Raw genomic sequence first — 57,147 nt, forward strand, 5'->3', positions numbered from 1 at the left:
ACCCATAGTCCGTACGGGATTCGAACCCGTGTTACCGCCGTGAAAAGGCGGTGTCTTAACCCCTTGACCAACGGACCTTGAGCTTTTTCAACTCTTTCTATTATACCTACTTTTACAATCTTGTCAAGAACTTAAGATAAATTTTTCTTATTTTTTTATTTTTTGAAAAGCAAAAAGCCCACTGTTGTAGGCTTTTCGTAAGATATATCTTAAAATTAAAGCATCTTGTTGTAGAATTCAACGATAAGTGCTTCGTTGATTTCTGGGTTGATTTCATCACGTTCTGGCAAACGAGTCAATGAACCTTCCAATTTTTCAGCATCGAATGATACGAATGCTGGACGTCCAAGAGTAGCTTCAACTGCTTCAAGGATTGCTGGAACTTTCAATGATTTTTCGCGAACTGAGATTACTTGACCTGGAGTTACGCGGTATGATGGGATATCAACACGTTTTCCATCAACAAGGATGTGACCGTGGTTTACGAATTGACGAGCTTGACGACGAGTAGTCGCAAGACCAAGACGGTAAACTACGTTATCCAAACGACGTTCCAAAAGAAGCATGAAGTTGAAACCTAGGATTCCGCCCTTGATTTTTGTAGCTTGTACGAACAAGTTACGGAATTGTTTTTCACCTACACCGTAAGTGAAACGAAGTTTTTGTTTTTCAGCTAATTGCAAACCGTATTCTGACAATTTAGAACGGTTGTTTGGTCCGTGTTGTCCTGGTACGTAGTTACGACGTGCCAATTCTTTACCTGTACCTGTAAGTGAAAGGCCAAGGCGACGAGCTTGTTTCCAAGATGGTCCTGTATAACGTGACATATGTATGTCCTCCTGATATAAATATAATTTCGGCGGAAATAGTCACTTAGAAAGCCCTGATTCGTGCAGATGCCCTTCGCCTAAACAGCCAAGGTTACTTATCAGAAGACACCTGTTGACGAGCTTCATGCTTTCCTGCTGCTATTTCACACAAAGGCTATTGTATCATGAAAAACTGCATTTGTAAAGAGATTTTTCTATCTATTTTACTTTTCGTTCAGATTGAGACTAAGGATAAACTTGCTTCCTACGCCATATTGGCTTTCTACGCTGATGTCCCCACCTAATTGGCGAGCTAGATCACGCGCAATTGCAAGGCCTAAGCCATGACCTCCAGTATTCATGTTGCGAGATGTTTCTACCCGATAGAGACGCTTAAAGATATTGTCCAACTCCTCTGGAGCAATTCCATATCCTTCATCTCTGACACTAATGGTCAAGTTCTTGTCCTCAATCAGAGCCACAACTTCAATCTTAGTTCCTGGTTCCGAGTATTTAAAAGCATTATTAAGCAAGTTAACCAAAATTCGCGAAATCTTATCATAGTCTACCTGGATACGGGCATACTCTGGACTAACCTGTATGTACACATCCCGTTCTTCTTTTTCAATTAAAAATTGAAATTCGCTCATTGCTTCTATTAATAACTGATCCAGAAATACAGGCTCAATCCCTCTTGGTGATTCTATCTTGGATTGGGTATTTAGCGTAAGAGCGCCGAGTTCTTCCACTAATTTATTTAGACGGTCGGTCTGCCGACTAATAGTCATTAGATAATGCGCCCGTTCCTCTTCTTTAATAACACCATCAAGGATTCCTTCCACCGTTGCTTGGATGGATGTGATTGGCGTTTTGATGTCATGAGCAAGTTGGGCAATCATAATCCCTTTTTCTTTTTCACTTTGGTCAAGGGATTCAAAGGTTGATTGTAAATCATGAGACATATCGTTAAAAGCTTGCCCTAACTCTTGAAACTCAGTTGGCCCTTTTATGTTAGTTTCTCCACTGAAATCTCGACTTGCTACCCTTTTAGCTTGCTTTTTCAAATGATGCAACGAAGAGAATACCGGAGAGAGGAGAAAGAGACTAATTCCAGCTCCGATGAAACTGGCAACGAGTGTCATTCCGACCAAGAAATAAATTTCTTTTTGATCAATCAGCATTCGCTGGACTGCCCAAAAGACCACAAGAATTGTCAGAATGGTAGAGACTAAATAGCCAATTACGATATAACTTTTTAATTTCATTCATTACCTCGCTTTCTCAATCTTGTAGCCAAGCCCCCAAACTGTTTTGATAACTGGAGTATTGGAACTTGCGTGTTTGACCAACTCCTGTCTCAAAGCATGGATGTGGACATTCAGAGTGTTGGTGTCATCGACATACTCTTCTTGCCATACTTTTTCATAGAGTTCGGTTTTTGAAAAGACTCGCTCAGGATTGCTTGCCAAGATCCAGAGGAGTTCAAAAGATTTGACAGTTAAGTCTAAAGACTCTTGCCCGATATGAACTTCGTGATTGGCATGGTTTATCCGTAAATCCCCTAGTTCAATCAGTTCAGTTTCCCCACTGCGGTGAATTCTGCGAAAAATATTATGAACTCGCAACACCAACTCACGAGGACTAAACGGTTTTGTAATAAAATCATCCGCTCCCAAACTTAAGCCGTAAATCTTGTCTTGGTCACTAATCTTGGCAGTGATAAAGAGAAAAGGTTGATCAGGGGATAAATATTGGACTTCGCTGATAAAATCATAGCCATCCATTTTAGGCATCATGATATCTGTGATGATTAGATCTACTGGTTTTTTCTGAAAAATTTCTAAACCTTCTAGCCCGTCATGGGCAACCAATACTTGATATCCTGCCTGGATTAGGTATCGTTTTTGAATATCTATAATTTCAATCTCATCATCCACGAGTAAAATTGTCTTTTCCATTCCTATTCCCCTTATAAAAACAGCGTTATACTTGGATTTAGTATAACACTATTTTTACTAATTTTTAAATGATTTGAATTTTAATTATCTCGTTTAGCTTTTACACCAAGAAGGCTAAGTACACCAGCTAAGACAAGACCAAAGATTCCGATAGTTGCTGTATTAGACTTAACTTCACCGGTATTTGGTAACATACCTTTATCACTTTTCTTCATTTGTTCAACTTTTTGACCTTGACCTGGTTGGTTCACTTTCATATTTTCCATACCATGATTCATTCCCATCATTTCTGATTTCATGTCTTTTTCAGCGTCCATTCCAGCTTGGTTGTCTTGAGTAGTCATATCTTTATCATGCAATTGAACCATTATTTGTCGTGTCACTACAACATTTGTCAAATCTGGTTTGCCGTCTTTAGCGCCGTAAACTTTAACGGTTGCTTGGTATGTTTGTGTGCCGTTAGCACGAAGTTGGTCGAGAAGAGCTTGACCTTCTTTACCACTTGTGTTGCCGTTCAAATCTACTTCATAGAAATATTGACCTTTTGCCAAACCTTCAAGTGGAAGAATTGCTGCATTTCCTGCTGTTCCATTGTCCGACCATGGAGCCTTGTCGGCTGCTTTGAGCAAGAGACGAGTTAACATACCGTCACCACCGAAAGCTTCGTAAGGAATCACTTGGTTAACACCTGCCAAGAAGGGGCCAGGAACATTTGCTTTTTCAAGGTAGCTAGCTGGAACATCTGTGCTGTCTTTAACGTTGTCAGCTACTGCTTTTTTAACTTGGTCAGCAGGAACTATGCCATTCAAGTTCACGTCAATCATGCGTGTCGCTACAACATTTGTCAAATCTGGTTTACCATCTTTAGCACCGTATACTTTAACGGTTGCCTGGTATGTTTGTGTGCCGTTAGCACGAAGTTGGTCGAGAAGGGCTTGACCTTCTTTACCACTTGTGTTACCGTTCAAATCTACTTCATAGAAATATTGACCTTTTGCCAAACCTTCAAGTGGAAGAATTGCTGCATTTCCTGCTGTTCCATTGTCCGACCATGGAGCCTTGTCGGCTGCTTTGAGCAAGAGACGAGTTAACATACCGTCACCACCGAAAGCTTCGTAAGGAATCACTTGGTTAACACCTGCCAAGAAGGGACCAGGAACATTTGCTTTTTCAAGGTAGCTAGCTGGAACATCTGTGCTGTCTTTAACGTTGTCAGCTACTGCTTTTTTAACTTGGTCAGTACTAGTTACCATTTCTTCCTTAGCAACTGGACTTTCTCCCTTAGGTGCTGGAGCCATTTCAGGAGTTTCTGCTCCTGATTTAGGCATTTCAGTCACTTCAGCTTTAGAAGTTTCTTCCATTTTTTTAGCAGTTTCAGGATCTGTAGTTTTTGTTTCTACAGGCATTTCTTCTTTAGTAGGAGCTTCTGTAGTTCCTACTTCTTTCTTAGAGTCCATAAGAAGCTCAGTAGCTTTTTCTGGCATCTCACTAGTTTCCTTGACTTCTTTAGGCATGTCTTTCTCAGTTTGGACAACTGGCATTGCCGTAGGTTTCACTTGATCTGCACGAACTGAAGCTGGTTGACCAGCTAGGACAAAGAAGCCACTAGCCACAACAACTGAAGCTACACCGACACTGAGACGGCGTATAGACCAGCGAGTATATCTTTGATTGGGATTGAATTTCATAGGATTCTCCTTTGATATGTTTTTGATGATTTAAGTATAATCTCCTAAAATTAAAAAGGATTAAGAAAAAGTTAAAATTTTTCTTAAATCCTTCTTATAAATTACTTATATCGAACATATTCCTCTACAAAAAAAGAAAAAAGAGAAGCTAGTTCTCTTTTTAATCACTTAATTCAACCAAGGTATCCAAATATTGGTTATTAATCACCGCCATGATGTAGGTATCAGCTTTCAATAGATCATCCGGTCCAAATTGAACGTCTAGAGGAGCATTTTCATAGTCACGAAAACCAAGAATATTGAGATTGTATTGTCCTCGAAGATCAAGTTGATTTAGACTCTTACCTGCCCACGATTGTGGAATTTTCATCTCGATAATCGAGACATTTTTGTCCAACTGAAAAACATCTACGCTATTATTAAACAGAATAGTCTGCGCCAACGAACGACCCATCTCATATTCTGGTGAAATAACTGAATCTGCACCAATTTTTTCAAGGACTTTTTTTGCTGTATGACTTTTGACCTTGGCAATAACTGTCGGCACTCCCAGACTTTTGCAATGCATGACTGCAAGCACACTCGATTCTAAATTTTCCCCAGTTGCCACGACAACTGTATCGCAGGTATCAATCCCTGCCGAGAGCAAGAGTTCCTCATCTGTGATATCTCCAACAACTCCACGAACCAAGACTGGTTCGAACTGATTGATTCGTTCCTCATGGTCGTCAATGGCGATAATATTGATATCATGCTGAGCGAGAGCGGTAAGTACACTACTCCCAAAAATACCCAAACCTAAAATTCCAATTGTTCGATCTGACATAGCATTTCCTTTCTTATCCTATGGTAATATCAGCTTTCATATAATGAATCATGTCTTTCTTATCTGGTTGATATTCAGCCAAACTGACTAATAGTGTGAGTGGTCCGATCCGTCCTATAAACATCAGTAGCATGATAATGCTAAGAGCTAATTTGCCTAATTCTGGTGTCAGATTGGCAGTTACTCCGACCGTAGCAAGAGCTGAAATTGTCTCGAACATGATGTAGATAAAGCGCGGATTCCCCTCGGCTGTTATTCCTACTAAGATTAAGCCCGATAAAAAAGTTATCAAGAAGATGATAAAAACACTGAAAGATTTTTGGACTGTACGAGGTTCAATCGTTCTTCTAGCTACATTCGCATGAGGCAAGCCTAAAAGCTCACTGCGTGCAAAGACCAATAAGACAAAGAAGGTTGTGATTTTCAGCCCCCCTGCAGTTCCTCCAGGTGCGCCACCAAGAAACATTTGTAAAATATAGATCAGTAGTGTAACAGGTCTAGCTTGAGTATAATCAATAGAAGCAAAACCTGCCGTTCTCATGCTAACGGTTTGGAAAAAACTGACTAGTAATTTATCAGGGATGCTGAGATTGCCAATCGTTCCCGGATTGTTCCACTCTATCAAGAGGGTTGAAACTGTTCCAGTAAATAAAATTCCAGCTGTCAAGAAGAGAACCAATTTGGTATGGAAGCGAAGCCGACGTTTTTTCTTCTTTCCTAACTGGGTAGCTAGATCAAACCAGACCATGAAACCTAGGCCACCTGTGATGATCAAAGCAGCAATCACTAAATTAATCAAAGGATCAGTTTGAAAAGCTACTAAACTTGTACTTCCAAAATTATCAAAACCAGCATTACAGAAAGCTGAAATAGCTACGAAGATAGAGGTAAAAATTCCTCGGCCCCAACCAAATTCAGGAACAAAACGAAAACTTAAAAGGAAAGCTCCTAGCCCTTCAATGAGAAAAGTCGTCAAGAAAATCGAACGTATGAAAACCATTAAAGACTGAGTTTCTCCATAATTAAAGCTCTCCAGAATTGTTTCACGGCTACGAAGACTTAGCTTATGCTTACTTTGAATATAAAAGACCCCTATAAAGGTCATGAGACCCAAACCACCAATCTGGATCAAAAACATACAGATTAACTGACCCCAGATGTTATATGTTGCAGCTACTGGTTGAGTAAAGAGTCCTGTCACACAGACCATGGATACTGCTGTAAATAGATGGTCGAAATAGGTCGCTTGGGAACTTGTTGCTTGCACAAATGGCAGGCTCAAAAGGAGAGAGCCTACGAAAATAACCAATGCAAAACTTAAAAAAATGCGACGAGCAGATGACAAACGCCCCAAGGTCGTATTTATTTTTTTCGAAAATAATTTGAATAACATAGCTACATTGTACCATAAAACCGTTAAAGCAGTCACATATGACTAACAATTTCAAGACAGAGTTCCAAGGCCTTGTCAAAAGCTTCTGCGCCCCAATCACGGCTATCATAATTTTCTAAATCCGCTAGAGAGTCTGCTGTGAATAGAAGTTGTCCCCAAACTGCCCCTCGAAGTTGGGCAACTGCTGCAAGAGCTGCACACTCCATCTCCACAACTGCACAACCTTCTTCCTTACGATAGGCAACTTTTTCAGCTGTTTCTCGGTAAAAACCATCTGTCGACCAAGTCATAACCTCTTGATAAGGAATACCTAATTGTTCCAAGACTTGCTCGATAGCAGAAATCGCTTCTACATGTACATCCATATAACGAGAAGGTGGCGCATAATGGTAACTAGCCCCTTCATCACGCAGGGCTCGGACTGGAACCAGAAAGGCATTTTCCTCTATATCGGCTAGGACACCACAGGTTCCAGTGGAAATGATTTGCTCCACACCATAGCCAATCAACCAATCCATAAATTGGGCGGCTGGGGCAGAACCGACAGGAGCTTGGGCTAGACAAACTTTTTCGCCTTTGTAGTCCATGACATAAACTGGATAGGTTTTGGTGGCAGAAACGAACTCACCAACACAGTCCGCCCCTACTTCCTGAGCATAGCGATCAATCTCTTCTTCCAAAAATGCATAGATGCACTTCTTTGGCAACTGTAAATCCAAGCCTTCGTGATTTGGCATAATGACTGCCTGAGGATTATCATCAAACTCTAAAATAGGAATGGCGTGTTTTTGAATCATAGGGTACCTCCTCTAAATTTGTACTATTATAACAAAAGCAAAACGAAAGTCAAGGCGGGAGCCTAAGGCAAATCAGAAAAACTTGTTTTAAATAGGAAACAATAATTGAATAATTTTTTCGTCATATTAAAATTGCTATAGCTTAGGAATTAGTTTATAATAGATTGAATTTAAAAAAGGAGAAATCTTATGAAATTCTATTCATACGACTATGTTCTAAGCCAAATCAGTCAACAGGATTGGGTCATGATTATTGTGTCGACGCTCTTAGTGATTGTGACTGGATTCTTTGCATTTAAGGCTTTCAAAGATAAAAGAGGGAGTAAGTTCCGTGAATTATCGCTCATTTCTATTTTGACGTTAATTGCTTTTGTATTGATTAGCATTACGAATTTCCAAAACAACCAATCCAATGATAATCAATTTCGTAGTTCCTTGCACTTCATCGAGATTGTATCAAAAGAGTTAGGTGTTGATAAAAAGAATGTTTATGTCAACACATCAGCAGTGACTGATGGAGCGATTATTAAGGTTGGCGACAATTTTTATCGTGCGATTAGCGGGACTGACCAAGATAGCTATTTATTAGAAAAAATGGAACTCTATAAATCAGATGTTGAACTCGTGGAGGTTGAAAAATGATAAGCTTTTTTGCTACAATTGCGATTAAATTAGCCTTGGGGCTTCTGTCTCTTGTTTTTGTTATTAACGTAACAGGTAAAGGAAATCTAGCACCAAGTTCTGCAGTGGACCAAATCCAGAACTTTGTTCTCGGGGGTATTATCGGTGGGGTTATCTACAATAGTTCTATCACCATCATCCAATACATTGTTATCCTCATTATTTGGACTATTCTTATCTTACTCCTTAAATGGTTGAATACCAATGTTTCCTTTATTAAACATCTGATTGACGGAAAACCTATGATTATCATTAAAAATGGAACATTAGATCCAGAAGCCTGTCGCTCAAAAGGTCTAGCTGCTGCTGATGTTGCTCTTAAATTGCGCGCTCAAGGAATCTTCCAATTGAAGGATGTCAAGAGAGCTGTGATTGAGCAAAACGGACAGCTGATTGTCGTAAGAATGGGTGACGAAAATCCTAAGTACCCAGTGATTACAGATGGTGTTGTCCAAGTTGAAATCTTAGAAACCATTGGCAAAACTGAAGAGTGGTTAATGGATGAGTTAAAACAAGAAGGTTTTGAAGAAGTCTCTAATATATTTATCGCTGAATATGATAAAGGCCAGTTGAATGTTGTAACCTATTAAAAAATAAACTGATGCTTTTCGTATCAGTTTTTTGCTTTTTAGCATAAAAGGGTATATACTTAAGTTATTATCTGATTTGTTTTAGATAATACAATAAAATAACGGAGGTAACCCCCATGTCAATCGAAGAAAAATTCAACCAAGCTAAAGGTTCTGTTAAAGAAGGTTTTGGTAAACTAACTGGCGATACAAAAACTCAAGCAGAAGGAGCTGCAGAAAAAGTAGCTTCAAAAGCTAAAGAAGTTGCCGAAGATGCTAAAGAGGCTGTTGAAGGCGCAGTATCTGGTGTAAAAAACATCTTTAAAAAAGACGGAGAATAATTTCTAATACGATAAGCACTCTTATTCCACAAGCTTAGAAAAGCATTGGAATAAGGGTGTTTTTTTGCTCTTTTAAGCATCAGAAAATTACCCCTTTGAGGTGCTGGATATAGACTTGATCGTTATTAATGGAGTAGGCTCGCTAGTATGTATAAGAGATAGAAGAAACTTTATCTCCTCTTCCTTTTTCCCCAACAAAAAAATCTCCCTTCTCTTTCGAGAAAGGAGATTTTTTTATGGTTGTCCACCAGGGGCTGGACCGCCAGGGCCACCATTTCCTTGAGGTCCTCCGCCTCCAGGCATAGAATTGACGATTTCCGTTTGTTTTTCACCGTTAAGGTAGATCTCACCACCTGTGTAGGTCGCTGTTCCATCAAAGTCAAAACCAGATTGACCTGTCATTTTGATGGTTCCTCCATTAACTGTAATGTTACCGTTTGAGTCAATTGGATCCGTATCCCCTTGACCAACTTCAACCGTTAGATTTCCACCATTCATGGTGAAGAATATTTCACTTTGTTGGGCATTTTTGTTGGCTGCATTGACACCATCATCTGTTGAGTATATGGTGATGTCTCCACCGTTGATAGTGATTGACTTACCTTCAAGCCCTTCTGTAGAATTCTTAACAGTGTAGGTACCACTATCAATAACCAAATCACCTGATGCGTGGATACCATCGTCCCCTGCAGTAACAGTGATGGTATTATCAGAGAGATACATGGTTCCTACAGATGTATCCTCATCATTGTCGACCTTGACGCCATCTTCCTTGGCATCAATAGTCATAGTTGTTCCAGTGATGTTAAGTTCATCATTGACATTAAAGGCATCTCCAACTGCTGTGATGTTAAAGGTTCCGCCTGTGATATGAAGTGTATCGTTAGCCTTGATACCATTGTTTTTCTTACCATCTACATTGAGAGTTCCTTTCCCATTGATGGTCAAATCCACTTTAGAGAAGAGGGCTGCATCAGCTTTTGCATCACTATTAGAAGCAGAATCTGATAGGCTATTGGTTGTACCATCTGCTAGAGTTAGGTAAACATGACCGGCTGATGTTGCAGATATAGCTGCATTGGTATTGGTCATAGTCACACCGTTTAGGACGATATGTACATCGTCTGTTTTTTCAGCCGCAATCTTGATTTGAACTCCATCAGATTGACCAGATATTACATAGGTTCCTGACTTAGAGATGGTAACAGTAGATCCTGATACAGCAACTCCGTCACCTGATACCGTCGCTGTTGAGCCTGACAGAGCTACAGTTGCTGCTGTCTTTTCATCATAGGAAGTATCATAGTCCTTGTCTGTAAAGTAGCTCGTTTTCTTAGCATTTGTAGCGGATGTCGTTGTGGTAGTATTGCTAGCTGTTGTATTTGAAGTTGACTGGGAACAAGCTGTCACCAGTGCTAGAGTTGCTATACTCGTTAATAAGAATGTCCATTTTTTTGCTTTCATGCTCGTTTCCTCATCTTTCATTTACATGCTCTTAGTCTACGGGACTTTCCTAAAAGAAGCCTAAACTTTTTCTGAAAGTTTTCTTAAGTTTAGTTTCAATTAAGTTAAATTTAACAATAGTTTTAGATAACCCCTTTAAAATCTTAAGCAAGCAAGTTGACCTTGTTTAAAAATAGTATAACTAAAGAGTTAGAGGAGTAGGATTTATGAAACCAATCGAAACAACTTTCAAACGAATTGAAACCAAATATATTGTCTCCAAAGAAATGTTAGATAAACTCATCCATGATTTAAAGGAATATTTAGTAGAAGACGACTATCCCATTTCAACCATTTCAAATATCTATTTTGATACAGAAGACTTTGACGTTCTCCTAGATGACAATTTTGGAGATAAGCGAAAAGAAAAGGTACGGATGCGGACCTATCTCAGTCAACCCAAAGCAGATAGTCAAGTTTTTTTAGAAATCAAGACCAAGGACCAAGAAGGAGTTAGTCGTAAGTTTAGACTACTCTCAACTCCTATTGCTATCCTTAATTTTATGACCAAAGGGCACTTGGATGCTAGTATCACAGATAAAGTCGTCATTGAAAAAGTGAAAAAACTTCATCAGGACTACAAACAGAGCATCAAGCCTCGTATGTTTATCTACTACGATCGTTATTCATTAAAAGAAAAAAAATACATTGAAGGCTACAACTATAATAAAATTCGTATCACGATTGACCAAAATCTAGTCTATAGAGATGAAAATGTCAATCTTTTCTCTGGAAATCAAGGGGCTCCTCTATTGGATGACCATACTGTGATTATGGAGATTAAAGCCCCAGGGAACAAGCCCCAGTGGCTGCAGGACATCCTAGACAAGTATGGTTTGATAGAGCACAAATTTTCAAAATACAGTTGTGCTTACCACAAATCTCAAGGACTTCCCTATGTACCACGACCCAGTATAGAAAGCGCAGGTACTGTTTATGCTTAATCTATTTAATTCCATCTTCAACAATGCCACCGCCAGTGCAGACCCTTTCCAACTGCTGCTGGCTCTACTTATCAGTCTAACTCTTGGTTTGGCTCTCACTTGGACCTACAAATATCGAACCCTCTATACTAGAGAATTTGCTATCAGCTTGACTCTGCTTCCCAGCCTCATGACCTTGGTTATTTTTCTAGTCAATGGTAGCTTGGGTACTTCGATTGCTGTAGCCGGAACCTTTAGTTTAATCCGTTTCCGTTCTGCAACAAGTGGTTCAAGAGAACTGATTGCTATTTTCCTAGCCATGATTATCGGTTTGGCTTGTGGAACAGGATACCTCTTCTTGGCCATTCTCTTCACACTCTTTATCTTGGGTGTTTGGTTGCTTTTGGAGAATCAACAAGTCAAAACTGACAATCAACGTCGTAGACTTTTGACAATCACGGTATCCAATCAAGAGAAAGTTCAGGACGCTGTCCAAACTGCTCTTGACCAATTCTGCTCAGAAGTTGATATGATTACAATCAATAGCACTAACGCAGGTGATAATTTAACAATCGTCTATGAAGTCGAGCTAAAATCTGATACCGATGACTTCCAAGTCGCTAGCTATCTTACACGCAACATTGCTGAATGCGATGTGGCTCTCACTAAAAAAGCTAAGAAGAGAAAAAACCTCTAATAAGCAAAAGAACAGCATCTTGCTGTTCTTTTAATTTTCTTTAACTGGAATTTCTTTGATAACCCGTGCTGGATTACCTGCCAGAACGACATTGTCACCAAAGGACTTGGTAATGACTGCCCCCGCTCCTGCAACAACATTATCCCCTAGTGTTACGCCTGGAAGGACAGTAACGCCGCCTCCTGCCCAAAAGTTTTTACCAATCGTGATTGGTTTCCCAAATTCTAAACCTGAATTTCGTTCATCTGGATGCAGAGGGTGGAGGGGTGTTAAAAATTGGCAGTTAGGACCAATCATAGCATTATCACCAATAGTAATAGGGCAAACATCCAACATGGTTAAATTCCAATTGGAATAGAAATTTTCTCCCAAATGAATATTGACACCATAATCCACAACCAAGCGAGTATTGATATAGAGATTTTCTCCGGTAGACCCAAACCACCCTTTGATGATTTCCATACCTTTTAGTGGATCGACTTCTTCGTTAAAGGAGGCTTGCTTTTGTCGTGCTGTTTGTGCTAGAGCACGCAATTCTGGGTCGAAGGGGTGATAGGGTTCTCCCGCAATCATTTTTTGGTATTCACTTTTCATATCTTGGTGTCCTTGCTTGTTTTACAAGATTGTAGCATAGTTCGATTCTTAATACAAGCATCAAAAAAACTAGTGCATCGATTGATGCACTAGTTTTTAATTAGAAAGTTGACTTTCTCACTTCTTTACAGAGTTGATTAGTCTTCTTTCTTTTTACGAGCAATAAGTCCAAATCCACTCAAGACACCTACTAAACCAAGAGCAGCAAGGCTAGCGTTATCCTTAGTACCTGTGTTTGGCAATTGAGGAGCATTTTCTTTAGCTGGAGCTGGTTTAACTGGAGCTTCTGGTTGTTCTGGAGTTACAACTTTCTTGTAGATATGTTGGATATTTCCGTTAGCATCCACAACTGTCTTCACAAACTCATATCCTGGAATATCTTTCTTAGGTTGTTCTCCATCCTCTGTTGGATATCCTGGAATTGGGTTTCCATTTTCGTCAACATGAGTAGTTGTAATCTTTTCGTAGACATGTACTGTATCGCCGTTTGGCAATTTCTTAGTTTCAACGAAGCGGTATCCTGGAATTTCAGCTTTTGGTTGTTCACCGTCTGCTGTTGGGTAACCTGGGATAGGTTTGCCATCTTTGTCTACAAATGTAGTAACTGGTGTTACTGTTGGTGTGTATGTTGCAGAAGCTTTTGTTCCGTTCATATCTTCACGAACAACTGTAACAGATGGAGCTGTTCCTGTAAATTCAGGTTCTGGTTTGAAGGTTACTGTTCCGTCTGGTGCTACTGTGTAGGTACCAACACCTGGAATAGTCTTAGTTGTTGAACCATCGTCAAATGTAGCTGGAACATCATCATTCATTGGTACATTTGAGTTACCTGGTGTAAAGGTTGGTTTACCTGTTTGTGTTTGACCTTGTTTGTCAGTTGAAGTAACATCTTCACCTGTTGGTGTTACTGGAGTCACAGTTGGTGTGTACTTAGCTGTTACTGGGGTACCGTTCTTATCTACACGTTTAACAGTCACGCCTGTTCCTGTTCCTGTGAATGATTTTTCTGGTACAAATGTAACTGTTCCGTCTGGTGCTACTGTGTAGGTTCCTTCACCTGGGATAGTCTTAGTTGTTGAACCATCTTCAAATGTTGCTGGAACATCGTCATCCATTGGTACACTTGGATTACCTTCTGTAAACTTAGGTTTACCTGTTTGTGTCTTACCTTGGATATCTGTGGATGTAACATCTTCACCTGTTGGAACTACTGGAGTAATCTTAGGTGTGTAAGTTGTTTCTACAGCAGTACCGTTAGCATCTTTAGCTTGAACCTTAACTGGAACAACATCACCTGAGTATGACTTGTCAGTTGGTGTGAATGTTACAACACCTGTTTCCTTATCAACTGTGAAAGTACCGATTTCTTTACCTTCTGGTGATTTAGCAACTACTGATGTAGCTGGTTTGCCATTTTCGTCAAGAAGAGTAATGGTATCCTTGTCGATTGGTGCAACTGGGTCACCTTCTGTGAAGGTAACAGTACCAGTTTGAACCACACCTTGAGGTGCAACTGATTCAGCTGGAGTTGCAGTTGGTGTTACTGGAGTTACAGTTGGTGTGTACTTAGCTGTTACTGGGGTACCGTTCTTATCTACACGTTTAACAGTCACGCCTGTTCCTGTTCCTGTGAATGATTTTTCTGGTACGAATGTAACTGTTCCGTCTGGTGCTACTGTGTAAGTTCCTTCACCTGGGATAGTCTTAGTTGTTGAACCATCTTCAAATGTTGCTGGAACATCATCATCCATTGGTACATTTGAGTTACCTGGTGTAAAGGTTGGTTTACCTGATTGTGTTTGACCTTGTTTATCAGTTGAAGTAGCATCTTCAGCTGTTGGTGTTACTGGGGTTACTGTTGGTGTGTATGTTGCAGAAGCTTTTGTTCCGTTCATATCTTCACGAACAACTGTAACTGATGGAGCTTTACCAACAAATGATTTTTCTGGTACAAATGTAACAGTGCCGTCAGGTGCCACTGTGTAAGTACCAACACCTTCAACAGTCTTAGTTGTAGATCCATCTTCAAATGTTGCTGGAACATCTTCGTTGATTGGAACAGTTTTTTCTACTCCATCAACTGTAACAGTTCCACCCTTGAATTCAGGCTTACCTTTTTGAGTTGCGCCTTGGATGTCTGTTGTTTCAGCTGGTGTTGCAGTTGGTGTTACTGGAACAATCTCAGGTGTGTAAGTTGTATCAACCTTGATTCCGTTTGAGCTTTCAGCTTGAACCTTAACAGGCGTTACTTTACCTGTGTAAGACTTATCAGTTGGTGTGAAGGTTACAGTACCAGTTGCTGGGTCGATTGTGAATGTACCGATTGGTGTTGTTCCATCTTCAGCATAAGCTGTTGTAGTTGTAACTTCGTTACCATCTTTATCCAAAAGTGTATAGCTGTTATCTTTAATAGTGATTTCTTTATCTTCACCATTTACTTGAACAGTTGTTCCTGCAAAGGTTGGTGTACCGGTTTGAGTCGCACCTTGGATATCTTTTGAAGTTGCAGGGCTTGCAGTTGGAACTGCTGGCACAACCGTTGGTGTGTAGCTTGCTTCAGCAGTGATGGTTGAAGTTTCACCTTTAGCATTTGTGATTGTTGCAGTTGCTTGAACCTTAACACCTTTAGCTGTTCCGACAAAGTCTGGTTCTGGAGTGAAGGTTACTGCTCCTGTAGTAGGATCGATAGTGTATGTTCCTTCTCCTGGAACTGTCACTGTTGTTTCATCAGTAGGTTGACCAGTTGCTGGGTCTACCAATTTCTTACTTGTGATTTTCGCAGTCTTATCGTTGCTCAACTCAAATGTAGGAGTTTGAGTTTGTGGAACGTTTTGGACGTCCTCAGATACTTTATCTGTTGGTGTGATCGTAATTGGAGTTACAGTTGGTGTGTACTTAGCCGTAGCAGTCTTGAGGTATTCATCACGAACTGTTCCATCTTTATCTCTTCCGACAGGTGCAGTCAATGACACAGTAACACCTTTTGCAGTACCAGTAAATCCTGGTTCTGGAACAAAGGTAACTTCTCCTGTAGCATCATTGATTGAGTATGTTCCTTCTCCCGCTACTGTTACAGAAGTTGCGTTGGTGACTTGTCCAGTTGCTGGGTCAACCAATTTAGCAGGATATACCAAACTTGGTGTGATCGCAATCTTTTCACCATTTGCATTTGTAAGAGTTGTATTAAAGGTTGGTGTACCTGTTTGAGTTGCGCCTTGGACATCCGTTGAAGTCTTATCAACCCCTTCAATATCACTTGGAGTAACTGTTGGGATGTAAAGCCCATCCATTGTATTTAATACTGTATCAACGTTTGCTTCCTTATCAGGGAATTTAGTTGACCAACCTGTGTCATAGCCATTGCTATCTGTACGACGGATAGAGATTCCATCAGCGGTGCCTAGGAATTTATCTTCTGGGATGAACTCCACATCAACAGAAGTTCCGTTTGGAGTGATCTTATATTTCCCTTGACCAGCTACAGCATAGTAGCCATCTGCGCCAGGTGTTACGACTTGACCTGTACGGTTATCGATCATTTGTGGAGCTACTGTTTCATCAATTTTTGCTGACTCAGTTAGGCTATAGCCTTGCAAACCTCGAGCAGTAAAGGCAACGGTTGCTGTTTGTTTGGCACCTTGAGGACCAGTTGTTTCTTTGACTTCTCCTTTTGGTGGGTGAGTGATTTGAGTCTTAAAGTCCTCAACCTCCCCTGAAAAGGCCATTCCTGTCGGGCTCTCAATTTGAGCAGCATCCTTAGCAATTCGTAACCGTACTCCTAGTTCGTTGACACTAGGATCGATATAGGTTTTGCTCTTGGTGAATCTTAGGGTAACGGCTCCATCCTTAGTAATGGTTGCTAAATCAGAGCGTTCGTCTTCATCAAAGGTACCGTTTTGGTTAAAGTCAACCCAACCATAAATATTGGCTTGTGGAGCCCCATCTGTGTGAGCTTCAACAGTAATCGTATAATTCCCTGGTTTGGTACGATCCATCTTGATCAACTCATTGGTTTTTCCTTTGAGGTCATTCGGAAGCAATTGGTCGATTCCTTCATCAGCCGTTGTTGCTTTATCGTCACCGGTCCAATCAAGAGCATTGTTTTCATCCATATCAGGACTCAAGTGGCCGAGATAAGGTTGGTTCACTTTCTTACCAGTAATTCCATCTACAGTTGCGATCGAATGAATCGCCTTACCGTATGATTCAGGCGCATCTCCTTCATCAAGTGGGAAGAATCCCATCATAGCAGATTGTTTACCACCTGAAGCAATGTAAAGACCGATTTCAGAAGCTCCCTTTGTCATAACAAGAGGAACATCAACATCATTTGCAGAAATATTTGGACCGAAGACACCTGTACCGAGACCTCCAGTTATTAAATCAGCACTTCCAAAGTACTTCCAGGCAACCGGTTTTTTGTCTGGTCCGACTTGAGTACTATTACGAAGTTGATTAAGGTTAGTACTAGCGAAATTAATACCGTCTATATTGGTGGTAGGGTTTGAACCAAATAAATTGTCTGTATTTTGTGGAATATAGGTTACATTATATCTTCTAGTCGATTTTTTCCATTCCCCAATATGTTTCCATCCTTCTCCATTGGTGGTGAACATAACCAATTCACCAGGGTTAGCTGACTCACCATCTGCCATGACTACAGCAGGTTTGACAGTTTTTCCTCGGAAGGTAGCGGAGACTTCAAATTGAACCCCAATATTCCCACCATTTAATTCTGAACTAATAGTTGTACTCTTTGTTCCAGTATTAATTCCTTCTGTTCTAATCTCAGTCCAACGGTTTTGAGGCTCGGCAATAACCTTGGCTTCATGACCAGCATTCAATTCTGCAAGTGATTTTTGGTCACTAGTCCCACTCACATAACCATTTTTAGCATTAGGATCATAGGTTGCTTTTTCTGCTTCTGTAGCTCCACGTTCTTCCATCCGTTTTTTATAGATTTCAGTCGCTTGGAAGGGTTTCAAAGACTTGACTTTGATAGTTACTACATAGCCAGGCATGATTTCCTTAGTATAGGTAGCACCAACTTGGAGGGCAAGTTTGCCGTCTGACGTTGTCGTTGTCCCTGTCCAGTTAGCTGTTTCTCCAAAGTCTAACCAAGAGATTTGACTAGCAAGGTCTGCGGCTTTTACATTTGTTGTAAAGCCTGGTTTTGCTTCTTTTGGAGTTGAAGTTGCGTCTACAACGTCTGCACCAATTCCAGTAGCTGTTGCAGTATCTGCACGGAAGGCTGTGTTTTTATCAATCTCTTTTCCATTACGAGGGTCGTTTTTCCCTGTATTTGCGATTGCGTTTGTACCTTCAGCTGGTTTTGTGTTTTCTGCAGGTTTCCCTGTAGTAGCTTCTGTCTTTTCAGTAGCTGCTACTTCTGTTTCGGCTACAGCTTTTTCTTTGTTTTTAAGCTTAGAATTGACAATTGTTACAAGTGATTGGTAAGCTGCATCCAATTCAGCTTGACTTGTAGCAGATGTAAGTGCATTTTTAGCATTAGCAAGACCTACCTTAAGAACTTCAACGCTCTCGTCTGTCTTGTTGCTGTATTTGCCGTTTGCCACGTTTGCTTCAATTTCAGCAACGTAAGCTGCCAATTTTTCGCTATTTAGCTCAGGTTTTGCTTCAGTAGAAACTGCAGGCGCTGCTTCTGCTTGGTAAGTTACTTCTTTAGCAGGTGCTGCTTCTGTAGTTTGAGGAGTTTCTGCCTTGTTAACTTCTGTTGTAGCTGCAACTCCATCAGCTTGTTTTTCTTCAGTTACTTCATCAGCTCCGACACCCGTGGCAGTTCCGAGCATTACCAACGTTCCGAGTAAGACCGAACAAACTCCTACATGAAGTTTACGAATCGAGAATCGACTAATTCGATCGTTAAACAGATCATTTTTCATGTTTTACCTCCAATACCCTTTCGGGAGTGTATATATTGTTATAATTTATGCATTGTTTTTTACAAAATCCCAAACATGCAACGTCTTATTTTAGCATTATTAAACTTAAAATCAAAGCATTATGCTCATTGTTTTGAAAGTTGAAATCAATATACATTTATTCCATTTTTTTACTATTATTTCAAGAAAATATGCATTACGCTTTCATTTCCTATACACACCAAAAGAGGGAATTGCCCCTCTTTTGGATAAATAGGTTTATTCACTTGTTTCAACAGTCTCGACTTGGACAGCTACTTGCTCTTCTTGTAAATCTGCAAGGAGGGATTCTTCGTTGACTGCTTGTGGTTCAAGGTTACGGTAGCGAGCCATACCAGTACCAGCTGGGATGATCTTACCGATGATAACATTTTCCTTGAGACCAAGGAGATGGTCTTTCTTACCACGGATAGCCGCATCTGTAAGGACACGAGTTGTTTCCTGGAAGGAAGCAGCTGACAAGAAACTATTTGTTTCAAGTGAGGCTTTGGTAATTCCCATAAGGACTGGTCGACCAGTCGCTGGAACTCCACCTGAGATAAGGACATCCTTGTTGGCATCTGTAAAGTCGTTGATATCCATGAGAGTACCCATGAGAAGGTCTGTATCACCTGGATCCATGACACGAACTTTACGGATCATTTGACGAACCATTACCTCGATGTGTTTGTCACCAATTTCTACCCCTTGGCTACGGTAAACTTTTTGTACTTCACCGAGGAGGTAAGTCTCAACTGACAAGACATCACGTACAGCAAGGAGACGTTTTGGTTGGATAGAACCTTCTGTCAATGCTGCACCACGAGAGACTTGATCGCCAACTTGGACACGCATACGGGCTGTAAATGGTACCACGTATTCGCCTTCTCCAGTTTCACCCTTAACGAAGACTTTCTTGGTACGAGTTGAAGCATCTTCTTCGATAGCTGTAACCTCACCCTTGACTTCAGTGATGACCGCTTCCCCTTTAGGATTGCGGGCTTCAAAGATTTCTTGGACACGAGGAAGACCCTGAGTGATATCGGTATTTGAGGCAACCCCACCCGTGTGGAAGGTACGCATTGTAAGCTGTGTACCAGGTTCCCCGATAGATTGGGCAGCAATTGTACCAACTGCTTCACCGACTTCAACCGCATCACCAGTCGCCAAGTTGATACCATAACAGTGACGGCAGACACCATGACGAGTGTTACATGTAAATACGGAACGGATTGTTACTTCTTCAACACCGGCATTTACAATTTCACGTGCTTTATCTTCTGTAATCAATTCATTTGGACCGATGATAACCGCACCAGTTTCTGGATGTTTAACAGTTTTCTTAGTGTAACGACCATTGAGACGTTCTTCGAGAGACTCAATCATCTCTTTACCTTCTGTGATAGAACGGATCAAGAGACCACGGTCAGTTCCACAGTCGTCCTCACGGATGATAACATCTTGGGCAACGTCAACCAAACGACGAGTCAAGTAACCTGAGTCGGCTGTCTTAAGGGCCGTATCGGTCATACCTTTACGGGCACCGTGAGTTGAGAAGAACATTTCGAGTACTGACAAACCTTCGCGGAAGTTTGAAAGGATTGGCAATTCCATGATACGTCCGTTCGGAGCAGCCATCAGACCACGCATACCGGCAAGCTGTGAGAAGTTTGAGATGTTACCACGGGCTCCAGAGTCCATCATCATAACGATAGGGTTCTTAGGATCTTGGTTGGCAACCAAACGTTTCTCGAGTTTTTCACGGGCAGCACGCCATTCAGCTGTAACAGCATTGTAGCGTTCGTCATCTGTGATCATACCACGACGGAATTGTTTGGTGATTTGTTCTACACGTTTGTGTGATTCTTCGATGATTTCAGCCTTGTCTTCAACAACTGGAATATCGGCGATACCTACTGTCAAACCTGCAAGAGTTGAATGGTGGTAACCGAGGTTCTTCATACGGTCAAGTAGGGCAGATGTTTCTGTCGTACGGAAACGTTTGAAGATTTCAGCAATGATATTTCCAAGGTTTTTCTTCTTGAATGGCGGGTTAAGTTCAAGTCCTTCAATAGCTTCCTTGATATTTCCACCTAGTGGCAAGAAGTACTTAGCCGGAACACCTTCTGTCAAGTTTGTGTTTGTTGGTTCTTGCAAGTATGGCAAACCTTCTGGCATGATATCGTTGAAGAGAATTTTACCTACAGTTGTAAGCAAGATTTTGTGTTTTTGATCTTCTGTCCAAGGTTTGTTGAGACTATCTGTTGCGATACCAACACGTGAGTGGAGGTGAACATAACCATTACGGTAAGCCATAACAGCTTCGTCACGGTCTTTGAAGACCATTCCTTCACCTTCACGGCCAGCTTCTTCCATGGTCAAGTAGTAGTTACCCAATACCATGTCCTGAGATGGAGTAACAACTGGTTTACCATCTTTCGGATTCAAGATATGCTCAGCAGCAAGCATCAAGATACGAGCTTCTGCTTGGGCTTCTTCTGAAAGCGGTACGTGGATGGCCATTTGGTCACCGTCAAAGTCGGCATTGTATGCTTCACAGACAAGTGGGTGCAAGCGAAGAGCCTTACCATCAATCAAGACTGGTTCAAAGGCTTGGATACCCAAACGGTGAAGGGTAGGTGCGCGGTTCAAAAGCACTGGGTGTTCTTTAATCACTTCTTCGAGGATATCCCAGATACGTTCATCTCCCCGTTCTACCAAACGTTTAGCCGCTTTAACGTTTTGCACGATATCGCGAGCTACAATTTCACGCATGACGAATGGTTTAAAGAGCTCGATAGCCATTTCACGTGGCACACCACATTGGTACATCTTCAAAGTTGGACCAACGGCGATAACGGAACGTCCTGAGAAGTCAACACGTTTACCGAGCAAGTTTTGACGGAAGCGCCCTTGTTTACCTTTGAGCATATGGCTCAATGATTTAAGTGGACGGCTACCTGGTCCTGTGATTGGACGACCACGACGACCATTGTCAATCAAAGCGTCAACCGCTTCTTGAAGCATACGCTTCTCATTTTGAACGATGATACCTGGCGCGTTCAACTCAAGCAAACGAGCCAAACGATTGTTACGGTTGATAACACGACGGTAAAGGTCGTTCAAGTCAGATGAGGCAAAACGGCCACCATCCAACTGCAACATTGGACGAAGATCTGGTGGAATAACTGGAAGGATGTTGAGAATCATCCATTCAGGCTTGTTTCCAGACTTGTGGAAAGCATCCAAAACATCCAAACGACGGATAGCTTTCACACGTTTTTGTCCAGTAGCTGTTTTCAACTCTTCTTTGAGTTCAGCAATTTCTTTTTCAAGATCTACTTGTTTCAAAAGGTCTTGGATTGCTTCGGCACCCATTTTGGCAACGAATGAACCATGACCATATTCACGCAAGCGTTCACGGTATTCACGCTCTGTCATGATAGATTTGTGTTCAAGTGGTGTATCTTTTGGATCAATCACCACGTAAGCAGCAAAGTAGATAACTTCCTCGAGGGCACGAGGGCTCATATCAAGGGTCAAGCCCATACGGCTTGGAATCCCCTTGAAATACCAGATATGAGATACAGGAGCTTTCAACTCGATGTGTCCCATACGTTCACGACGGACTTTTGTACGCGTTACTTCAACACCACAACGGTCACAAACAATCCCTCTGTAACGAATGCGTTTGTATTTACCACAAGCACATTCCCAGTCTTTTGTAGGACCAAAGATGACTTCATCAAAGAGTCCTTCACGTTCTGGTTTCAACGTACGGTAATTGATTGTTTCAGGTTTTTTGACTTCTCCATAAGACCATGAACGGACTTTACTTGGAGAAGCTAGTGTGATTTGCATACTTTTAAAACGATTTACATCAACCACTATTTCTTCCCTTTCTATTATAAGTGAACTGCTTATTCTTGTTCAGCAGCTTCTTCTGTTGCTCCCGCTTTTGCATTTTCTTCTGCTTCAAAGGCTGCTTTAGCCTCTTGAGCTGCTCTTTCGCGGGCTTTTTCAAGGTCATCTACGTGGATGACATCTTCGTCCATTCCTTCATCAAGGTCACGAAGTTCCACTTCTTGATCATCTTCGTCAAGGACACGCATGTCAAGACCAAGAGATTGCAATTCTTTTACAAGAACTCGGAATGATTCTGGAACACCTGGTTTTGGAATTGGTTTTCCTTTAGTAATAGCTTCATATGCTTTCAAACGTCCGTTGATATCGTCAGACTTGTAAGTCAAGATTTCTTGAAGGACATTTGACGCACCGTAGGCTTCAAGAGCCCAAACTTCCATCTCACCGAAACGTTGTCCACCGAACTGAGCTTTACCACCGAGCGGTTGTTGGGTAACGGTTGAGTATGGTCCGACTGAACGTGCGTGCAATTTATCATCAACCATGTGGTGGAGTTTGATCATGTACATGACTCCGACAGAAACACGGTTATCAAATGGTTCACCAGTACGGCCGTCGTATAGAATCGTCTTAGCATCGCTATCCATACCTGCTTCTTTGACAGTGTCCCAAAGATCTTCTGAACTTGCTCCGTCAAAGACTGGTGTTGCGATGTGGATACCAAGAGTACGTGCTGCCATACCAAGGTGAAGTTCCATAACCTGACCGATATTCATACGTGATGGTACCCCAAGTGGATTCAACATGATATCGACTGGAGTTCCATCCGGAAGGTAAGGCATGTCTTCTACAGGAACGATACGAGAGACAACCCCTTTATTTCCGTGACGTCCGGCCATCTTATCTCCGACCTTAATCTTACGTTTTTGTGCGATGTATACGCGAACCAGCATATTAACGCCAGATTGCAATTCATCACCATTTGCACGTGTAAAGATTTTAACGTCACGAACAACACCGTCGGCACCGTGTGGTACACGAAGAGAAGTATCACGAACTTCACGAGATTTGTCTCCGAAGATAGCGTGCAAGAGACGTTCTTCAGCAGAAAGGTCTTTTTCACCCTTAGGTGTTACTTTACCTACAAGGATGTCCCCTTCTTTAACCTCGGCACCGATACGGATAATCCCCATTTCGTCAAGGTCTTTAAGGGCATCTTCACCAACGTTTGGAATTTCACGAGTGATTTCTTCAGGGCCAAGCTTTGTATCGCGAGTTTCTGATTCGTATTCTTCAAGGTGGACAGATGTGTAGACATCATCTTTGACCAAGCGTTCGCTCATGATAACGGCATCCTCGAAGTTGTAACCTTCCCATGTCATGTAGGCAACGATTGGGTTTTGTCCAAGCGCCATTTCACCTTTTTCCATAGAAGGTCCATCAGCGATAAAGTCACCTTTTTCAACGACATCACCAACTTTTACAAGGGTGCGTTGGTTGTAGGCAGTACCTGAGTTTGAACGACGGAATTTTTGGATATGGTAAACATCAAGCGAACCGTCTTCACGACGAACTTCTACCTTATCTGCATCTGCATAGGTAACTTTACCATCGTATTGAGCGATAACAGCCGCTCCAGAGTCGTGAGCTGCTTGATATTCCATACCAGTACCAACAAATGGTGCTTTTGGATCAATCAAAGGCACAGCCTGACGTTGCATGTTGGCACCCATGAGGGCACGGTTGGAGTCATCGTTTTCCAAGAAAGGAATACATGCTGTCGCAACTGCAACTACCTGTTTAGGAGAAACGTCCATGTAATCAACACTTGACGCTGGATATTCTTGGTTAACCCCTTGGTGACGTCCCATGACAACTTTTTCTGCAAAAGTGCCATCAGCGTTCAATTTAGAGTTAGCCTGAGCAACTGTGTACTCATCTTCTTCATCGGCAGTCAACCAAACGATTTCGTTGGTTACTTTACCAGTCACACGATCAACCTTGCGGTATGGTGTTTGAATGAAACCATACTTGTTCAAGTGTCCATATGAAGACAAGTTGTTGATCAAACCGATGTTTGGTCCTTCAGGCGTTTCAATCGGACACATACGACCATAGTGAGTGTAGTGCACGTCACGCACTTCATATCCAGCACGGTCACGTGTCAAACCACCAGGTCCTAAAGCAGACAAACGACGTTTGTGTGACAACTCAGAAAGTGGGTTGTGTTGATCCATGAACTGTGACAATTGAGATGAACCAAAGAATTCTTTGATTGCAGCAGTTACTGGACGGATATTAATGATTTGTTGAGGTGTTAACACTTCGTTATCTTGAACAGACATACGTTCACGAACGTTACGTTCCATACGTGAAAGTCCAAGACGTACTTGGTTGGCAAGCAATTCACCAACGGCACGGATACGACGGTTTCCGAGGTGGTCAATATCATCGACACGACCGATACCTTCAGCCAAGTTGAGGAAGTAGCTCATTTCAGCAAGGATGTCTGCTGGAGTGATTGTGCGAACTTTATCATCTGGATTCGCATTACCGATGATAGTCACAACACGATCTGGATCAGTTGGTGCTACAACCTTGAATTTTTGGAGTACGACTGGTTCTGTCAATACTGCTGAGTCATTTGGAGTGTAGACAATCTTGTTCAAATCACCATCCAAGTGACCTTCAATGCTTTCAATAACATCGCGGGTCATGACAGTACCTTTTTCAACCAAGATTTCGCCTGTTTCTGGATCTACCAGTGGCTCAGCAATTGTTTGGTTGAGTAAACGATTTTTAACATTTAGTTTCTTGTTAATCTTGTAGCGTCCTACAGCAGCCAAGTCATAACGACGTGGGTCGAAGAAACGAGCTACAAGCAAGGTACGTGAACTCTCAGCAGTTTTGGGTTCACCTGGACGAAGGCGTTCATAAATTTCTTTCAAAGCTTCGTCTGTACGAGAGTCCATTGGGTTTTTATGGATATCTTTTTCAACAGTGTTGCGAACCAATTCGCTGTCACCAAAGATATCAAAAATTTCATCATCACCTGAGAAACCAAGTGCACGAACCAAGGTCGTAAATGGAATTTTACGCGTACGGTCGATACGAGTATAGGCGATGTCTTTAGAGTCACTTTCAAGTTCCAACCAAGCTCCACGGTTAGGGATAACAGTTGAACCGTAGCCCACTTTGCCGTTCTTGTCTACCTTGTCATTAAAGTAAACACCTGGAGAACGCACCAACTGCGATACGATAATACGTTCACCACCGTTGATGATGAAGGTACCCATCTCAGTCATGATTGGGAAATCCCCAAAGAAAACTTCTTGAGTTTTGATTTCACCAGTCTCTTTGTTAATCAAGCGGAAAGTTACAAAGATTGGTGCTGAATAACTAGCATCATGGATACGAGCTTCTTCAAGCGTATATTTAGGTTCTTTGATTTCGTAGCCAACAAATTCCAACTCCATTGTGTCTGTGAAGTTTGAAATTGGCAATACATCTTCAAACACTTCCTTCAGACCATGGTCTAGGAAATCTTTGAATGAATCAGTTTGAATTTCAATCAAATTTGGTAAGTCAAGAACTTCTTTGATTCTTGAAAAACTACGACGGGTACGATGTTTCCCGTATTGAACGTCATGTCCTGCCAAGATGATTCTCCTTTGTAAATAAAGTTCCAAGCTTAGTTACCTAAGCAAATAAATATCGTTAAATGGTTCTAAAACCCCTATCAACTTATCCCCTTTGACTAATTTTCAGAATCTTTAAATGTCTGTTACAGATGCAAAAAATGCCGAAAAAAAGCACAAAAAGAGCAGTTAAATCCGACTTTTTTCAGGAGATTTAACTGCTGTGAGCCTTGTCTGGACAATATTTCAGACAAAACCTACGACAAATGATTACTCATATTATACCTGATTTTCTCTGATTTTTCAAGACCTTTGAACCATTTTTTCTTACTTTAGTATAGAAGTGGTTTGTTTTCTGAAAAGGGAGTTTTCATGTTCCGAAGTTACTGTGGTTTTTCTAAGATGAAAATTTCATTCGAAGAATAACTGCTTTCCTTGTAGCCTAAGCTTTCATATTGCTTAATCAGCTCAACATAGAGTTCGCTAGTATCCTTACTTTTTCTCGGAATAACTACAAAATCTATAGACGAATCCACTTTCTGACCGTTGTGATAGAAAATATCATATAATTTTTGGTGTTTTCTGAGAACTGATGTGTACGGATGTTCAGCGACTACTGAAGATTCAGCCGGCAGACTCTCTAAGGTGTATCGTATATCATCAAAATTTTGTTTGTTTTGATGATAATAGCCGATATTAAAGCTCCATTTATGCGTCAACTGGTGTAATAGCATTCCAGATACAACAATACCTACCACAACGGTAAGAACAACAAACTTTTCTTGCAAAATTTTGTTGATTTGAAGTTCTTCTAGCGAGAGTAAAGCCATTAGAAAAAGTAAGGCTGCACTACCATAACTATATTGAAAACCGATGTCATATTGATAAGGCCAATTGGGCAATAAATTTATGACAACAAGCGGTAGAGCTAATATATAATTTTCCCAATTTCGTTGAACAAGAGGTAGGAAACAAAGCGGAGCAAGCATTAGGAACAGATAACCTAATCGCTTAGCTGTAAAAATTGTACTGATCACATATTCTGGATGGGTCAAGAGATTTTTCAAGACCATGAATAGTCCGCTCTCACCATTCTGTAGATAAGTGTCAAAACGAGAGACCATACCTCCTTCGCCGTAAACACTCAAGAGATACATCGCAAACATAAAATAAACAATAGGTAAAATAATATCTACTAACAAAATCCGCAGTCTTGTGGTTTTTGATAAGATGAATCGTTTTTGTAAGAGGAAGTAGGCTCCAATGCTAATCACATAGATAAATGCATCTTCTTTTACCAGTAATAGTAGCAAAGTCGAACCGATAATACCCAGTTTTCGCTCAGAAACAATGAAATAAAACAACCAGAAGATCAAAGCGGTTAGGAAACAATTTTCATGGAGATGAGTCCCGCCTGCGGTTGTTATAACAGGGAATAAAACAAACCATGCTACTATCAATATATTTGTTAGTTTAGATAGTTTGAATTTAGGAAGCAATAGTTTCAGAGGAATAATTGCAGAAAAAGCAACTAAAACCTGTAAAATATCTAGCGTTTCTACATATGGGAATAATTTATAAAACGGAAGCATTAGATAAAAGATTGGAGACACGTGTACCGCAAAATGCGAAAGTACTCGGTCTCTCTCCAATGTCGTAATTGGAGTCCAATCTGTATTCATACGCTCAAACATTTGAGAAAAGATACCGATGTCAAAGGTGCTCACCTCAATTGTTTTGACTTTATAATACACAACGACACAAAGATAGAGAACATAAGCAATACTAAGTGACAGAACCGCTAACCATACTAACTTTTTATGTTCTTCTAAAAATTCTTTTACTGGCAATTGTACAAAAAGAAAAATCAGTACAGCAGAGAGAATCACTGCTAAAATGATTGGCCAAATCAGTGTGTAAAATCTAGTAGTCGTTAAATCAACGGCATGAAAACCGAGTGCTGCATCATTAAAATTGGAATCAACTAAGGTTAATAGACGGGGAATCGCGCCTACTATCGTAAACAAATACAAGAAAGACAAGGATTCACCTTTGAGCTTAAAAAAGACAAAGAGAAGCAATGCCAAAAGTAGTATCCCTAACGCTAGGAAAAATGAAATACTTTTATATACAGCAAAAAATAAGACTAGACAAGATATAAGAATATTAATCCTACGAATATTGAGGGATGATTTTATTTCCACTACCCCAATGAATATAGCTGCTATGAGAAAAACCAAGATTTTGTCAAAAACAGGTCCAGAATTTAGACTTAGAAAAATGTCTTGTGGTGCATAGTGCAATAAATGAAGCAAAATGACTATTAAATATGCCCCCAGACCATACGACAAAAATTGCTTTCGTTTTTCAAAAATATTCCCTAATACTTTTTCCACAGTAATAATCCTCCTAATAATAAAATAATTGTATCATAATCCTGCCCTTCCTTCTATCCCTTTTTGAATCTTTTACAACACTATCAATGTCATAACCTCCATTTTTCATTATCGAAAAACCAGAATAAAAAAGAGCGGTTCAACCTACTGATAAGGTAGATTGAACCGCTCTTTTCTAATTCCCTACTCTAACTCGCGTAACAATGCCATCTTTGTCGGTCACACTAAACTCTGCAGACGAAAGCCACTGAGTTATGGCCTTGCTAGTTTGAGATTGAGCAAATACTTTTAATAATTCCTCCTTGTTCTCAACTTCAACCGCATAGTAGGCAAGACCTGTCATTCCATGCTCACGAGGAGCTAAGTTTTTACCACCCCATTCATTGACGGCCAAATGATGATGATAATCCCCTGATGCTATCCAACTGGCATGTGGAATCGTGAATTTATCCTCAAGACCTAGAGACTCTTGATAGAAAGAGCTCGCTTCTCGACTATTCTTAACAGATAGATGAACATGGCCCATGCGAGTGCCACTTGCAATGACAAAAGGATCCAGTTCTTTGCCTAGTTCATAGATGTCTTGGGCAGACAGCTCTTCTGTCACCCCAATAATTCGCCCGTCCTCTCGAATATCCCACTCGGTCACAGGCTTGTCTCTGTAGAGTTCAATGCCATTGCCCTCTAAATCTTCTAGATAGATAGCTTCACTATAGCCATGATCAGCTCCACCTACTAGTGGAATCTTTAGATCTAACAAGTGTTTAAAAACATTGGCTAAGTCCTCTCGACTCGGTAAAAGGAGAGCCATGTGATAAAGTCCGTAAGTCTGTTTGGGATTCCTCGTATCATCTGTCTTGATTAGTTTAACAAGAGCTTTGTCTCCAGCACCCAAAACCGCCTCTCCTTCCGACTGACTCAATATCTCCAAGCCGAGCAACTGATGATAAAAGGCTGTCTGACTTTCTAAATCCTTGACATTTAAAGCCACCTCGGCCAAATGAATCTTACTATTATATTCGTAAACCATAGAAAACCTCTCTTTGTTGTAACTTTTTTTGTTACATTAATTATACACCTTTCTCAACCAATGTCAATCCAGATGCTTAGGAGTGATAAAAACAAGAAAAAAACTCCCCGGTACGGGAAGGTTTTTTAGATTTAATGAGCCAACATTTCTTGGGCAATTTCCTGACCAGATAGGTTATCTGGATAGTAGGTTGGCCAGTTGTCCATCTCTTCAAAGAGGGCTTCTTGGCTAGTACCTCCAAAGAAAATATGGAAATGCTCTGCCTTGACCGGAGCAATATTGTGGTCGCTAAACTGAACATACTTAAACTGTCCAGCGTCCGCATCTGTTGCTTCAAAGAGATAACGGACTCCACGATTTCCTTTCTTATAAGTCAAGATTTTCTTACCGACATACTTGTAAGTATATTTCTTACTTTTGTCTCCTTGGATGAATTCCATCGTGTTATCTGTAATGTTAATCTTGCTTACATCTGTTTGGTAACCTTTTTGATAATAGGCTTTGTACTCATCCTTGGTCATCTTGCCAGTCAATTTAGCCTTGTAGTCAAATACTTGATCAAGAGTCCCATTTTCAAGGAAAGGATAGACTGACTGCCAGTTGCCAGCGTAGTCACTTAAGGTACGGTCCTTAACATCTGCATCCTCAAAGTAGCCATTTTGAACGGTTTTAGTTTCCTCTGCTTTTTCAGGTTCAATCTCTGCTCCTGCCTGATCAGTTGTTTGCTTAAGGGCATTGAGATTTTTCTCCATGACAGAGATATAGTTTTCTCCTGACTTCATGTCCTCTTCGGTCAAGCTTTCAAGAGGATTTAATACATCTAGCTTCACACCTGTTTCTTTTGAAAGGGTATTTGCTAAGGCTTGTGAGGCATTTTCTTCAAAATAAATATAAGAGATTTTGTTTTTCTTGATGTACTCGGTCAATTCTGCCAAACGGCTTGCTGATGGCTCCGCATCTGGCGAAAGTCCAGAGATAGAGACTTGATTGAGTCCGTAATCCAAGGCTAGATAACGGAAGGCCGCGTGTTGAGTCACAAAACTCTTTTGCTTAGCACTAGAAAGCCCTTCAGTATAGGCCTTATCCAAAGCTTGTAGCTTTTCGATATAAGCTGCTGCATTTTGCTCAAAAGTCGCCTTCTTATCTGGATAGTCAGCTGAAAGGCTATCTCGGATATGCTCTACAAGCTTGATGGCACGCGCAGGAGACAACCATACATGAGGATCGTACTCGTGATGATGACCTTCTTCGCCGTGATCATGGTCTTCCTCTTCTTCACTTCCCGGAAGAAGGAGCATATCTCCAGTAGCTTTAATCGTTTTTACTTTTTTCGCATCTAGGGATTCTAAAAGCTTGGGAACCCAAGTCTCCATGTTTTCATTTTCATAAACAAAGGCATCAGCATCTTGGATTTTAGCGACTGCCTTAGGTGATGGTTCATAGTCATGTGGCTCTGTTCCAGCCCCGATTAAGAGTTCGACATTGGCTGTATCCCCTGCTACTTGCTTGGTAAATTCGTAGACAGGGTAGAAAGTTGTGACGATATTTAATTTTCCGTCTGCTTGTTTTTGATTGGAACAAGCGACTAAGAATACTGTCACAAGACTTGCCAAAAGTAGGCTTAGTTTTTTCATGTGCTTCTCCTATTTGATAAAACGTTTGAGGATGCTGACTACTAAAAAGACAACTACAAAGATAATGGTGATACTTGCACTAGGAGGCGTCTCTGCATAATAGGAAATATAGAGTCCCGCAACCATGCCTAGAAAACCAATGACGCTAGCAAGAATCATCACAGAACTAAAGTTTTTACCTAGACGCAAAGCAATACTTGCTGGCAAAACCATAATAGTCGATACCAAAAGTGCTCCCGCTGCTGGTATCATGAGGGCAATAGCCACACCAGTTACCATGTTAAAGAGAATAGACATAGTACGCACTGGAAGACCATCGACAAAAGCTGTATCCTCGTCAAAAGTTAGAATATACATAGGCCTTAAAAAGAGGAAGGTCAGGATTAAAACAACCGCTGCAATGACAAAGAGCCCAATGACCTGCTCTTGACTAATAGTCACGATAGAACCAAACAGATATTGGTCCAAACTCATCGAGCTAGAGCTCTTCCCCTTACTCATGACAATGAGCGATACTGCAAGTCCTGTAGACATGAGGATAGCTGTCCCAATCTCCATAAAGCTTTTATAAACTGTACGCAAGTATTCAAGAAAGACCGCCGCAATCAAGACAATGGCAATGGTTGAGATGGTCGGAGAAATCCCCAAAACCAAACCAAAGGCAACACCCGAAAGCGAGACGTGACTGAGAGTATCACTCATAAGACTTTGACGGCGCAAGATGAGAAAAGTCCCAAGAACTGGTGAAAAGAGACTCATGGCAATAACTGCCAAAAAGGCTCGCTGCATAAAATCATAAGACAGTAGATTAAGCATGCTCCACCTCCTGGTCACTTTCATGGACATTGAAGCAACGCCATGGTGAATCTTGGTCTCGGACAAGGTGAATATTGCGATCTGCGTAGTCTTTGACTTCTTCTGGGTCATGAGTAATCATCAAAACAGCCTTGCCATGATGGTGGGCGCTGTGGTGCATGAGCTCATAAAATTCATTCTTAGTCCCTGCATCCATCCCTGTCGTCGGCTCATCCAAGATAAAGATATCTGGATCGGACGCAAACATACGTGCAATGACTGCTCTTTGCTTTTGCCCACCAGAGAGGGAACCAATGCGTTTATCCCGATGTTCCCACATGCCAACCGAGTTTAAACTAGCCTTGATATGTTCCTCATCGTGAGCATTTAAACGACGGAACCAGCCCTTTCTTGGATAACGACCTGATTTGACAAATTCATAAACGGTACTTGGAAAACCTGCATTAAAACTTGCAATCTGTTGAGGAAGGTAGGCAATTCTTAATTTTGTCCCACGAGTGTTGGTCTTTGAAATGGTAACTTTACCAAATCTTGGTTGTAAAATACCTAGACTGGCCTTGATTAGAGTCGTCTTGGCAGCTCCGTTTTCTCCCGTGAGTGTGACAAACTCCCCACTATCAACACTGTAATTGATGTGCTCAAGCACAGGTTCCTTGTCATAATAGAAGGACAAATCCTCTACTGTGATGTATCTCATTACTTGATTTCTCCTACTAAAGCAGTTAAAAACCGCTGGATAATTTGTTGCTCCTTAGCTGAGAATTGAGTGACAACTTGCTCATACGTCGAGAGGGTATGTTCATGGTGATGATGGTGCTCCTCAGCAATTGGTCTAGCAAGGTCTGTCAATTGATAAAAAATCACTCGAGCATCCTTAGGATCCTTAGACGTTTCCAGCATCCCCTCTTTAATCAAAGATTTAATAGCCTTGGTAACAGCCGCTTGACTGACATTAAGGCGACGTGCCAACTCAGAATTGGTCAATGATTCCTCTGATAAGAGCATGAGGATATGCTCCTGGGTGTTTGTCAAAGCCACTTCACTCGTGCAATGACCAATCAAAATTTCATGCTGATTTTCAGCTTTCAAGATTACTTCATTTAAAAAATGATCAATTTCCGTTGCTAATTGTCTCATGATTTGCCCCTTTCTTCGAATAGTTTTTCCATTATTACAGGACTTTTAGTCTATTTGTTTACTAGTTAAGTATATCACATCCTAGTACAGAGTCAAGAAAAAAGATGAAAACAATTTTTATGTTTTCATTTTCTATGTATTCTTTTACTGGACTTTACTCAATTGAGGAATCCACTACTATACTCGCATTCGGCAAAAAGTCTGTGATTACAAAAAGCCCAAACTAAGGTTCAGGCTCTTTGGTTATTTATTGAAAATCTTTGATATTACCGTCGTAATTAGCCCAATCCTGGCTAAAGAATCGGTCATTTGTTTGGTAATTAGGAGCTGTTGTTGGATTGCTTAAAAAAGGATTTACAACCTTATCAAAGGCCAACCAGCCTAACCAACCAATATGAATCGTATCCTTAACAAAGTATGGATCTCCTCCATTTTTTGAGAAATCAGCAATATTGGTGAAACCTTGGCTTTCCAACTGGTAACGGATCTTTTCAACAGATTGTTGATACATTTCTTCACTCAAGCCTGTATAGTCCATCCATTTTTTATTGACAGGTTGAAAGACAAAGAGTACATTCACCTTAGATTTGGCAAATTGATCGAGCACTAGCTGCAAATCATTGTACTCAGATGACTTGAGAAAGTTGTAATTTTTTTGATACCCTTCCCATTTTTTCAAATCTTTCTTTAACTGAGTATTGTAAAAATGGTTCTCCATTCCCAAATCATTATTGGTTGTATTTTCTTCACCCTCTTTTCGAGCGATATTTTCCAATTCTTCATAAGAAAATTGATCTGGGAGACTGCTCAAATATTTTTCAATATGATCTTTATACTTTAATCGACCTCGAATCGAGAATTGGCCAAAAAGAGCAGCTTGTTTTTCATTGAACTCTGCAGAAGCTGTGATGATTGAATGATCAAAGTCCGACAATTGCTCGTTTTTAGCTAACTTTTCAACAATCCCCTTCATCGGTACGCTTGGGTTCTGCTTCAAGAGTCTATTAGCCGCATACTGAGTGGCCACATCCCCAGATTGGTTTTCCAAGAAGGCCGTCAACTGATCATTGTTAAAATAGGTTTGAAAAATAGTCGGGTCATGATCCTCTTTTGTAAACCACTGTGGAGAGATTACAAATACCGCTTGTTTATTTTCAAGTTCAGACGTAATTTGTTGCATCCCAAAATACTGACTGAGTGAAGCAGCACCTGCCTGCCCCATAAAATAGGGTCGGTAGGAGCGATTGTACTTTTCAGCTAATACTCCTGGATGCATATTGTCGAATCGTATCCATTCACTTGATCCAAAGAAAGGGACAAAACGCATATCAGGGTCTGTAAGAGCTCTCACTTTTTGGCTTCTCTCCTTAAAGCTCTCTGCACTTACAGAAGCCGCAGAGTATTTCTCCTCCGTCAGATTATGGCTTCTTGTACTTGGATAAAAAAAGATTAGTAGAAGAACCAACAATCCCGCTATAAAAACAGGCCCAAAAATCAGCCACAGGCGTTTAAGCATTTTGTAGCTCCACAATACCGGCTACGATTTTATTAGCCGTATTCCAGTCATCACGACCAAATTCTGTAACCGGGACACGAATATCAAAGTGATTCTCGATTTCCACGATTAATTCAACTGTTCCCATACTATCCAAGACACCTGCATCAAAGAGATCCTCATCCATCATGCCAGAAACATCTTCCATAAACAATTCATCAATAATTTCAATAACTTCTGATTTGATATCCATTTTTTAATTCCTTTTATTTTTTAAACCATAAATCATTCAAAAATCCAGAGAAGATTAAGAATGAGACCATCACGACATGGAAGGTGACTACCATGCCAAGCAACTGAACCCAGCGATTCTCAGGCAAGGGAGCTTTCCCTGCTTTCTTTCGTTCCTTATTGAGTGTTTTTTTCTTACGAACCCAGGCATCATTAATCACTAAACCTACCCCATGAAAGAGTCCGTAGGCGATGTAAAACCACGTTATTCCATGCCAGAACCCCATAAGGAGCATGTTTAGGATATAGGCGACACTTGAGGTCACATTTCGATTCTTAAACAATTTCTTTCTCGTCATCACCATGACCATGCGCATAAAGACAAAGTCACGAAACCAGAAAGATAAACTCATGTGCCAGCGATTCCAAAACTCTTTCAAATCCCTTGATAAGAAGGGTTTGTTGAAGTTGATCGGACTACGAATCCCCATCAGATTTGAAATAGCTATAGCAAACATGGAATAACCCGCAAAGTCAAAGAAGAGCTCCAAACCAAATGTGTACATGACTGCCACCACATAATAGTTAAAGACACCCCCTTCCTGTAAAGCTAGATTCTTTAGAGGAGGTAACAAAATCTCGCCTAAAATATGAGCTAGGATAAATTTGTACAGAAATCCCCACATGATATACCGGACGGACTCAGCTAGCATATCCATCAACTCATCGCGCTCTGGAATCGTCTGATAATTTTCATTAAAACGTTTGAAACGATCAATGGGACCACTTGAAAATGTCGGCATAAAGAGGAGAAAACGCAAGTATTCCCTCATCTTCAATTCCTTAATGACTCCATCTCTGAGTTCGATAATGATTCCTACCGAACGAAAAGTCAGATAAGAAATTCCGATAAAACCTAACAAGGATTGTGTGCCATTAATAGCTGGCTGGACCTTCACAAAGATGATAGGAAGTAAAGATAACAGACTAACGAGATAGAAAGTCCATTTCCCGTCTTTAGTTTTTCGATACTGCTTGTAAAAAAGAACCAACAAGATTTGCCATATCAGATAAATCCCTAAGGCAGCCAATTGATTGGTCTTGCCACCCGTCAACATAGTGACGATAAAGAAGAGACTAACCAATATTTCATACCAGGCAAAGCGTTTTTTGAAAAAAAGACCGATAAAGATTGGCAAGGTGGCAGTAATCACATACAAAAAGTACTGCGGATTCCCATACGGCTCAATATGAGGTAGCTGTTGTAGGAAATCCATCATCTATTATTTACCTCGTTAATTAAACCTTTAATGTCAATTTTACCATTTGGAGTCAATGGTAATTCCTCTCTGTAAAGGAACTTAGACGGCATCATATAAGACATCATAATATCCTCCAAATCTTCCTTGATAGCTTTCGTGATATCGATGTCGCGCTCAAATTGTTCTTTGACGCCATCTTTTAAGATGACATAAGCCAAGAGATTTTGGACCTTGTGATCTTTATTATAACGTGGAACTGCGACAGCCGATTCGATATACTTCGATTTGTTCAAGTTTTGAGAAACATCCTCAAGTTCGATACGGTAACCGTTAAACTTAATCTGGAAGTCCATCCGTCCACCGTAAAGAAGAAGACCTTCATCTGTCATAGTTCCCACATCCCCAGTGTGGTAGGCTGGCAGACCTTCAAATTCGAAGAAGGCTTCTGCTGTTTTCTCTGGATTATTCATATAACCTTTTGAAACAGCTGGTCCAGACACGATGATCTCTCCTTGCTCTCCATTTGGCAATTTGTTTCCTTCTTCATCAATGATGAAGGTTGGAGAATCTTCTTTGGTATAACCAATTGGCAAACGTTTAAGAGTCGCTAACATCTCATCTGTAATAGCGACTGCTGACAAAGCTACCGTCGCTTCCGTTGGACCGTAAGCATTGATAATACGCGCATTTGGGAAACGCTCGTGCAGTTTTTGAGCCGTTTTAACGGTCAACTCTTCCCCATCAAAGTAGAAATGGGTAATACCTGGCATCTTTTCAGCATTGAAATCTTCAGACAACATGGCCATATCTGCAAAAGATGGCGTTGAAGTCCAGATCGCAATTGGAAGAGAAAAGATGGTCGCAAAGAGTTGTTTAAAGTCTTGAGTGATGGCTGATGGAAGGGCAAAAAGCGTCCCTCCAAGAGCTAAGGTCGGTGCCCAATACATGACAGACAAGTCAAAGGAATAAGGTGGTTGCGCCAACATTTGCGGACGCTCTGGCGTCGCAAATTCCTTGTCCGTAATCATCCAGTTGGTGAAACTGAGCAAGTTGTCGTGTGAAATTTGCACCCCTTTTGGTTTTCCAGTTGTTCCAGAGGTAAAGATGATGTAGTAGTTATCATCCCCCTTGACTGGATGTTGCAAATCATACGCATTCTGAGCTGCATAAGCTTCACGGACTTGCTCCAAGTTCAAGATCAGAGTAGCTGGGTTTTCAATGGGAAACTCATTGATAGCGATGATTAAACTTGGATCAGCCACTTCAACAATAGCAGACACGCGCTCCAAGGCAGAATGGCTGTCAATTGGAATATAAGCATGGCCAGATTTTGTCAGAGCCACAAAGATTGCCAACATTTCATATTCTTGTCCACCAAAGACCACAACAGGTGACTTTTCCGGAAGTCCCATTTGGTCAATGTGGGCTGCTAAACTATCTGAGTCTGCCTTCAATTGGCCATAGGTATGCTCTTCTCCAAGGACATTGTAGACAGGATAGTTTGGTTGCAGTTGGGCGTAATGTTCAATCGCCTCGATCATATCAGTAATTGGTTGGTTTGACACAGTAGGGATCTCCTTTTAGAATTCATTGTAGATAAAGCCACCCTGACTTTGTCCTAGATAGCTAAAGAAGTAAAGCAAACCCAGTAAAATAATAAAATACAGGACCGTTTGTCCCAAAAAAACATAGTATGGTTTCTTTTTATTCACATTATACTCTTTTCTGTAAATTTTCATTATCTTTTCACAAACATACAATACTATTTTGTCTTGCTCCCATTTTACCACTTTACTTTGTTTATTTTCAACTGTTTACTATTTTTTAAAAGTTGATTTTAGCATATTTTAAGGAAAGCTAAGATATCAATAAAAATATTCTAAAAAGCCCAATTTCTTTGCCATCCTAATATTGACAATTATAAGTGAAACAATTTGAAAGGCTAGCAAACACACCACTCCCCCTTTGGGCATTTTTATGCTAAAATAGTAGCTATGGATAAAATTATTAAAACAATATCAGAAAGTGGATCTTTTCGTGCTTTTGTTCTAGATAGCACGGAAACAGTCCGTACTGCTCAAGAAAAACACCAAACCCAAGCTAGTTCAACCGTAGCGCTTGGTCGTACTTTAATCGCCAGCCAAATTCTCGCTGCCAATGAAAAAGGAAATACCAAACTGACTGTCAAGGTTCTTGGAACCAGCTCCCTCGGTGCCATTATCACCGTCGCCGATACCAAGGGTAACGTCAAAGGCTACGTTCAAAATCCTGGCGTCGACATCAAAAAAACTGCAACAGGCGAAGTCTTGGTTGGGCCTTTTGTTGGTAATGGTCAATTTCTAGTAATTACAGACTATGGCACTGGAAATCCCTACAATTCCATGACGCCTCTCATCTCTGGAGAAATCGGTGAAGACCTAGCTTTCTATCTTACAGAAAGTCAACAAACGCCTTCTGCTGTTGGCCTTAATGTCCTTTTAGATGACGAAGACAAGGTCAAGGTCGCAGGTGGTTTCCTTCTCCAAGTTCTACCAGGGGCCAAGGAAAAAGAAATCGCCCGTTTTGAAAAACGTATCCAAGAAATGCCAGCCATTTCGACTCTTCTAGAAAGCGACGACCATATCGAAGCACTTCTCAAGGCTATCTACGGCGACGAACCATACAAACGTTTGTCTGAAGAAGAAATTCGTTTCCAATGTGACTGCAGCAAAGAACGATTTATGAACGCCCTTGCAAGCCTTCCGAGCTCAGATTTACAGGAAATGAAGGATGAAGACCACGGGGCGGAAATCACTTGTCAATTCTGCCAAACTACTTACAACTTTGATGAAAACGACTTGGAGGAACTCATTCGTGACAAATCTTAATACACCTTTTATGATTGGGAACGTCGAGATCCCAAACCGGACGGTCCTCGCACCCATGGCCGGTGTGACAAACTCAGCCTTTCGTACTATTGCAAAAGAACTTGGAGCTGGGCTCGTGGTCATGGAAATGGTCTCTGACAAAGGAATCCAATACAATAACGAAAAGACTCTTCACATGCTTCATATCGATGAAGGAGAAAACCCAGTTTCTATCCAGCTATTTGGTAGTGACGAAGATAGCCTCGCACGCGCAGCAGAATTTATTCAAGAAAATACCAAGACCGATATCGTCGATATCAACATGGGCTGCCCAGTTAATAAAATCGTAAAAAACGAGGCTGGTGCTATGTGGCTCAAGGATCCAGACAAGATCTATTCTATCATTAACAAGGTTCAATCTGTCCTTGATATCCCTCTCACTGTCAAAATGCGTACAGGCTGGTCTGACCCATCCTTAGCAGTAGAAAACGCCCTCGCTGCTGAAGCTGCAGGTGTTTCTGCCCTTGCCATGCACGGTCGTACCCGTGAGCAAATGTATACTGGCCATGCGGATCTTGAGACCCTTCACAAGGTTGCACAAGCTCTGACTAAGATTCCATTTATCGCCAACGGTGATATCCGTACTGTCCAAGATGCAAAACAACGTATCGAAGAAGTCGGTGCTGACGCTGTTATGATTGGACGCGCAGCCATGGGAAACCCCTACCTCTTCAACCAGATCAATCACTACTTTGAAACGGGAGAAATCCTTCCTGATTTGACCTTCGAAGACAAGATGAAAATCGCCTACGAGCACTTGAAACGCTTGATTGATCTCAAGGGAGAAAAGGTTGCTGTCCGTGAATTCCGTGGCCTAGCTCCTCACTATCTCCGTGGAACATCTGGCGCCGCTAAACTCCGTGGAGCTATCTCACAAGCCAGTACCCTGGCTGAGATTGAAGCACTCTTGCAGTTAGAGAAAATATAATCTTCTATCTACTTCACAAAAAGGCAAAGCTCAAAAATGAGCCTTGCCTTTTTATATATTTTCATCTCTTAAATCTAATTGCTTCACTCTAGCTATATAGTAGGACATAATCAAAAACAAATTGAGGCTGATAATCCAAACAGACCATTCATGAAGAAAATGCATAGATATAGCCAAACTAATTGCCCCTACTATAAAACTCCCTACAACAATCCCATAGTTTAAAGCTTGGCGACGATATTCTTGAACGTCTCCTTCTCCTCTAACGACGCGATACAAAGCAATCAGCATTTTTCGGTAATTTCCAGAAGTCATAAAAATGACATAGGGATGATCTTCAATCAAACTACCCGTAAATGTTAGCATCATCATTCCTGTTCCAAAAGCAATGAAAGGAACTTCTAATAGAGGAAATCTTGAAAAGAAAGGCAAAATAAGGGTCCCGATAAATAAGGGGAGCAACATCTTAACCCGCCAGTAGGCCGTTTTGCGGTATTCTTTCATGTGTAGGGCAAACAGAAATCCTAGAGAAAAGAAAATAATGGAGCAGAATCGTAGCATCGTATTGATAACATTTGAGTCGTGCCAATCAGATATCAGTAGGAGAATGTTCCCTGTCTGTGTTGCCACCAAGCTGTGGTACTGGATGTGACAGAACACATCCAAAGAACCACCTATAAAGCCAAGAAGTACTCCCATGAGTCGTGTGTTTTGAGGTAAAATTAATTTATCTGGCATTGATTGATTCATCACTCGTTTCCCTTTGATTTTTTCATTATACCACTTTCTCTGAAAGAAACTAAGTGAAAAACGGTCAGTTTAGGTAGACATGTTTACATATACTCTTAAGTTAGTCTCATCTCTGGAGTTCATTTATGACGTCTTATCAACTGGGAATGCTGTAGGTACTCATCAACTGAGCTATTTTTAAACAAATTATTTTAGTACTAAATTCTATGGTTGAATCAAGACAACACTAGATACCGTACCGTCCGCTCCTGTTGTAATTTGAATAACTTTTCCACCACCTACTTCAGCATTGTATTTTCCATCATCAAGGGTATAAGAATAGCTTTGGATAGAGTAGTTTTCTTTCTTACCATCAGCAGATTCCACTGTAAACTGGCCACCTGATGAGACAGTGATAGTTTCACCATTAGCACCCTTCCAACTCCCAGCTGCAGCTGAGAAATCTCTATCCACCATAGTCAAGACCCCTTTATAACGTTTGTTATTCTCTGCCTGTTTGTCTTGAAGTTTACGATCAGTTGTTGGATCATAGGTTGACTGATTTGGTTTTGCTTGTGTTCCTTGTTGATTTGATGGAGTTTGCGCTGCTTGATTGGACTCTTGTCCTTGAGTTGTTGGACTTGATGCTTGTTCAGAGGAAGCTTTGGTTTTTTCTGAAGTCGTAGTACTGGTTGAAGCTTGAGTTTTACCTTCTTTGTTAGAAGAGTTTGCCTTTGAACTTGACGTCGTTTGTGTTGTTTTAGTTGCATTGTCGTTTTTAGCTTCTTCTTTTTTATTTCCGCATGCTCCTAAAAGCAAAGTGGAAGCTAGTACAGCTACTGCAACTAATCGAATGGAATGGTTTGTTTTCATGATGGCCTCCTATGTAATCTTTTTGCAATGTTATGAAATACTTCTGTAACATTATTGTAATATTTGTTTTTGATTCTGTCAACTATTTATCTAAAATTTTTTAGAATTATTTTTGAGTACATTTATTTTCTTATTCCTCCTATATCTTTTATTCGTAAAAGATTTTAAAAAACAGGAAAATTTTCCTACTAAAATGCAATATTTTAAAGTGAAATCGCTTGCATTTTTTTTCTTGAAGGACTATAATAAAATTGAAATAGGATATTGGAGGTGTGGGCTTATGTTAAGCAAATATTACAAGTATCTTCCTTGGTTGATTTTAGCTGCTTTCTGTTCTTATGGGGGTGCTACTCATTACGCTCAAACAACATTTGATTTGTTTTACTTAACTGCCATTTTCATGATTGTCTATGTAGCTTTATTGTATTTACACGAAACCTATTTAAAATATAAATACAAAGATTTATTCATTCGATTTATGAGCAATTCTAATAAAGATAAACATCCTTAAACAAAAAGAGGTCGGGAAAATTCCGACCTCACTTTTTATTTTAATCGATAAATAGTGATAACTTCCTTTTGAGGAATCCGTTTAAAACCAACTTCCTCTAAACGATCACCATATTTCGTTAAGAAACTATCACTCGTACATGATTTGCCTGGACATAGAGTCTCAAGGAGGGCTAAACCATCATCCACTGTGAATTCATCCTCTAGTAAATAAAGGAAACGAGAGTCATAGTCGATAGCTTTTTGAATCTTCTTGATGGATGTTTGAATAATGGATAAGTGGTCAAATGCAAAGTCCTTCTCCTCAAGTTCTTTACCATCCAAGTAACACTTGCCTGTGTGAAAATCGACATCCACAAGAACGACTTCTTTTGCATCATCTCCTGCCTTAGCCAAGTCAAGAGCTCGACTGGGTAGGTAAACCAAGTGGGCAATGGTAACTGTCCACCCTCTGGGATCACGATCAGGAGTAGATACTGTCACTAGCTGCTCAATCTTTTCCAGTGGAAGATCAAGATTGATTTCTTCTTTTACCTCACGTTGACAAGCATGGGCAGCATCTTCCCCTTTATCCATAAAACCACCAACTAGCGCTAAGCAATTTTGAAAAGGGTGTGCCTTCCGACGAATCAGAAAGAGTTTCATTTTCCCTTCTACAAAGCAATAGGCTACCATATCCACAGTCACGCTTGGTTTTTCATACTGAGGGAGTGCTTGCTTGTGGTACCAGTCTAAAAATTCAGCTTGACTAGCGTGAACTTCAAAGTACTCTTTTTCTGTCATCCCGGTTGGAATTATCTGATTCATCATCTTCTACTTCCTTTCTGCTTTTGATGGCAATAAAGAGGGCGGATCTACAAATTATAGATTCATAGTTCTTGTTTTATACAATGTCGAATTTCAATTGACCTGCTTTGACACCAATTTTAAGTGTCTTACCTTCTTTCAGTTCACCTGTAAGAAGGAGCTCTGCTAGTTTGTCTTCTACTTCTGTTTGCAGGGTTCTGCGCAGTGGGCGAGCTCCCATCTCTGGATCATATCCCTTCTGAGCTAGAAGCTTAAGGGCAGATGCTTGGAGTTTCAAGTCAATGCCTTTTTCTGCCAGGCTTGCAATCAATGGTTTGACCATAATCTTAACCACGTCCTGCATATCTTGACTTGACAAGCTATGGAAGACCACTTTTTCATCAATACGGTTGATAAACTCTGGGCGATAATTTTTTTTCAACTCTTCGAACATTCGTTTTTCCATATTTTCCTGATCAAAACGAATATCTTTAGCTCCAAAACCGACTGTCTTGTCATCACGAAGAGCTGTCGCACCAAGGTTTGAAGTCATGATGATGATGGTATTGGAGAAATCAACCTTGCGACCCTTACTGTCTGTCAAGACACCATCGTCTAAGACCTGCAAGAGAACATTAAAGATATCTGGGTGGGCTTTTTCGACCTCGTCAAAGAGCAAGACTGAGTAAGGTTTGTTACGAACCTTCTCGGTCAATTCGCCACCTTCTTCGTAACCGACATACCCTGGAGGAGCTCCGTTAAGACGACTAGCCGCAAATTTTTCCATGTATTCACTCATGTCAAAGCGGATAAGAGCAGACTCGTCATCAAAGAGAACTTCTGCCAAAGCCTTGGCCAATTCAGTTTTACCAACACCTGTCGGTCCAAGGAACATAAAGGAACCAATCGGACGTTTGTTATTGCGGATACCCGATTGATTTCTCCGAATGGCACGACTGATACTAGATACCGCTTGTTCCTGTCCGATAACCCGTTTATGCAGCTCAGTTTCAAGGTTGAGATACTTCTTAGCATCCGTTTGTGTCAATTTTTGAACTGGAATACCTGACAAGCGACTCAAGGTTGTCAAAATATCAGATTCTTTTACTAGATCTTTATAGACTGGAACTTCCTGCTCTTTTGCAATGAGTTGAGTAGCTTGCTTCCATTTGCCATCCATCAGGGCCTTATCTGCAGGTGTTAAACCTGACTCATCTTTTTTAGCATGTTTCGATTTATTTTGGACAGTTGCTGCCGCTTCATCCAAAAGATCAATCGCTGAGTCTGGCAAGTGACGACTAGTCAAATAGCGATGTGCCATTTTGACAGCTGTTTCGACTGCATCATCTGTAATTTGAACATGGTGGTGTTTCTCATAAGTTGCCTTCAAGCCCTGTAAGATAGCCATACTATCAGCCACACTTGGTTCCTCAATCATCACTTTTGCAAAGCGACGAGAAAGGGCTGCGTCTTTTTCGATGTGTTTTTGGTATTCTTCCTGAGTGGTTGCCCCAACAGTTCTCAGAGTTCCACGCGCTAGGGCAGGTTTCAGGATATTAGCCGCATCCAAGGTCGAATCGATACCACTTCCTGATCCCATAATCGTATGAAGCTCATCGATAAAGAGGATAACCTTTCCGTCTTCCTCGATATCTTTGATGATATTGTTCATACGTTCTTCAAAGTCTCCACGGAAACGGGTTCCTGCAACCACATTCATCAAATCAAGTTCTAGGACTCGCATCTTAGCCATTTCATCAGGTACATTTCCGTTGGCAATTCGTTGCGCAAGGCCAAGTGCCAGAGCTGTTTTACCAACACCTGCATCTCCAACTAGAACTGGATTGTTTTTTGTTTTTCGACTCAAGATTTGAATCATACGAGAGATTTCTTGGTCACGCCCGATGACTGGCTCTAATTTGCCTGAACGGGCTTGTTCTGTAAGATCATGAGTGTAATCTTCCAAACCTCCACTTGGAGTTTGAGGCATCCCCATCATATTTGCCATAGAATTTTGCTTATCTGCAACTGAGCGATGGCGCTGACGAAGGGCTTTCAAATCTTCTTTTGTCCAACCAGCACGCGCCTCAAGACTACGACGAAGCCCAGCAATCTTGACTTGGTCCTTCTGGTCTTCATAGGAGAAACCTGCTTTTTCCAGAATGCGAGTTGCTAGGGCGTTGCCATCATGCAAGATAGCGTATAGAAGGTGCTCAGTACCCAATGCTTTGGCATGTACCACCGAAGCAACATGTTCCGCTTCTAATAGTAAGACATTTAAGCGGTAGGAGAAGGGGAGTTCCTTGTAATCTTCCTTGTGGTTATAGTTGGCTTCTGTCAACTCTACAGCCACTTCCTCTAAACGATCAATCTCATACGGGAATTCATTTAAAGTTGCTCCAGCAACACTGTAGCTATGATTGGCCATGGCAATCAGTAGGTGCCATGATTCTAGGTAATCTGCATCAAAGCGACTCGCTACCAGAAAGGCGCTATCGATGCATTCTCTCAATGCTTTTGAATATTTCATGTCGTTTTATTTTCCTTTTCTATCAACTTCATGCAACAACTGACGAAGCATATTGGCACGAATACGATTAGCTTCCTCACCTAGAATTCGGTCTGTCCCCATAGCTAATAATAAATTCATCTCTTGGCGGGTCAAGAGTTCTTGTTCGACTAAGAGTCTTAAAACATCTTCAAAGAATGCTTGGTTAACCTCATCATCCACAGAATACAACAAATCACGAAGCATATCATGATGGTTCGAGAATTCAATTCGACCAATGCGAATATAGCCCCCGCCACCACGTTTGCTCTCAACTAGATAGCCTCTACTCTCTGTAAAACGAGTCTTAATCACATAGTTAATCTGGCTAGGTACGACTTGAAAGGTATCCGCTAGCTGGCTTCGTTGCAATTCTACGATACCAGATTGTTCTAAAATCGCCTTGATATAGGCTTCAATATGGTCCGATGTATTTTTAAATTTCATAGCTTACTACCTCCTTCTTCAACTTTGACCATCTTTGACTATACTATCATTTAAGACTCTATAAGTCAAATTTTTAGGGCTAAGACCTTGAAAATACTGAGTTTTAAAAATAGCTACCAATAGCAAGCAATTCCCATTTCATTTTCTATCCTACAATTATGTTATAATAAAGAAGTTACAGCTAGCTTTCAAATCCTTTGAAAGTATGTTATTTATCATCAAATCTAAGAAATATTTCGTAAAGTCTAGAAAAAACTTCGGTATCATTAATGATGTACCGAAGTTTTTTCTAGTGTGAGTTTTTCACAGTTTTTTAGCTATAATTCATATTCTATTATCGAGAGAAAAAATCTCTCCAGTAAGGATTTTCTCTATCAAAAATTCTAACTTCTTCTTCAGTCATATTGTGAGGATAATCTTTAAAAAGATTATAGAACTTCTTTTTATCAAATGTAATTAACATCAACCCTCTAGCGAACCAGGCTGTATCAACCCACCAAATTATATCACCATCATTTTCTTTATAGCAATACTCGGACCAATTTACTTCTTCAAAATCATCTTTCATGCCCCTCAGCTCCCTTCATTTGTTTAGAATCTGCTGTATTGATAAAACTCAATATCTTGTGAAATTCAGGATTATTTTTCAATTAGTTCACATCAATGAGATAACTCTTTACATCATATTTCCACCACTAACAGCTTCGATTATTTGTTCCTCAGTCATTTTTTTACGGCTTTTTTTGATAGGATTTGAATAAATTCCGTTCTGTAGCGCTAGCTTTCTAACTTCGCTCATTTGAGAATTATTATTTATATCCTTCCTTGCTTCAATTTTATCACTTTCATCTTTTTTCATCACAACACCATACCTCAATTATATCACTTTTTATCTATCAGAATTTCCATTTATAGACAAAAAAGAGCTGGCAAAGTAGCAACCTCACCAACTCCCTATCTTTCTAATTATTTAAGCCCAACTCTTCTAATATTTGACGTTTATAGGCAATTTTTTGAACTTCTTTGTCTTCTGCATCAGACCAATCTAGTTTAATTTCAGCAACAATCTGCCCAGGGCGATTTTTCAAGATATAGATACGGTCACTAAGGTTAAGGGCCTCCTCGATACTATGCGTAATGATGAGTGTCGTCAGACCTAGCTGTTTATGAATATCAAGATACCAGGCATGAAGCTCCATCTTAGTCATCTCGTCTAAGGCACTGAAGGCCTCGTCTAGAAGAAAGAGTTTATGCCCGAAAAGGTAGGTTCGGAGCAAAGCCACACGCTGGCGCATCCCACCACTGAGTTCATGAGGATACTTATCCCGTACGGCTGTCAACTGAAAGGTAGCAAGGATTTCATCCGCTTTGGCAATAGCTTCTGCCTTATCCACCTTTTGAATTAAGAGGGGCAAGATGATATTTCCTAGCACCGTCTTATGTTCCAAAAGCAGATCCTTTTGTAACATATAGCTCACGCGCCCCTTGGGATTTTCCTCTCCGTCAAGAATGATTCGTCCTGACTGGACTTCTAAAATGCCTGCAATCAGGTTAAAGAGGGTTGTCTTTCCTACACCACTGGGTCCTAGGATAGAGACCACTTCACCTGAAGTCACTTGCAGGTTAATATCCTCTAAAATCTTTTCATCATCGTAGGCATAGCTTACGTGTTCTAGTCTAATTTCTGTCATTATTTCACAAATTCGTTAGTGAACCCTTTATCAGTCAAGTCTTCCTTAAGGATACCATTTTCTTTATCCCATTTGTAGAAGGCATTCCAGCGATCCGCATCAAATTGTCCCCATTTTTCCTTGTCGCTAGCATACTCTTTTGACAAGTATTTTTGAGATTCAATGACGAAGTCACGTTTATCCTTGAGTTCAGGTGCATTCTTGATGAGGATATCGGCTGCTTCTTCTGGGTGCTCCATGGCATATTGGTAGCCTTTTTTGATGGCTTGGATTACTTTGCGAGCTTCTTCTTTGTTGTCTTTCAGATAATCGTTGTTAGCGATGATAACTGGTGAGTAGTAGTCAAACTCTTTAACATAGTCCTTCAAGTACATAAAGTTGGCATCCACACCTTGCGATTTAGCAAGAATTCCATCCCAACCGTAGTAAATCCAAGCAGCATCAAAAACGCCATTGGCAATCGGTGTGATAGAGTTTGAGTCGTTGTTTGGTACTTTTTCAACCTTCTCAAAGTCTCCACCTTGAGATTCTACCAAGGTTTTCAGCATAGCAAGCTCAGTCGGGTCATTCCAGGTTCCATATTTCTTACCAACCAAATCTTTTGGACTATTGATATTGTCAGACTTACGAGAGATAATTCCTGATGTATTGTGTTCTACAATCGCTGCAACGGCAGTAATGCCTGCCCCTTTTTCCAATTTCTTAGCCATATAGTCTTGGAAATAGATAGCGAATGGCGCCTTACCGTTGATTACTAAATCAGATGAACTCTCTTCTGGTGGCAATTTCAAGTCCACGTCCACTCCAGCTTCCTTAAAATAGCCTTTTTCTTTGGCTACATAAAGTCCTGTGTGGTTGGTATTTGGTGTCCAGTCTAGGATAAAGTCAATTTTTTTGAGTTCTGCTTCTTTATTGTCCTTAGAAGCAGTTCCTTGGCCACAGGCCACCAGCACGACAGCTACAAGGGCTGTTACAATCGTTAAAAACACTTTCCATGTTTTCTTCATTTTAATTTCCTCTTTTCTTTTTCTCAAACATTATTGTTCTATGAACGTTTCCATTTAATCACATATTTTTCACTGATATCCACTAATTTCATACCCAGAAGGCTGATAAGCGATACCAGAATAATAATCGCAAACATGGTATCATACTGAAACAGTTTCTTGGACTGAATCATGTAGACACCAAGTCCTTCAAAGCCTCCCAACCACTCAGATACCACTGTTGTGATAAAGGCGTAGGAGACACTGACCCTCAATCCTGCATAAAAGTAGGGCAGGCTGACAGGGATTTTAAAATGCCACAGGATTTGCCAAGGATTTGCTCGCATCAGACTAAACAAGGTCAGCATGTCCTTGTCACAATGCCTAAATCCATCTAGAATACTGACGATAATAGGGAAGGTTGTCGTCAAGATAATCAAGACAATCTTGGGCAAGATTCCATAACCAAGCCACAAAACCAGAATAGGCGCTATGGCAATGGTCGGTATGGTCTGGACAACCACCATCATTGGGTAAATCAGGTCATTTAACCAGCCCAGACTATCCATAAGGACGGCCATGATACAGGCTATCAAGACACCCAAGACCAAACCTAACAAGGCTACTCTCAAGGTTGCCCAGCTGTGGTACCAGAGAAATTCTCTGTCACGAACAAAAGACTGAAGGATTTCAAGTGGTGTCGGCAAGATAAACTTTGGTAAGAGTTTTAACAAACCCGCTACCTGCCAAAGAGATAAGACACCCAAAAATCCTAGCAGACTAATGTGCCGTCTCATTATATTTTTCAAGTTTATCATCGATGCTTAAAATCTCTCCTACATTTATTTTCACATTGGCAAAAACATTGTCTGCCCCTTGACCTGCCACTTCTAATGCTTCTTTGAGAATGCGCATGAGTTGATCAAAGTCTCCCTCTAAGACCGTTTCAAAGGGTGTCACTACCATAGTCACTCCTTGAGCTTGCAGATAAGAAATGACTTGATCAATAACAGCTATGCGGTCAATCCCTTGTGACAGGGGTAGGACTTGTAAAGCAATGCTTGCTTTCATTAAAACCTCCTTCTAAGTTACAGTTTTTCTTTGAAAAAAAGAAAAACCTCTTTCATATATGAAAAAGGTGCAAAATTAGGCCAAGTATCGTTCCCTACGCTGGCATTACCCAGATCAGGTGCGGTCGAAGTTTAACACTTCCTCTCAGACTGTACACAGACTCCCATATATTATATGGACATATGATAACGAAAAATAAATAAGATGTCAAGGAAACTGCTTACAGAAAAAGAGACGAAAAACCGTCTCTTTCTATTAAAGCATAGGTGCAAATAACTGTGTTACTTCTTTAATCATCATTTGATACCATGTAGGATTTATGGTATCCGAGAAGATTTCTTGAGATTGTTCAAAAATTTCTTCAAAATCTTTGCGAATATCCGCGATTGACTCTGTTTTGTAGAGTAGTACTGCATTTTCATAGTGGTGGACCAAGCTACGATAATCCAAGTTAATCGTACCCACAGCCGCAAATCGATCATCAACAATCATTTGCTTACTATGGATAAAACCAGGTGTGTATTCAAAAATGCGAACACCCGCAGATAAAAGATCTGGATAAGCTCCCCGTGTTACAAGTTGAATGAGTTTCTTATCTGGTATGTGGGGTGTGACTATTCTCACATCTACACCTCGCATCGCCGCATTCTTTATATCCTCTGTCAAATCATAATCGATAATGAGATAAGGCGTTGTGATATAGACAAAATCTTCCGCTTGATTAATCAGGTTTTGATAGACAATTTTACCCACCTTCATCTGGTAGATTGGTTTTGGCCCACTGCCATATGGGATACAAAGTCCACTACCGGATCGTGTCTGATTTTCTAAATGATACTGATCAAAGTCACTGATTTCTCCACGGTTGATGTACCAGTTCATGAGAAAGAGTCTTGTGAAGGCTTGAGTCGCCGGACCATCTATACGAATCCCACTATCTTTCCAGTGTCCAAAACGTTCAATCTGATTGATGTATTCGTCTGCAAGGTTAATCCCTCCAGTATAGGAAATCTGCCCATCAATGACTAATATTTTTCGGTGATCACGGTTATTATAGGCCACCGTCATACGAGGAATCACCTTATTAAACTTATGAGCATCAATTCCTTTAGAACGCAAATGAACCGTATAATCTCCCGGCAAAGTTACCATACAACCAATATCGTCGTAGAGCATCTTAACCTCAACTCCCTGGGCTACCTTTTCTTCCAGAATCTCAAGCATGCTATCCCACATTAACCCCTCTTCGACAATGTAGTATTCTAGAAAAATAAATTTTTTAGCTCTCTTTAGATCCTCCAGCATCTGCTGCCACATTTCTTTTCCATTTTCGAAAAATTGTGAATCCGTATGCTCATAGACTTCCGCATTGCTATCCATATGTAGCAAAGCGTTGATAATCCCGTAGGCAGATTTATCTGTTTCTTGTAGGTTCTTATGAAGACTATCTTCATGCTTCTCTTGTAAAGTAATCGAACGCAATTCTCTGAGTTGTTTCAGCTCTTTTTTTGATAGTCGGCGCTCACCAAACATGATATAAAGTAATGGACCAAACACAGGCACAAAGGTCACAATCAACCAAGTCACCTTGCTCTCTGGCGACATGGAACGATTGACAATCGCTATAACGGTTGCTATGCTGATGAGAAACACAAGAATGACCCAAACAAGTGGAGCAATCTGGCTCATGTAAAGAATAATTCCAAAAATAACAAATAATTCTATCAGGATAATCGCAATACTAAAGCCATACTTGGACATCAATAATCGAAATTTTCTTGTCCCCATATCTCCCTCTCAACTTCTAAGTATACTCCCTCATATACTATCTGAAAACGCTTATTACCTTCTAGTATACTCAGTTTCATAAAACTTAGCAAGCTTTTTCCTGTTTAGGCCGATACTTCTACCTATAAAATCATTTAAAAAGCAGGCAACTTACATGTGCCTGCTCTCGTTTTACAATTTCAACGCCAACATATTAACCGTCATACCAGCCGCAGTCCCCATCAAGAAGATGGTATCTCCTTCCTTCACATAGCCATAATCGAGTGCATAAGCCAATCCAAAAGGTACCGCAACAGAAACCATATTTCCATAATCACTAACGATGTTAAGGTACTTGTCTTTGCCAACTCCTAATTTATCCATGACAAGTGGTAATGCTCGACTAGCTTGGTGTGGGATAATATAGTCTACAGCATCTTTAGAAATACCAGATTTCTCTTGGAATTCTTGGAACATTTCAGGAATAACACGAGCAGAAAGCAAGAGGATTTTCTTCCCTTTCATATCAAACATGAAATTCGTCTTCGTCTCTTCAGAGTACTCTTTTGGCTGATAAGAAGTCAAACCTCCACGGATTTCAGTATCGTGAGCCCCCTCCGACCAAGTCCGTTGAAGACTTGCTATCACTCCCTTATCCTTGTCACTTGCTTGAAAAATAAAGGCTGCGGCTCCATCACCAAAGAGTTCATAACTTTCTTTTTGCTTCGGATTGAGACCCAAGCTACCAACTTCACTAGATACAATCAAAACGCGATGATATTCTCCAGCTTCAATCAAGTACGACATAGTTGATAGTGCTGAGATAAAACTTGTACAAGTCGTATTGATATCCATGGCTGGGATGGAGTGCCCTTTTGCTACGCGCTCATGAATCAAAGCAGCTGTACACGGAATAGGTTGAACACCAACCGCACTAGCTGATACAAGGCAATCAATGTCTTTCATACTCAAATTTGCATTTTCAAGCGCAGCTTGGATAGCTGCTTCTGCCAAATCTAGCTGTGTTTCTTCATTTTCTACGACACGATAACGCGTGTGGTCTTTAAATTGCACTGTGTTTTTTGGGAGGCAAACTCCATAGCCTGCAATTTCTACATGTCTTTTTACTTCTGTCATAATCTTTTGTCCTTTCATAAACGTTGGATACGCTTGAGCTTACGACTTGTATCCCATTGATAATCTGAAAATTGTATTTCAGGTGCTTTAAACTCTTTTTGTTGAGCCAAGAGTCGAAATTGCTCTGTAATGGCTGTTTCCAATTGCTCGTCCCTTCGACTCAGACAAACTTCCACTAACTTCTCAGAATGTTGTTTGACTTGATAGTCTCCAACATTTTCCACAAAGAGAATACAACGCCTGATAAAATCAGGATAGATTGTCACCTGTCCTCCATCCTGATCTTCAAAGTAGAAGATGTCATCAGAGCGACCTTCGACCTTGTCAATCCTTGTATAATGAGAACCACATGAACAAGGTTCAGGATTCTCAACCAAGATATCATTAAGTTTGTAGCGGTAAACAGGTTGACTGCTTCGCTTGAAATCCGTTATTACTGGATAAAAACGTCGGTCATCCAAGTAGTGCTTTTCCACAAAGATGATGTCTTCATTAAGATGCAGATTCCCAGCCGAACAAGTACAAGCTAGAAAACCTTCTGTTGCTTGATAGACTTGGTCAATAACTGGTAATGCAAAAGCCTCAGAAATCCGTTCTCTGTCACTATCTTCCAAGATTTCAGCCACCGAAACAACTTTTTGTGGATGAATCTTTAGTTCTCCAGCTTTTAGACGCTTACTCAATTCAATCAACATAGAAGCAGGCGCCACCACGATGGTCGGTTGATAATTGTTGAGACGCTCGATATGCTCATCTGTATTCTTGAAAATATCAAAGTACTCTAAACGAATGAGCGCCGTATTGATGGTCTGATACAATTCATTATCAGCTCTCAAAAAAAAGGCTATACGATGTCCAAAAAGGTGACCTTTGGGCAACATCTTTGCCAAGATAGCCGCCGCCCACATACTTCGTTCTTTTTCAGTTGTGATAAAAAGTCCCCGATGTCCAGATGTTCCAGAAGACAGCCCGACAGCTATTTCTCCCTTGAGCTCTGTAAAATTCCTGGTCTTTTCACTTTCGATAGCCAAAGCTAAGGCCTCATCTCTATCCACACCTTGAGTATTAAGCTCATTGAAATGCGTCATCATAAATGCTTTATCCATATGATCAAAATCACTGGGTACACCATTTTTAAAATAAGGTGACTCATGTTTTAGAAATTCCATATAGACATCTAGTTGCTTTTTCTGATAGCTTTCTAAGGCTTTTCGAGATTTAAAATTATGTAGCCAACGAGTTTGGATAAAGGTTTTAAGAAAGGTTATTTTTTTCATACAAGATCCGCTCAATCCTTTCTACAGGGTCATGGCTAACTAGCACTTCTATTCCATCCTTTAAAACCTCTTCCAAGAGCTCTGTTCCTTTGATATAGTCATCCTTACTATCTTGCACCAAGGAAGGAACCAGATGCATCTGTTTGGTGTAAGGTAAAAGGTCAATTCCCCAACAAAGATCCGCTGCGATAAAGAGATGATAATCTGGAATAAAGAGACAGGCTTGGCCCTTGGCATGCCCATCAATAGAAGCTACCAGGATACTTCCGTCTCCAAAAAGATCATTGGTGAAACGATAATTGAAGTTGGAGTTTTGCCGATCTGCCTTGATGACTGTCAATCTTTCCTCGAAGTCACTCGGCAAAAATTCTTTAAAAATTAAATCTTTTAGTTTTGGTTTCTTGTAAACATCATACACTTCCTGGGTTAGGATAAAGCTTGCGTTCGGAAAGAAGCTAGCCCCTCCTAAATGATCTGGATGTAGATGAGACAGCAGGACAAAATTAATTTCTTCTGGTTTAATTCCTTTAGCCTTCAGCAAATGCGAAATCTGATCCTGCTCCGTCATTTGAACGGGCGTCCCCAAGCGATATAAAGCATATCGTAACTTGGTCTTAATATCGTAGTGATAGCCAGTATCATAAAGTACATAACCCTTATCCCTATGTTTGATCAAAAAGACGCCTGCTGGGAAAGTCATCTTTCTATTTTTGACACCCTTAAAAAGCAAACCAGCATAACTAGTACAGTATCCCGCTGAGAAATACTCAATGCTTTCGATAATCTTGGACATATTGTTCAATCCCTTCTGAAATACTAATTTTCGGATGATACCCCAATTCCCTCATAGCCTTGCTAATATCCAGCGTTTGACTATAGCGGAGCAGATAATAGGTATATCGAGTTAGAGGTGGCTCCCCTTTAAGGTTCAAGGTCTTGTATAGAAATTCTAAACTACTTGCAATTCCTGATAAGAGAGATGCTGGAATTTTTCTATATTTGATTGGATAACCCAGACCTGTCAAACTTTCCTCTAACAAATCTCTAAAAGCCCTCGGTTCACCATTAGTAATGTTATAAACCTCACCTTTGGCTTCTGGAGCTTCTATGGCCAAACGGATTGCCAGAGCAACATTTTCCACGCAAGTCATGTCCATGAGCTGACGCCCATCTCCAATTAAAGGAATACCAATTTTTTGACTCAGATTAATCACTCGTGGCAAAATGCTGGTATCTCCAATTCCAAACAGCCCCCGAGGCCTCAAGATAATACTCGGAACATCTGGATAATCTTTAAAGAGCTTCTCTGAAGCCAATTTGCTACGGATATAATTATTGAGATTATTTTCCTCTGGAGCGTCACTTTCTTTGATAGCCAACTGATCCTTAGGAGCAGCATAGATGCTTGGTGAGGATACATAGACTAAACGTTGAATACCTGTTTGGTGACATGCCTCGAGAACATATTTTGTTCCTAAAACATTAGCCTGAAAAAAATCTTCCCAAGGACCCCAAACTGTTGACAGGGCTCCCGCATGAACGACCAGGTCCATCCCCTTGCAAGCCTCTAGCACATCATCAGCTTTGGTCAAATCACCCTGAAAAAAACTAACCGAAGAATTCTCCAAAGATTGACCAACCTTATTGTTTCTACCAAAAGCTCGAACCTGATAACCATACTCGACTAATTCTTCTACGACATATTTCCCCAAGAAACCAGTGGCTCCCGTAACTAATACTTTTTTCATCATTCTTTCTCCTTATCCGCTAACAGACGGTGGATTTCACTCTCTAAAATTTCCGTCGGATGGTAAGAATGTGCAGCTTGGCGTAAAATCTCTAATTCCGACCAATCCTCTTTAGCTAATAAACTATCAAAGGCTTGTCCAATTGCCTTGCTGTTATCTCTTTTAGCTGTAAAAGCAATACCGGCCTCAACCCCACGAACGGCATAATCAAATTGATCATAATCATGAGGTAATATCAAAGCTGGCTTACCATAAATAATGCATTGATAAAAAATTCCAGCCCCCCCGTGATGAATCACGTAATCCATCTGAGGGATATACTCCTTATAAGGAAGATAAGAAACAACGTACAAATTCTCCATGAGATTCTCACATTGAAAAGCTTCCCCACCAACGCCACGAGTCACAAAAAAGTGACAATCCGGATGAGCTTTCGCAAGTTGCTTAGCTTGATAGATCACATTGTCTTTTGCCCAAGCTAGCTGTGTCCCACAAGTCACCAAAACTTTCTTTCGATCAGTAAAAGGAGTTAAATCTAAAGGATAATCCTCTCCGGCCTCAACTGAAGCTCCTGATGGGCCCACCCAACTAAAATGCTCTGGAAAGCCCTTTTTAAGTTCTAATTCTTTCATGCCAATGACGAGAATGGAATAAGGAGAATAAATTGTCTCCTGACCGAGTTGGTTATATACTTTGAATTTATATCTCTTTAAACGATCACGGAATGAAAAAGATACAATACATTTCACTATACGAGTTGCTTTTCTCCCCAAAAATTGTATTGTAGCCTGCCAAAAATTCTTTGGACTCCCCATGCCACCAATAAAACAAGGAGGCCCATCAGTAGTTTCTAAAACAAATTGTGTAGCCATAGTAGTTATCCAGGGAATTCCAAGTTGATTAGCCACCAAACCACCAGACAACGTAATAAAATCAGCAATAACTATATCTGGCCTATTTTTGCTCCACTCTTCTAATAATTGATCTGAAACTAAATTAATTAAATCAATACTTTCAGAAAGTTGATGATAGGCTGACAAAACTCCTAATTGCTGATCATTATTTGCTGCGCGTTCAAACTCTTCGATGTGATTCTCTAGTATAGGAACAACAGTGAAACCAGCAACTTCAGCAACTTCTTTTTTCTGAGGACCTGTGAATAAACGAATCTCATACTGAGGATTATTCAGTAAAGGTACTAATAAATTCATTGTTGGATACAAATGTCCACTTAAAGGAACAACAACAACATCAATTCTGATTCTTTTCATATGTCTAGAATACCAAAAATAAAAAAAAAGAACTATCATTAGGATAATTCTTCACCAGATTATTAGTTTTTGAAATGGAAACGAAACAAAACATATAAGGAAATGTAATGTAATTTTACAGATAAATGATGATTTATAATTACTTTTTATTTAAAAATAAAAAAAGGCATCTGCCTCAATCAAAATGTTGACCAATCGGGAAGACAGGATTCGAACCTGCGACACCTTGGTCCCAAACCAAGTACTCTACCAAGCTGAGCTACTTCCCG

At 40.5% G+C, this 57,147-nt stretch carries 48 protein-coding genes and 2 tRNA genes; 8 read left to right on the forward strand and 42 right to left on the reverse strand.

What is annotated here, in order from left to right; genetic code table 11:
• Positions 1-5: 5 nt before the first annotated feature.
• The 8 genes from KJR31_RS08235 to KJR31_RS08270 all read right to left on the reverse strand — a co-directional run bounded on the left by KJR31_RS08235 (position 6) and on the right by KJR31_RS08270 (position 7,471).
• Positions 6-77 (reverse strand) — tRNA-Glu (locus KJR31_RS08235).
• Positions 78-215: 138 nt separating this feature from the next.
• The gene (gene rpsD, locus KJR31_RS08240; RefSeq protein ID WP_004253981.1) at positions 216-827 is read right to left on the reverse strand and encodes a 30S ribosomal protein S4; all 612 of its coding nucleotides are present in this window, start codon (positions 825-827) and stop codon (positions 216-218) included.
• Between the two features lie 206 nt (positions 828-1,033).
• Positions 1,034-2,074: a sensor histidine kinase gene (locus KJR31_RS08245; protein ID WP_214262883.1), complete on the reverse strand. Its 1,041-nt coding sequence runs from the start codon at positions 2,072-2,074 to the stop codon at positions 1,034-1,036.
• 3 nt (positions 2,075-2,077) lie between these two features.
• A complete protein-coding gene (locus KJR31_RS08250; RefSeq protein WP_214262884.1) occupies positions 2,078-2,767 on the reverse strand; it encodes a response regulator transcription factor in 690 nt (229 codons plus the stop codon).
• 80 nt (positions 2,768-2,847) lie between these two features.
• A complete protein-coding gene (locus KJR31_RS08255) occupies positions 2,848-4,455 on the reverse strand; it encodes an SSURE domain-containing protein (RefSeq protein ID WP_214262885.1) in 1,608 nt (535 codons plus the stop codon).
• A gap of 160 nt (positions 4,456-4,615) precedes the next feature.
• Positions 4,616-5,281: a potassium channel family protein gene (locus tag KJR31_RS08260; protein WP_214262886.1), complete on the reverse strand. Its 666-nt coding sequence runs from the start codon at positions 5,279-5,281 to the stop codon at positions 4,616-4,618.
• Between the two features lie 13 nt (positions 5,282-5,294).
• Positions 5,295-6,674, reverse strand: coding sequence for a TrkH family potassium uptake protein (locus KJR31_RS08265; RefSeq protein WP_214262887.1), 1,380 nt, complete (start codon positions 6,672-6,674; stop codon positions 5,295-5,297).
• A gap of 32 nt (positions 6,675-6,706) precedes the next feature.
• Positions 6,707-7,471 (reverse strand): nucleoside phosphorylase, encoded by a 765-nt coding sequence (locus KJR31_RS08270; RefSeq protein ID WP_214262888.1) that lies wholly within the window; start codon positions 7,469-7,471, stop codon positions 6,707-6,709.
• Positions 7,472-7,660: 189 nt separating this feature from the next.
• On the opposite strand from KJR31_RS08270, the gene KJR31_RS08275 reads away from it, so the two are divergent.
• The 3 genes from KJR31_RS08275 to KJR31_RS08285 all read left to right on the forward strand — a co-directional run bounded on the left by KJR31_RS08275 (position 7,661) and on the right by KJR31_RS08285 (position 9,062).
• Positions 7,661-8,113 (forward strand): DUF3290 family protein, encoded by a 453-nt coding sequence (locus tag KJR31_RS08275; protein WP_214262889.1) that lies wholly within the window; start codon positions 7,661-7,663, stop codon positions 8,111-8,113.
• A complete protein-coding gene (locus tag KJR31_RS08280) occupies positions 8,110-8,742 on the forward strand; it encodes a DUF421 domain-containing protein (protein WP_214262890.1) in 633 nt (210 codons plus the stop codon). The genes KJR31_RS08275 and KJR31_RS08280 overlap by 4 nt, the downstream gene beginning before the upstream one ends.
• A gap of 116 nt (positions 8,743-8,858) precedes the next feature.
• The gene (locus KJR31_RS08285; RefSeq protein ID WP_000020982.1) at positions 8,859-9,062 is read left to right on the forward strand and encodes a CsbD family protein; all 204 of its coding nucleotides are present in this window, start codon (positions 8,859-8,861) and stop codon (positions 9,060-9,062) included.
• 234 nt (positions 9,063-9,296) lie between these two features.
• Here KJR31_RS08285 and KJR31_RS08290 read toward each other — a convergent pair whose 3' ends face one another.
• Positions 9,297-10,526, reverse strand: a complete 1,230-nt coding sequence (locus tag KJR31_RS08290) for a carbohydrate-binding domain-containing protein (RefSeq protein WP_214262891.1) — start codon at positions 10,524-10,526, stop codon at positions 9,297-9,299.
• A 206-nt stretch (positions 10,527-10,732) separates the two neighbouring features.
• Here KJR31_RS08290 and KJR31_RS08295 point away from each other — a divergent pair, with 206 nt between their 5' ends.
• Positions 10,733-11,509, forward strand: a complete 777-nt coding sequence (locus KJR31_RS08295; RefSeq protein WP_214262892.1) for a polyphosphate polymerase domain-containing protein — start codon at positions 10,733-10,735, stop codon at positions 11,507-11,509.
• Positions 11,502-12,185: a DUF4956 domain-containing protein gene (locus tag KJR31_RS08300; RefSeq protein ID WP_214262893.1), complete on the forward strand. Its 684-nt coding sequence runs from the start codon at positions 11,502-11,504 to the stop codon at positions 12,183-12,185. The genes KJR31_RS08295 and KJR31_RS08300 overlap by 8 nt, the downstream gene beginning before the upstream one ends.
• A 30-nt stretch (positions 12,186-12,215) precedes the next feature.
• Here the strand turns inward: KJR31_RS08300 and KJR31_RS08305 are convergent, their stop codons facing one another.
• The 15 genes from KJR31_RS08305 to KJR31_RS08375 all read right to left on the reverse strand — a co-directional run bounded on the left by KJR31_RS08305 (position 12,216) and on the right by KJR31_RS08375 (position 37,942).
• Positions 12,216-12,779, reverse strand: coding sequence for a sugar O-acetyltransferase (locus KJR31_RS08305; protein ID WP_214262894.1), 564 nt, complete (start codon positions 12,777-12,779; stop codon positions 12,216-12,218).
• A 137-nt stretch (positions 12,780-12,916) separates the two neighbouring features.
• Complete coding sequence (locus KJR31_RS08310; protein ID WP_214262895.1) at positions 12,917-18,682, reverse strand: CshA/CshB family fibrillar adhesin-related protein; 5,766 nt, start codon at positions 18,680-18,682, stop codon at positions 12,917-12,919.
• 258 nt (positions 18,683-18,940) lie between these two features.
• Positions 18,941-22,588: a DNA-directed RNA polymerase subunit beta' gene (rpoC, locus tag KJR31_RS08315; RefSeq protein ID WP_214262896.1), complete on the reverse strand. Its 3,648-nt coding sequence runs from the start codon at positions 22,586-22,588 to the stop codon at positions 18,941-18,943.
• Between the two features lie 32 nt (positions 22,589-22,620).
• On the reverse strand, positions 22,621-26,223 hold the full coding sequence (locus KJR31_RS08320) for a DNA-directed RNA polymerase subunit beta (RefSeq protein WP_214262897.1): 3,603 nt from the start codon (positions 26,221-26,223) through the stop codon (positions 22,621-22,623).
• A gap of 362 nt (positions 26,224-26,585) precedes the next feature.
• Positions 26,586-28,598: a DUF2079 domain-containing protein gene (locus KJR31_RS08325; RefSeq protein WP_214262898.1), complete on the reverse strand. Its 2,013-nt coding sequence runs from the start codon at positions 28,596-28,598 to the stop codon at positions 26,586-26,588.
• Positions 28,599-28,773: 175 nt separating this feature from the next.
• Entirely contained in the window at positions 28,774-29,628 is an 855-nt protein-coding gene (locus KJR31_RS08330; RefSeq protein WP_214262899.1) for a VOC family protein, read from the reverse strand.
• 131 nt (positions 29,629-29,759) lie between these two features.
• Positions 29,760-31,262 carry a zinc ABC transporter substrate-binding protein AdcA gene (locus KJR31_RS08335; protein ID WP_214262900.1) on the reverse strand — a complete coding sequence of 501 codons (1,503 nt, stop codon included), beginning with the start codon at positions 31,260-31,262 and terminating at the stop codon, positions 29,760-29,762.
• A gap of 9 nt (positions 31,263-31,271) precedes the next feature.
• Complete coding sequence (locus KJR31_RS08340; protein WP_214262901.1) at positions 31,272-32,078, reverse strand: metal ABC transporter permease; 807 nt, start codon at positions 32,076-32,078, stop codon at positions 31,272-31,274.
• Complete coding sequence (locus tag KJR31_RS08345) at positions 32,071-32,775, reverse strand: metal ABC transporter ATP-binding protein (protein ID WP_214262902.1); 705 nt, start codon at positions 32,773-32,775, stop codon at positions 32,071-32,073. Before KJR31_RS08345 ends, KJR31_RS08340 begins: the two co-directional genes overlap by 8 nt.
• Positions 32,775-33,215 carry a zinc-dependent transcriptional regulator AdcR gene (gene adcR / locus KJR31_RS08350; RefSeq protein WP_214262903.1) on the reverse strand — a complete coding sequence of 147 codons (441 nt, stop codon included), beginning with the start codon at positions 33,213-33,215 and terminating at the stop codon, positions 32,775-32,777. Before adcR ends, KJR31_RS08345 begins: the two co-directional genes overlap by 1 nt.
• Positions 33,216-33,462: 247 nt before the next feature.
• On the reverse strand, positions 33,463-34,731 hold the full coding sequence (dltD, locus tag KJR31_RS08355) for a D-alanyl-lipoteichoic acid biosynthesis protein DltD (RefSeq protein ID WP_214262904.1): 1,269 nt from the start codon (positions 34,729-34,731) through the stop codon (positions 33,463-33,465).
• On the reverse strand, positions 34,724-34,963 hold the full coding sequence (gene dltC / locus KJR31_RS08360) for a D-alanine--poly(phosphoribitol) ligase subunit DltC (RefSeq protein WP_214262905.1): 240 nt from the start codon (positions 34,961-34,963) through the stop codon (positions 34,724-34,726). Before dltC ends, dltD begins: the two co-directional genes overlap by 8 nt.
• Before the next feature lie 13 nt (positions 34,964-34,976).
• Entirely contained in the window at positions 34,977-36,221 is a 1,245-nt protein-coding gene (gene dltB, locus KJR31_RS08365; protein ID WP_214262906.1) for a D-alanyl-lipoteichoic acid biosynthesis protein DltB, read from the reverse strand.
• Complete coding sequence (dltA, locus tag KJR31_RS08370; protein ID WP_214262907.1) at positions 36,218-37,768, reverse strand: D-alanine--poly(phosphoribitol) ligase subunit DltA; 1,551 nt, start codon at positions 37,766-37,768, stop codon at positions 36,218-36,220. The genes dltB and dltA overlap by 4 nt, the downstream gene beginning before the upstream one ends.
• 15 nt (positions 37,769-37,783) lie before the next feature.
• On the reverse strand, positions 37,784-37,942 hold the full coding sequence (locus KJR31_RS08375) for a teichoic acid D-Ala incorporation-associated protein DltX (protein ID WP_250319712.1): 159 nt from the start codon (positions 37,940-37,942) through the stop codon (positions 37,784-37,786).
• A gap of 255 nt (positions 37,943-38,197) precedes the next feature.
• Between KJR31_RS08375 and hslO the strand changes: the two genes are divergently transcribed.
• Together hslO and dusB are read left to right on the forward strand one after the other, a co-directional pair.
• Positions 38,198-39,070 carry an Hsp33 family molecular chaperone HslO gene (hslO, locus tag KJR31_RS08380; protein WP_214262909.1) on the forward strand — a complete coding sequence of 291 codons (873 nt, stop codon included), beginning with the start codon at positions 38,198-38,200 and terminating at the stop codon, positions 39,068-39,070.
• Positions 39,057-40,037 (forward strand): tRNA dihydrouridine synthase DusB, encoded by a 981-nt coding sequence (dusB, locus tag KJR31_RS08385; RefSeq protein ID WP_214262910.1) that lies wholly within the window; start codon positions 39,057-39,059, stop codon positions 40,035-40,037. Before hslO ends, dusB begins: the two co-directional genes overlap by 14 nt.
• Before the next feature lie 51 nt (positions 40,038-40,088).
• Here dusB and KJR31_RS08390 read toward each other — a convergent pair whose 3' ends face one another.
• Together KJR31_RS08390 and KJR31_RS08395 are read right to left on the reverse strand one after the other, a co-directional pair.
• Positions 40,089-40,775, reverse strand: a complete 687-nt coding sequence (locus KJR31_RS08390; RefSeq protein WP_214262927.1) for a YoaK family protein — start codon at positions 40,773-40,775, stop codon at positions 40,089-40,091.
• Between the two features lie 216 nt (positions 40,776-40,991).
• A complete protein-coding gene (locus KJR31_RS08395) occupies positions 40,992-41,639 on the reverse strand; it encodes a hypothetical protein (protein ID WP_214262911.1) in 648 nt (215 codons plus the stop codon).
• Positions 41,640-41,919: 280 nt separating this feature from the next.
• Between KJR31_RS08395 and KJR31_RS08400 the strand changes: the two genes are divergently transcribed.
• The gene (locus tag KJR31_RS08400) at positions 41,920-42,150 is read left to right on the forward strand and encodes a hypothetical protein (protein WP_214262912.1); all 231 of its coding nucleotides are present in this window, start codon (positions 41,920-41,922) and stop codon (positions 42,148-42,150) included.
• 35 nt (positions 42,151-42,185) lie between these two features.
• On the opposite strand, the gene KJR31_RS08405 is transcribed toward KJR31_RS08400, so the two are convergent.
• The 16 genes from KJR31_RS08405 to KJR31_RS08480 form a co-directional block, all read right to left on the reverse strand.
• Positions 42,186-42,959, reverse strand: a complete 774-nt coding sequence (locus KJR31_RS08405) for an NUDIX domain-containing protein (protein WP_214262913.1) — start codon at positions 42,957-42,959, stop codon at positions 42,186-42,188.
• Positions 42,960-43,032: 73 nt separating this feature from the next.
• On the reverse strand, positions 43,033-45,465 hold the full coding sequence (locus KJR31_RS08410) for an ATP-dependent Clp protease ATP-binding subunit (protein ID WP_214262914.1): 2,433 nt from the start codon (positions 45,463-45,465) through the stop codon (positions 43,033-43,035).
• Between the two features lie 6 nt (positions 45,466-45,471).
• The gene (locus tag KJR31_RS08415) at positions 45,472-45,930 is read right to left on the reverse strand and encodes a CtsR family transcriptional regulator (protein WP_214262915.1); all 459 of its coding nucleotides are present in this window, start codon (positions 45,928-45,930) and stop codon (positions 45,472-45,474) included.
• Positions 45,931-46,264: 334 nt separating this feature from the next.
• A complete protein-coding gene (locus KJR31_RS08420; protein ID WP_214262916.1) occupies positions 46,265-46,498 on the reverse strand; it encodes a DUF7675 family protein in 234 nt (77 codons plus the stop codon).
• Between the two features lie 108 nt (positions 46,499-46,606).
• Positions 46,607-46,789, reverse strand: coding sequence for a hypothetical protein (locus KJR31_RS08575; RefSeq protein ID WP_250319713.1), 183 nt, complete (start codon positions 46,787-46,789; stop codon positions 46,607-46,609).
• A gap of 103 nt (positions 46,790-46,892) precedes the next feature.
• Positions 46,893-47,621 (reverse strand): ABC transporter ATP-binding protein, encoded by a 729-nt coding sequence (locus KJR31_RS08430; protein WP_214262917.1) that lies wholly within the window; start codon positions 47,619-47,621, stop codon positions 46,893-46,895.
• Positions 47,621-48,628, reverse strand: a complete 1,008-nt coding sequence (locus tag KJR31_RS08435; RefSeq protein ID WP_214262918.1) for an ABC transporter substrate-binding protein — start codon at positions 48,626-48,628, stop codon at positions 47,621-47,623. The genes KJR31_RS08430 and KJR31_RS08435 overlap by 1 nt, the downstream gene beginning before the upstream one ends.
• 38 nt (positions 48,629-48,666) lie before the next feature.
• Complete coding sequence (locus KJR31_RS08440) at positions 48,667-49,425, reverse strand: ABC transporter permease (protein ID WP_214262919.1); 759 nt, start codon at positions 49,423-49,425, stop codon at positions 48,667-48,669.
• Positions 49,388-49,678, reverse strand: a complete 291-nt coding sequence (locus tag KJR31_RS08445) for a thiamine-binding protein (protein ID WP_214262920.1) — start codon at positions 49,676-49,678, stop codon at positions 49,388-49,390. Before KJR31_RS08445 ends, KJR31_RS08440 begins: the two co-directional genes overlap by 38 nt.
• Positions 49,679-49,933: 255 nt before the next feature.
• On the reverse strand, positions 49,934-51,466 hold the full coding sequence (gene cls / locus KJR31_RS08450) for a cardiolipin synthase (protein WP_214262921.1): 1,533 nt from the start codon (positions 51,464-51,466) through the stop codon (positions 49,934-49,936).
• Positions 51,467-51,637: 171 nt separating this feature from the next.
• Complete coding sequence (locus KJR31_RS08455; RefSeq protein WP_214262922.1) at positions 51,638-52,582, reverse strand: 3-oxoacyl-[acyl-carrier-protein] synthase III C-terminal domain-containing protein; 945 nt, start codon at positions 52,580-52,582, stop codon at positions 51,638-51,640.
• Between the two features lie 14 nt (positions 52,583-52,596).
• Positions 52,597-53,859 carry a F390 synthetase-related protein gene (locus tag KJR31_RS08460; protein WP_214262923.1) on the reverse strand — a complete coding sequence of 421 codons (1,263 nt, stop codon included), beginning with the start codon at positions 53,857-53,859 and terminating at the stop codon, positions 52,597-52,599.
• On the reverse strand, positions 53,837-54,652 hold the full coding sequence (locus KJR31_RS08465; RefSeq protein WP_214262924.1) for an MBL fold metallo-hydrolase: 816 nt from the start codon (positions 54,650-54,652) through the stop codon (positions 53,837-53,839). The genes KJR31_RS08460 and KJR31_RS08465 overlap by 23 nt, the downstream gene beginning before the upstream one ends.
• Positions 54,627-55,607 (reverse strand): NAD-dependent epimerase/dehydratase family protein, encoded by a 981-nt coding sequence (locus tag KJR31_RS08470; protein WP_214262925.1) that lies wholly within the window; start codon positions 55,605-55,607, stop codon positions 54,627-54,629. The genes KJR31_RS08465 and KJR31_RS08470 overlap by 26 nt, the downstream gene beginning before the upstream one ends.
• Entirely contained in the window at positions 55,607-56,878 is a 1,272-nt protein-coding gene (locus KJR31_RS08475) for a glycosyltransferase (protein WP_214262926.1), read from the reverse strand. The genes KJR31_RS08470 and KJR31_RS08475 overlap by 1 nt, the downstream gene beginning before the upstream one ends.
• Positions 56,879-57,073: 195 nt before the next feature.
• Positions 57,074-57,147, reverse strand: a tRNA-Pro gene (locus KJR31_RS08480).

Source organism: Streptococcus infantis (assembly GCF_018499575.1).
Classification (GTDB): Bacteria; Bacillota; Bacilli; order Lactobacillales; family Streptococcaceae; genus Streptococcus; species Streptococcus infantis_K.

Bases quoted from the DNA above. Each gene is read 5' to 3' on its own strand.
- rpsD (WP_004253981.1), bottom strand. From the start codon at position 827: ATGTCACGTTATACAGGACCATCTTGGAAACAAGCTCGTCGCCTTGGC.
- KJR31_RS08245 (WP_214262883.1), bottom strand. From the start codon at position 2,074: ATGAAATTAAAAAGTTATATCGTAATTGGCTATTTAGTCTCTACCATT.
- KJR31_RS08250 (WP_214262884.1), bottom strand. From the start codon at position 2,767: ATGGAAAAGACAATTTTACTCGTGGATGATGAGATTGAAATTATAGAT.
- KJR31_RS08255 (WP_214262885.1), bottom strand. From the start codon at position 4,455: ATGAAATTCAATCCCAATCAAAGATATACTCGCTGGTCTATACGCCGT.
- KJR31_RS08260 (WP_214262886.1), bottom strand. From the start codon at position 5,281: ATGTCAGATCGAACAATTGGAATTTTAGGTTTGGGTATTTTTGGGAGT.
- KJR31_RS08265 (WP_214262887.1), bottom strand. From the start codon at position 6,674: ATGTTATTCAAATTATTTTCGAAAAAAATAAATACGACCTTGGGGCGT.
- KJR31_RS08270 (WP_214262888.1), bottom strand. From the start codon at position 7,471: ATGATTCAAAAACACGCCATTCCTATTTTAGAGTTTGATGATAATCCT.
- KJR31_RS08275 (WP_214262889.1), top strand. From the start codon at position 7,661: ATGAAATTCTATTCATACGACTATGTTCTAAGCCAAATCAGTCAACAG.
- KJR31_RS08280 (WP_214262890.1), top strand. From the start codon at position 8,110: ATGATAAGCTTTTTTGCTACAATTGCGATTAAATTAGCCTTGGGGCTT.
- KJR31_RS08285 (WP_000020982.1), top strand. From the start codon at position 8,859: ATGTCAATCGAAGAAAAATTCAACCAAGCTAAAGGTTCTGTTAAAGAA.
- KJR31_RS08290 (WP_214262891.1), bottom strand. From the start codon at position 10,526: ATGAAAGCAAAAAAATGGACATTCTTATTAACGAGTATAGCAACTCTA.
- KJR31_RS08295 (WP_214262892.1), top strand. From the start codon at position 10,733: ATGAAACCAATCGAAACAACTTTCAAACGAATTGAAACCAAATATATT.
- KJR31_RS08300 (WP_214262893.1), top strand. From the start codon at position 11,502: ATGCTTAATCTATTTAATTCCATCTTCAACAATGCCACCGCCAGTGCA.
- KJR31_RS08305 (WP_214262894.1), bottom strand. From the start codon at position 12,779: ATGAAAAGTGAATACCAAAAAATGATTGCGGGAGAACCCTATCACCCC.
- KJR31_RS08310 (WP_214262895.1), bottom strand. From the start codon at position 18,682: ATGAAAAATGATCTGTTTAACGATCGAATTAGTCGATTCTCGATTCGT.
- KJR31_RS08330 (WP_214262899.1), bottom strand. From the start codon at position 29,628: ATGGTTTACGAATATAATAGTAAGATTCATTTGGCCGAGGTGGCTTTA.
- KJR31_RS08335 (WP_214262900.1), bottom strand. From the start codon at position 31,262: ATGAAAAAACTAAGCCTACTTTTGGCAAGTCTTGTGACAGTATTCTTA.
- KJR31_RS08340 (WP_214262901.1), bottom strand. From the start codon at position 32,078: ATGCTTAATCTACTGTCTTATGATTTTATGCAGCGAGCCTTTTTGGCA.
- KJR31_RS08345 (WP_214262902.1), bottom strand. From the start codon at position 32,775: ATGAGATACATCACAGTAGAGGATTTGTCCTTCTATTATGACAAGGAA.
- adcR (WP_214262903.1), bottom strand. From the start codon at position 33,215: ATGAGACAATTAGCAACGGAAATTGATCATTTTTTAAATGAAGTAATC.
- dltD (WP_214262904.1), bottom strand. From the start codon at position 34,731: ATGCTTAAACGCCTGTGGCTGATTTTTGGGCCTGTTTTTATAGCGGGA.
- dltC (WP_214262905.1), bottom strand. From the start codon at position 34,963: ATGGATATCAAATCAGAAGTTATTGAAATTATTGATGAATTGTTTATG.
- dltB (WP_214262906.1), bottom strand. From the start codon at position 36,221: ATGATGGATTTCCTACAACAGCTACCTCATATTGAGCCGTATGGGAAT.
- KJR31_RS08375 (WP_250319712.1), bottom strand. From the start codon at position 37,942: ATGAAAATTTACAGAAAAGAGTATAATGTGAATAAAAAGAAACCATAC.
- hslO (WP_214262909.1), top strand. From the start codon at position 38,198: ATGGATAAAATTATTAAAACAATATCAGAAAGTGGATCTTTTCGTGCT.
- KJR31_RS08390 (WP_214262927.1), bottom strand. From the start codon at position 40,775: ATGCCAGATAAATTAATTTTACCTCAAAACACACGACTCATGGGAGTA.
- KJR31_RS08395 (WP_214262911.1), bottom strand. From the start codon at position 41,639: ATGAAAACAAACCATTCCATTCGATTAGTTGCAGTAGCTGTACTAGCT.
- KJR31_RS08400 (WP_214262912.1), top strand. From the start codon at position 41,920: ATGTTAAGCAAATATTACAAGTATCTTCCTTGGTTGATTTTAGCTGCT.
- KJR31_RS08405 (WP_214262913.1), bottom strand. From the start codon at position 42,959: ATGATGAATCAGATAATTCCAACCGGGATGACAGAAAAAGAGTACTTT.
- KJR31_RS08410 (WP_214262914.1), bottom strand. From the start codon at position 45,465: ATGAAATATTCAAAAGCATTGAGAGAATGCATCGATAGCGCCTTTCTG.
- KJR31_RS08415 (WP_214262915.1), bottom strand. From the start codon at position 45,930: ATGAAATTTAAAAATACATCGGACCATATTGAAGCCTATATCAAGGCG.
- KJR31_RS08420 (WP_214262916.1), bottom strand. From the start codon at position 46,498: ATGAAAGATGATTTTGAAGAAGTAAATTGGTCCGAGTATTGCTATAAA.
- KJR31_RS08575 (WP_250319713.1), bottom strand. From the start codon at position 46,789: ATGAAAAAAGATGAAAGTGATAAAATTGAAGCAAGGAAGGATATAAAT.
- KJR31_RS08430 (WP_214262917.1), bottom strand. From the start codon at position 47,621: ATGACAGAAATTAGACTAGAACACGTAAGCTATGCCTACGATGATGAA.
- KJR31_RS08435 (WP_214262918.1), bottom strand. From the start codon at position 48,628: ATGAAGAAAACATGGAAAGTGTTTTTAACGATTGTAACAGCCCTTGTA.
- KJR31_RS08440 (WP_214262919.1), bottom strand. From the start codon at position 49,425: ATGATAAACTTGAAAAATATAATGAGACGGCACATTAGTCTGCTAGGA.
- KJR31_RS08445 (WP_214262920.1), bottom strand. From the start codon at position 49,678: ATGAAAGCAAGCATTGCTTTACAAGTCCTACCCCTGTCACAAGGGATT.
- cls (WP_214262921.1), bottom strand. From the start codon at position 51,466: ATGGGGACAAGAAAATTTCGATTATTGATGTCCAAGTATGGCTTTAGT.
- KJR31_RS08455 (WP_214262922.1), bottom strand. From the start codon at position 52,582: ATGACAGAAGTAAAAAGACATGTAGAAATTGCAGGCTATGGAGTTTGC.
- KJR31_RS08460 (WP_214262923.1), bottom strand. From the start codon at position 53,859: ATGAAAAAAATAACCTTTCTTAAAACCTTTATCCAAACTCGTTGGCTA.
- KJR31_RS08465 (WP_214262924.1), bottom strand. From the start codon at position 54,652: ATGTCCAAGATTATCGAAAGCATTGAGTATTTCTCAGCGGGATACTGT.
- KJR31_RS08470 (WP_214262925.1), bottom strand. From the start codon at position 55,607: ATGAAAAAAGTATTAGTTACGGGAGCCACTGGTTTCTTGGGGAAATAT.
- KJR31_RS08475 (WP_214262926.1), bottom strand. From the start codon at position 56,878: ATGAAAAGAATCAGAATTGATGTTGTTGTTGTTCCTTTAAGTGGACAT.